This window comes from Collinsella sp. AF02-46-1 (assembly GCF_003465825.1).
In the GTDB taxonomy this organism is placed as follows: domain Bacteria; phylum Actinomycetota; class Coriobacteriia; order Coriobacteriales; family Coriobacteriaceae; genus Collinsella.
Window position 1 is genome coordinate 1 of record NZ_QSBV01000001.1, and the last position, 57,671, is coordinate 57,671.

Below are 57,671 nucleotides of genomic sequence, written 5' to 3' on the forward strand. Positions count from 1 at the left end.
TATTTGCTCAATGTGTTCGGCTGAGATCGGAAATCAACCAATTCGTGGGCGCAAACCGCACCACCACAATCGGGGCAGCCGACAAACCACCGGCTAAACCGACCTTTATCGCTTGATCCAAGAGGTCTCGGGGCGGCAAATGAGTCGAGCGTTGTTGTAGGCCATGTCGAGTGTGAGGCAGGTGCGTGCTGCGTAGAAACCGTCCTCGCGCTGGATGGTCAGCGCCAGTTCGGGCTTGTCGCCGGTCAGGCACAGCGGCAGCAGCAGCTGGATCCGACCGCCGTAGAACTGCGGCACGGCGAGCGTGTAGTTGGCTGCGGCGCGGCGGGCGGCCTCGACGACAGCTCCCTCAAAGGCGCGGCGCAGCAGCAGCGAGCTGCCCTCCCCCATCAGGCTGGCGGGAATACGCGTAAGGTTTTCCTCGTCGCCCAGAATGTGGTCGATGTTGGAGCGGATGGGCAGGCGGTAGTCAAAGACCAGCTCGGAGGGGTCCTCGGCAAAGCGCACGCGGCACGGCAGGTACTCAAACGAGACCAGCATGGGGTCGCTTTCCTTAAAGAAGCCCTTCAAAAACCAGCGCTGGCGCGCGTCGGGCTTGGTGTTGGGCTCAAACAGGCCGTAGATGGTCTCGTAGCGGCGCGTGTACAAGCCGGTATTGAACAGGCAGCGGTCGTCGTCGAACACCAGCGGCAGGTTGGACGGCGCGGTCTGGTTTACGTCGCGCTCGGTCAGGAACACCGCGCGGCTAAACGAAAACGACAGGTAGTTTTTGAGGATGCGATTGCCGGGACCCCAGTCCTCGGGGTCGGCGAGGTCGACCAAGCGGTCGTAGCAGGGCTCGGGGCAAAACGCGAAGTCGTACACATTGCTGCACAGAGTGCTGGGGATCTCCATGTGGTGTCCAATCAATTCATTAACCGGCGTGCGGATGCTTAGATTCTATACGAGCGACAGATCGCCCGTGCCCGCAACGAATCCGCAGCGCAGCTCTTCGGCTAGCTCGCTGTTCGTGCGGCGACTGGAAACGAGGTCCTGGATCCAGGCGTAGTACTGGTTGTCTTTTGGTTCGGGGCTGTCAGACAGCACGACCGGAGTGCCTGCGAACCTTAAGACGGACAACGCAAAGACAAGGCTGGTTCGTTTGTTACCGTCTTCAAAGATGTGGTCCTTGACCATGTGCTCGGCAACGTAGGTGACCTGGTCAAAGATGTCTGTGAAGCGATCGGCCGGCGATTGGCCGAATATCGTACAGAATGCACCCGCAAGCACGGACTCGACGCGCCCAAGCTCAAGCGCGGCCCGGTCGCCTGTGGCGTCGGTTGTATAGCAGCGCCCGACCGTTATCAGCGTGCTGTGCAGGCGCATCACGGCCGCGGCCATATCTTCGAGCGAACCGGCATCATCGAGCACGAGCGGCGCGAACGGATGCGCTCCCCGCTTCGTGTCCGCCATCATGAGTTCTCCAAGAGCCTGAGCGCGTTGGGCATGTTCGAAATGGTCAGCCGAATAGCTTCGTCGATTGACGTGGTGCCGCCGAGCAAAATCGGTGATGCTGAATTTGCCACGTGCGCAGTTGAATGATCTTCTTGAGCAACGCAATCAGCGCCGTCATCTTGTTGAACATAGCTCCAAGGCATGTCTGACTCCTCTATAGCTTTACAGACGAAATAGCCTGCGAGTCGTACTCCAGAGCAATCGGTTGCCAGACGAGGTCTTCGATGGTGCAGTTTAGGGTGTCTGCAAGCGCCAATGCCGAGGAAACCGAGGCGCGGCGTAGGTCGAGCTGGTTCTGCTCGTAGAGTTGTATGGCGCGAAGCTTAACCCCCGATTGGGCGGCGAGCTGTTTTTGCGTTAGTCCGGCAGCCTTTCGTGCCGCCTTGAGGCCCTTTTTGTCTGCCTGGGCGTTGTTCCATTTTTCGATGACAATCTGGGCGAATTTATCTTCGGAGGCCTCGTGGAGCGGATGGTACGAGCCGATGATCCAATCGAGCGGAGCGACTTCGAGTAGCTTATTAAAGCCCAAGCTGCTCATCCATTGCGTATAGGCCATAACCCACCCCGCCCAATACTGAGGCGAACGGTCGAACGGATAGGTCTCCCTACATCTGACGGGGGTCAGTCCCGCATGGGCGATAATATCGCGCGCGAGCTCGTCGCCCGTCATGCCGCAGACGACGCGAGGCATACCGCGCTCAAACTGTTTCATCTCAAGAGCGTTCGACATGATCGCCGTCAACTCGGCTGGAGTCAGCCCTTGGTCACAGAGAGCAAAATCGACCGCCTCGCCCAGCGTTCTCATTGCATCCTCGAGATACATCTCACTGTAGGCGTAGGTCATCGCCCGTCATCCCCTCTCGAATGATATCGACGATACGTATTCCCTCAAACGGGTTTTCGGCAAGGAGCTCCCGATACTGCGCCCTTGCCGCTTCATCTCGTTCCTTGGCCAATGGACCATACAGAGCTTGCTGCGCACGTTCAAATCCCGCAAAACGAATGCTCTTAAACGCACGCTCGCTTTTGAGCACAATCTGCTCCCCCAGGTTACCGAGCCTCATAGATCGTCCAAGCTGATCGACGGTGATCGTATTGTTCACAAAGGCTCTAGCATAGGATGGCCAGCAAATAGACGAGGGCATACCAACATCAGTCGATACGCCCCACATCAGAAGATATGTTTTTCTAGTCTTAAGCACAGGCCGCTTGATGCAATGCCAAGTACACCGCTACACCAATACAAACGATACCTAATGCAAGAGGCAAGTACGCCTTCTTGTCTTTGTCCTTAACAAGGAAGGCTTCGATTGCGGACGCTAGGACCAGAAAACCGCCAATAATCAGCAGGTCGAGTGCAACAAAGTTGACGGTTGTTATATTGGAGGACAGACCTCCGGCGTTGACGTTTACGAGCGTAAAGATCGCAGCGAAAATGGCGAAGAGGGCCAGGACGTTGCCATAGATACGGGACTCGATATTGACGATTTCTTCCTTCTTGTTCTCGACCTTTTTAAGTTCCCCGGCATATACGTCGGAATAATCTGCAAGTCCGTTAAAGTTGAGCTCATCAGAGAAAGCGCCGTGGTAAGGATGGGCTACCATGCCATCAACGCGCTGGAATGCAACCTGCGCTATACCCTTAGACGTATCGAGCGTAATAGTGTTGCCGCTTACGTTTGTAACACGGTAAAACAGCCGTGTTCCATGTCCGGGGAAATATAGCGGCGCGTCCAAAGAAAGCCCCTGGCGAATGCGCGAATTGCGCAGAAGTACGCTAGCGGTCAAATTGTTTGGCAACGCTACACATTCAACGCAAGAGACGAATGTCGAATCCCCAGGACCGAGTTCGACCTCGGACTGCTTGTTCTCGTTAATGTAGAAGCCGTCGGTGCGCAAGTCATACGTAACCTGTCCGATGTTCGAAGCATCGGCATGGAGCAGAACCTCGCTGTCGATTAGCTCCTGAATCTTAGTATCGCTCAAGTACATATGAACCACTTCCTTAGGGCTCCGAGTATAGCACCAAGGTATGGCACGGTGGTTACCCCCAAAGGTGGTACAGAGAAGTAATAAGAAAGCGTTGCCCTTAAAGCTCCTACAGAGCTCTTGTATCGCAGCCAAGTGCGTCGCGCCGCATCAGCAGCGATATGCGGCGTTTAGAAGCACTGTCCCCAGCAGGAATAGCGTTAAGGAGGCTGCTATCCAGTAGCTGTCGCCGGTCTTGGGAAGTGTCGGTGATGTTGCCATAGTGGATTTGGGCCTGGTCGTCTTGGTGACGGTGGTCTTGGTGACCGTTGTCTTGGGCGACGCAGCCACGGGTTTCACCGTGGGATGCGTCGTCTGCTCCGCAGCGGCCCCTCTATTAGCAGGGTCAACATCGGCGCCCGCCACGCCATCCCCCGGCACCTCGCCGACGGGCGACTCAGTCTCCCCCGCCGGGCCGGTGGCGCCATCGGGCTCAATCTCCACGTGCGGCGCCACGGCCCCGCTAACATCCACCACGCTGGCAACACCAAAGGCTCCGCCTGCAGGCGTCACAAAGTGCGCGGCCACGAGCGACCCGCGATTGCAGGCAACGCCGGCATCCGTACCGGTTGCATCCAGCCAGGACGCATCCACGACGAGTGTCTCGCTCGCAGCCTCAGCACCAAACCCCTCGTCGAGCAAGCGTACGCCATAAAAGCGCAAGCCAGTATCGGAACCCGCGCCCGAAGCAGCAACGCGCCCGCCGCCACGTACTGTCAAGCTACCTGCGGCGATGCCAGCCACAGTCTGGCTAACAACGCCTGCCCCGTCGGCCCTGGCATCGACCGTGCAGTCGTCCACCACCAGCGCCTGGGCCACATGGATCCCGCATTGCGAACCCGTCGCCGTGAGCGAACCCGAGCCGCGAAGCGTAAGGTTTCCCCACACCTCCATGCCGCTCATGGAAATGTCCGCATCGGGCGCATGCGTCTCGATCACGGAGTTTTGCCCCACAAGCGTCACCACCAGGTCGCCGTCGGCGCCGATGGCCTCGCCCGCATAGCCGGTAAGCTCCAGATGGTCGACTTCGGTCCAAGCCCAACCGGGACCCGAAACACCTGGCTCGTAGTACGTGGCGCCCGCAATGAACAGGCTGTCCGCGCCCGCGGCACAAGAAGGCCCGCCCAGCAAAACGCATAGGCAGGCCATGACGGTAAGCAGAATGTAGTGACGGCTAGTGTGGAACGCGGTGGCAAACATAACCGCTCCGATCTTCGCAAGAGCCAATGGAAGCTGTACCAAGAAATGCCCTGGTAGCAGCAGTTATTAGTGTAGCGAGATTGGGCGAGTGGCGAACGAATTACCTGTAAAACGACCCGGAAATTAGGTGTAATCCGTTTTGTCAGTCGGTGAAAGGAAGCTTCGGAAACGTCGAGCAAGTGCGCGGCATCGGCAAGCCATTGAGCGACTAAACGCAATCACATATATACACCGGAATCAGTTGAAATATCCTGCGCCCTTTCATTTAACGTTGCTATTGTCTGCTTGATGTCATTGCGAATCCATTTGGTCCTCAGTCCGCCCATGCGAGATTTGGACCCCACTTTGACAAGTTGAGTGTCAATCATTTTTAACCATTCAACGGCTTCATTCAGGCTATGCTTGTCTGCATAACTCTTCATGCCGGTATGAAAAAATAAATGCAGGGAATTTTGTGAATCGGCGGTTCCTTCATAGGTTGCCATGGCAACAGTTTCAGCTGGTACATTCAGTATTCTATTTTGGTTCTCTGATTTTATGGCTTTTTCAAAAAACGCAGAGATTGTTTTACCTGTGTTCTGGTCAACTATAGAAAACTCAAGACTGATGCGATTTAAATCTCGATCTCTTTCATCTTGTTCAACCTCAGTTATAAGTTTGTCCATTATGAGATTGGCATCTGTACCATAAAAATCATTCATATTATCTCGTTCTTGCCTCAAAGCGGCAGCGTCGCACTTGGGGTCATGATTGGCGGCATGCCGAAGCGAATCGAGAAGCTTCTCGCGAAAAGATTCATCCCAGAACCCAAGAATAATAAGATCGAGTGAATGTCTAATAATCTTATAAAACCATACTTGAGAATACTGTCCCTTAGCTAGCATGTTTTTAAGATGGTTCGCGAGCAATTCAACCTGACCGTCTTCCAAGCTCCGTAAAGCGCCCCAATGGTATTCCATTTCTTGGGCCTCGACATCTGCGGCAGAATTGGGATTTTTCTCTAGTACAAATTTATTGAAAGAACTCTTAACAGTTTCTGGGTCTACATCCTTCCCTTCAGTTAATGGAGCAAGGGCCTTTGATAAAGTAAGATAATAATCGTATTCCTGGAGTTCAGACTCGTCGAAAATGCTCATTGAGCTATTCGCGTCTTTTGGCTCATTAGGAACTATTCCTGCTGATGCTTGAACTGCATATCCAACAAAATCTGAGAACGCTTGTACTCTTCCATGAAAATCTATGGACTCATCGACAAGAGCCGACGAGCTTAATACGTAGTTTATACACGGGATTGATCTTGATAGAGCTCTTGCGTTGATAAGGGAGTCCTTAAGTCCGTCGATAACTGCATCCTTGACTTTGAAGTCAATCTGTTCGGGAATGGATAACTGGTCCTTTACTATTGCCCGGTAAAGCACCTGTAGATCTGGCTCATACTCAATTTGGCTAATAACCGCTTTTTCTATAGAGCAGTCATCCTCAAAAGACAGTGGCTGATTTCTGACAAGCATCACATGCCAGCCATGATTTTCGACCATATTGTTAACAAACCCAAGAAATGAGCGGTCATCATGAGCGAAGCTGCTACGTTCGCAATCGTCCAATATCACGAGAACTTTATTCATTCCAATCAAAGATAGTAATAAGTCAGGTTTAATGGAAACCTGAATTCCAATTTTTGCTAGCCGCTTGCTTGCAATTGACTTACTAACGTCAATTGCGCCTTTCTTAAAAACATTTTTTGTGGCATCAATGCGCTTCGTTGAGTTTTCAGAAAAATGAAGCCAAGAGGCTAGAACCCTATTGCAAATCTCGTCATAATCGGAAACGCCGAATAGCGATACACGGCATACCTTTATACCTAATTCCTTAAGCGCAGGCTTAAGATCGTTCTCGCAATAATACGTCTTCCCCGAACCCCATTCGCCATGCAGGACTAAAGCTTGAAGGCCAATGGTGTCACATTGCATGTATTTTTTAATTGTCTCGGTGATTTCTTTGGCATGCATCGCTTTGTTCTCCAATCGACTGTATTTCGCTTTGCATTGTTAAGTCAAGTGTTTTTTAGCGACCACGTCTCTAAAAATTTTTATTTTGCCTCATGCTAGCTAGTGTTCAACTCGTGACCGTGGTATCTGATATTGTATTTTCGAGTTAACTAAGGACGGGGGCGTATCGGCGCTAGCCGATACGCCCCCGTCCTCAGGAACGATGATCGTACTGTGGTCTTGCCTTAATCTAAGTCCGCCCACTGCAACCAGCCGCCTCTCCCCTAGCCCCGCTTAAACATACCCCTCGTGTACACCTTGTCCGCCACGTCTGCAAGCTCGTCGCTCCAGCGGTTGGCGACGATCACGTCGCACTTCGCCTTGAAGGCCTCCAGGTCGTGGGTCACCTCGGAGCCGAAGAACTCCGGCGCGTCCAGCGTGGGCTCGTAGACCACCACGGGCACGCCCTTGGCCTTCACGCGCTTCATGACGCCCTGGATGGAGCTCGCACGGAAATTGTCGGAGTTGGACTTCATCGTCAGGCGGTACACGCCCACGACCGGCTTCGGCTTACCCTCGTAGACGCGGTCCCAGACCATCTGCAGCACCTCGTCGGCCACGAAGTCCTTGCGGGTGCGGTTGGCGTCCACGATGGCCTCGATCAGGTTCTGCGGCACGTCCCTGTAGTTGGCCAGCAGCTGCTTGGTGTCCTTGGGCAGGCAGTAGCCGCCGTAGCCGAAGCTGGGGTTGTTGTAGTGGCTGCCGATGCGCGGCTCCAGGCAGACGCCGTCGATGACGTCGCGGGTGTTGAGGCCGCGGACCTCGCAGTAGGTGTCAAGCTCATTGAAGTAGGCTACGCGAAGAGCCAGGTAGGTGTTGGCGAACAGCTTGACGGCCTCGGCCTCGGTGGTGCCCAGCACGAGCTCCGGGATGCCCACGGTGCCGTCGGCGTTCACGCGCTCCAGCTCGGCTGGGTCCGCTCCTTGGGCAAGCAGGCGTGCGAAGCGCTCGGCGGCAGCGACGGCGTCGGCATCCTCCTTCGGCGCGCCCACAACGATGCGGCTGGGGTGCAGGTTGTCGTAGAGCGCCTTGCTCTCGCGCAGGAACTCTGGGCTGAAGAAGATCTTGCTGTCGCCCAGCCTCTCGCGAAGCCCCGCGGTGTAGCCCACGGGGATCGTCGACTTGATGACGATCCAGGCGTCCGGGTTCACCGAGCGAACGGCGGCGATGGCGGCCTCGACGGAGGAAGTGTCGAAGAAGTTCCTGTCCGAGTCGTAGTTGGTAGGCGTGGCGATGACGGCGTAGTCGGCGCCCGTATATGCCTCGGCCACGTCGACCGTGGCGTGCAGGTCGAGCTCGCGCTCCCCCGCCTTTGCTTCCGCCAGGAATCGCTCGATCTCGTCGTCCTGGATGGGCGACACATAGTTGTTGATCTTCTCGACCTTCTCGGGCACGATGTCCAGAGCATGCACCTCATTGTGCTGCGAGAGCAGGACGGCGAGGGACAGGCCGACGTAGCCGGTACCGGCGATAGCGATCTTCATGTCATTCTCCAATTGTCAAAGAACGGAATAAAAAACGACTTAGTGGTTGTGTTTCAAGGAATTAATAGATTCAGAGATGTCAGAGTAATCAACCAAAAGGAAGAGACTGGCAGCCATGTTGCGCAACGTGTCATACCAGGACTCAAGTTCATGATCTGACATGCTTCCGAGAGGTTCGAAATACTTCTTAGAGTCCTCTGATGCATTGTTATGACGAATATTAAGCGAGTTAACTAGGTAAAAGAAATCAGACGTAAGACGCTTAGACAGAGCTTCAAGGCACTCCCGCTTAGGCTCGAGCTCGCGAGCGAACTTAGATAAATATTGACGCTTGCGATCAAGGTCTCCCTTGTAGCGCCAGTAATCAAAGGTAATTAAATCTATCGCCACTTCAGCAGGGGAGCACTCGGCTGAAGCGTTAATCAAATCGTTCCTCGGCACCAAGACGAAAATGCCCTTAACTTCGGATTCCTGATAAGAAATCTTGTTGCAAATAGCTCGAATATGTTTGATCAAAAATAGTGACTCCTGCATGCAGTCATCTATATTTTGCATGTGTATAGCGAAGTTTAATATGTATTCGCATAACAAGAGGAGCCTATTAAGATCCACGGTTGATAAATCATCATCAGTTGAAAACGTAAAATTATGTCTATGATTAAAATCCCAAAGGGAAATCGCAGTACCGGCGAAAGGCATCAAGCCGAAATACATATTCATCAAGCTATAAAAGGAACACTGATCAGGAGGGTCAGAATCATAGAGAAGATGAACGAGGCTGTAATATTCGTCCGAAGGACTGAACTCACTATTCAGAAGAATATCAGCGAAACTACGCCTGCTCATTAGAGCTCAACCATGTAATAGCTCTTATACCATTTAGCAAAGGCACGAAGACCGTCTTCTAGCTTGGTAGCAGGTCTATAACCAAAGTCCCGCTCTAGCGCACTTGTATCAGCGTAAGTTACAGGAACATCGCCGGGCTGCATTGGAACAAGTTGCTTATGCGATTCGAAGTCGTAATTAGGAGGCAAAACACCTTCTTCAACGAGCACGCGCTGAAGGGTATCAACGAAATCAAGCAAATTTTCAGGATTCGAATTGCCGATATTGTAGACGCGGTGAGCAGCCATCGGGAGACCGTCTTCGCCTATTCGCACTTCCGGCGCATTGTCCATTACACGGCGCACGCCCTCAACGATATCATCAACATATGTAAAATCGCGTTTGCAATTACCCATGTTGAAGATCTTGATGGTGTCCCCGCGGCGCAGCTTCTCGGTGAAGCCGAAGTAGGCCATGTCGGGCCTGCCCATGGGGCCGTACACGGTGAAGAAGCGCAGGCCGGTGGCAGGGATGGAGTAGAGCTTTGAGTAGGCGGCCGCCATGAGCTCGTTGGACTTCTTAGTGGCGGCGTAGAGCGACACCGGCGAGTCGACTCGGTCCTCCTCGGAGAACGGAACCTTCCTGTTGCCGCCGTAGACCGAGCTGGAGCTGGCGTAGACCAGGTGCTTCACCGGGTGGTGGCGGCAGGCCTCGAGCACGTTGAAGAAGCCCACGAGGTTGCTCTCCAGATAGGCGCGTGGGTTCTCGATGGAGTAGCGGACGCCTGCCTGGGCGGCGAGGTTCACAACGACGTCGAAGCCGTTCTCGGCGAACAGACGCTTGATGAGGGCGGCATCGCACAGGTCGCCGCGCACGAAGGTGAAGCGGCCGTCTGTGTCGGCTTCGGCCAGCATGCGCAGGCGCGCGTCCTTGATGCCGGGGTCGTAGTAGCTGTTGAGGTTGTCGAGGCCGACAATAACGTCATCGGTCTCATCAAGCAGCTTCTTGACGAGGAACGCGCCGATGAAGCCGGCGGCGCCCGTCACGAGCACTTTACTCATTATTCTCCTATCATAGAATTTAAGACTCAGGATATCTCATCGTGCCGCACCAAATTCGACAAGTAGTCTCATCAGGACCTCTACGTATATTTCGGCGTAGCTTTAATGGCAGACACTTTAATGACTATTACGAGATTGTATTGTTGCTTCCCCTGCCTGCAAGCCAATCGCTCTTCAGCAGTGCCATAAGTCGCATGTCGACATAGCGGCCATGCTTGTATTTTGCTTTTCTTTTAATGCCTTCGTACTGGAAGCCAAACTTCTCGTAAAGATGTCGAGCACGAGCGTTATCTTCTAGGACAGTTAACTCGATCCGACGTAAGTTCATATCAAGAAAGGCATGCTCTATCATTTTCTTTACGGCAAACGAGCCGATGCCTTTGCCTCTATTTTCGTCGTTGCCCACCATGATATGAAGTTCGCAGTTTCTGCTCACCCAGTCAATCCCAGCTAGAGTAACGAGACAAAGGGGCTTGGCGTTGCCGTCCTCGCACACGCAACACCGTATCGTATTGCTGCGATTGTTTAAGTAATTCTCAAACCAGCGATAGTCGACGTCGGGCCCAATGAATCTGTAGGGCGCACCTAAGTAACTCATGAGCTCTTCGCTACTCCGCCAGCCATTAATAACGGGCACATCTTCTCGAATAAGCTCTCTGATGCTCAATATTCTATTCATTGCAATCACTTGCCTGGCAATCGCCGTCGGAACGGGGGGCCAGAAAACAATCCTCGCTATCGAGCAAAATGGGTTCAATATCTACATCACGCAAAAACACGAATGGTTTTTCAAATACATGAAAAGGATCGCGCTCAACGCGAAGGGCGCCACCGTCTTCCATAATACGAATCGAGTCTTCAATTAAGTCGAAACCAGCCTCGGCCAGGACACCCGTGTAGGCCATGTGCCTGATATTAACCTCAGTAACCTTCAGGTTTCCCTTAGAATCCTCTTTCAAATCAAAAGACAGGATTCCGTGCGCTGCGAGGTCAAGTTTGCGCTCAATGTATTTAATACAAGAATCACAGAATTCGTTGACAGTCTTGTCGTTGAGCAGGCGACCAAAGCTCGTGTTGCCCGTGACATGCGATGGAGCAATGTTTGCCATTACGTATTCAGCACATTCAAGCGCTGCACCCTTTACGTATTCACCCTTGTAATACAGCATCTCGTTCGCAATATGCCGCCCAGTGAGAAATTCACTCACGGTAAACTCAGGAATCTCAGAGTTGATAAAGAGCCAACTTTTGTAGCTGCTAAGGTCGTCAAGTCGCAATGAGCCGAGACCGCCTGTCCCCTCGGTAGCTCTTATCCAACAGGGGAACCCAATTTCATTTTCAACCGCATCAAACCTTGGCTCGTCCTGGGTAACCTTGATTGTCTTAGGGATAAAATCCGTACCCTCGAGAACCTCGGCCATGATCGCCTTGTCACGCAGGGACCCGGATAGCTCCGTCGATCCCATAAAGGTAACACAAGGGAAATGCCCTGTTTGATCGAAATGTTTCCCCCACTCGACAATCTCAGACTCGGGCTGCACAAAGGCAAAGTCAATAGACTCACGCTCTACCAGCTTTTCAATCCAGCTGAAATAGTCTGCCGAGTCACACCTTGGACAGACATACTTTGCGTCGAGGAGTCCATCCATAAAGAAGCCAATTGCTTTCGGGTTTACATCACATCCTATGAGTCGATACTCAGGATGAGTTTTCCTGATTCGGCGTGCGATGGATCTCGGAGTAAGACCACCGATTCCCGTTATAAGTACATTTTTCACAGTTATCACACCTTTCATAGCAAATTGCTCTTTTGCAAAAGACATCGTTCTATTTGAGCAAGAAATGCGGAAGAAACCTTGCAAGGCCGAATCTGTTGGCAACATCGATTAGCGTATCCCGTTGTTCTCTACGCGACACAAGTAGGGCTAAGTAAAGAAGGCAGTACAGTGGGATTACAAGAAAATGAGCGGGAATGAACGGAATCAACACCACTAGAAGATTGCAGACGAATGAGTCAAGGACACATATAACGAGGTATGGCAGAAGAACCTTAAAGGTTTCGGTTATAGAAAGCGAGAGTCTGGTCTTGCAAGCGATTAAGTGCGAACCTGAATACGAGAACAGGGTTACGAGAGGCAAGGCAATTGAGAAAACATCAAAACCCGCTTTTGCACTGAAAAACATGCAAGGAACGGTTGCTGCGAGATATGCAAGTTGCACAGCAACGGACAACCTAGGTTTTCCCAGAGACCGGTATGCCTCAGAGGCCATATATCCGATGACAACTGAAAATGCACTTTCCATACCGTAAAGCCCAAGAAAAGTGGATGCTTCGACCCACTGATCACCTAAAAACACAAGCACAATCGATTCGCGAAAGACGAATAGCGCGAAGGCAATTGGCACAACGAACATTGCTAGATAGCTTTGCATTTTGAAATATGCTCTATCAAACTGTGCTCTGTCTCCTTGCATTCTCGAAAGCGTCGCGAATATGACGGGAGTAACCGCCGAAGAGATAAGCCCAGTCGCTGCAGAAACAAGGGAGACAGTTGTTCTGTACAGACCTAGGTAGTAGGCGTCAAGTACGTTACCCAGGATAAACGATCCCGCCCAACCAGCAAGCCAGATGGTAAACGCCTCTAACAAGGTCCAAGCACTGAAGCTGAACATGCGCTTTAAATATCGAAAGCTGTAAGAGAAAGTCGGTTTCCAGTTTGACTCAATTGTCAGCCAAACGGCTAGAAGTGCATTGCTCGCGATGGTCGCCACAATCATCGACCAATAGCCGAAACCTGCAAGCGCAAGTGGTACAGCAACAACAAGAGTAAGAAGGGACGATCCAAATCGCGAAGAGAACAGGACCTTAAACGAAAGCGCCCTTTGATAGAGCGCCGTCTGAACACTGATTGCCGCTGTAAGTGGAAGAACTGAACTCGCAACGGTTATCGCCCAACCAATTGTGGTATCCCCCCAACAACGCAGCAAGGCCATCACGGAATAGACCGATGAGAAACCAGAGGAGAAACGATACGGCGAGGTTAGTCCAAAAAGCGACATTTGCGTAATCGTGAAGGTCTGCATCAGTCTTAAACTCGTGTTGCACGAGATATTTCTGGAAACCAGCATCGGAAAACATGTTGGCAAAAGACGTCACCATGGTAACGAGCGCGATTACGCCAAATAGATCCGGCGTAAGAATATGCGCCAACACTAAGGTCGTAATTGGCTGAATAATCTTAGAAGCGATTTGCGTAAGCAATGACCATTTAGTTGCAGTAACCGCTTTCTTGCCAATTGTTTGTTCGCCCAAAATAACTCCTATAGCAAAAGAAACTTGTAACTACTCAGATCACCACGAGCGCAAGCCAAACATAGAGAGACCGTTGACCATGTAAATACAACCGCACAAATGCAATCGTGCTCCTTTTTTGACCAGGCTGAACTTAGAAGCATGAGAACAAGAGGCGACACTAGTGAAAGAAGAACTGACGTGCGCAAGAAAATTGAATAGTCAAAAGGAAGAGACATGACGGCAACCATTGTGATAAGGACAATAAACAGAGCAAGGTTATTACGCACGATTTGATCCACCGTACAGTCGATTCTAAAAAGCTTTATAAGCAAATAGACAGTAATGGCAATCTGCAGAGAGTGAATAATGACTTCCCATATATAGAAATACGATTCGCCAGCAATATAGTCAGTCGCCTTGTCAGACAGGGCATTCAAGTACGAACCGCCATATCGCATCATAAGAAAAATAATTAATAAAACGAAAGCTGTTGAAATCAATTTTTGAAGCATATTCTTGCTGTTCGTGAAGCATATATGGACAACTCTTAGAATGACGAGTGCAAGTCCGAACGAATGAAACAATGCGGCTACCAAGTAGTAGAGGATGTTTTTAAAAGGACTTCTGCCTGTAAACTGTTCCGTATAAAACGCTCTGAATACAAGCGCCGTAGCTAAATAGGACCTGATATTACTAATCACTTGAAAAAAAATTCCAGAGCTCATGCAAAGAAAAATTGCAAGGGCAACGATTTTGACGTCGATTTTGAGCCTCTCTGCAAAATCCCAATAACAAGAAAAAACAAGTGAATAGAACAATGCACAAGAGATCATCGGAAGCAGGGCATCGACTCTTAACATTCCAATAGCCCAGAAATAGATGACCATAACAGGCGTTGATGAATGGGAGCACGCTCTTGCTATATCGTAAATATCCATCGTTCCATATAGATGGAGTGCATAATATAAGCGGGACAAGTCTGCGCCCCGGTTCGGTATAAATATAAATGCTAAGAAAGCAAGCGCTGTGATATAGAGAAGCAGGCGTTGCTTTATCTGTTTGCCATTAGCAACATATAGGCTATTACACGCAACAATTAATACCAAGAAGAAAGTCGCTGTGCCCAGCATGCGCTCGAATAAATACATTACGGACGTCCGTTCGCGGAATACGCCCTGTTCAAATCAATCCACGACCCAATCATGAGATCATCTTCATATTTTTCAAAGGGGCACAGTCCACTTGCGTCGAAGAAAGTCATTTCGCCGAGTTTTAATTGATCGCGGTTGATGTACCAATCAACTCTAACATGGGGAATACCGGCAGAAAGAATCCTAGAAAGACGTAGCATTTCTTCAAGTTGTTTGGGAGCGGCCGGGGTTACGCCTGTAAGCGGATACCCTGGCTGACGAATATCCAAATGATTCCATTGAGGATCAAAAGTATCCTGTGTGTGGTTAGAGTATCGCCCTTTGTGTAACTGAATCATCTTGGGCTCCCCAGAAAAGCAAAATACCTTATAGTCTGCAGTTGATCCGGTTTCATCCGGCTCAAGGTACTCCTCAGCGAACACAAGGGGTTTTACATCCTTGTATGGCCATTCACGGGCGTAGTAAAAAAGATTCTTCTTCATCATCGCGGCAAGGCGCTTTTTCGCATAGGAGAAATCGAACGTTTCTTTATCCCTGCAGATTGCAACATAGCCGCTATAGTGATTAGCTTTCATGACAAATTGCTCGGGAAGCACGTTCAAGTCAATCTCGTCAACGTCTTTCCAGATCGCCAAGGTAGGAACAACATACTGGGCCCCAATTTTGCTTGAAACCCATTCCTTAACCGCCAATTTGTCAACAAGTGTTGTATAGAGCGGATTTCTATCGTGCAGCTTTAGCCATTGAAGTTTTTCATTAAAAGATTTGGGGTTGTTCAAATCCAAGGTATGGCCCATATAGGCTCGAAACTCAGCCTTAATGGCGGTCTCATCAGAAATGAAGGGCTTTTGGCATAGCCTCAGAACGAGACCGGCCCATGCCTCGGACGGACTCTTAAAGGCCTTTGCGATTTTAGACTTTGCGGTATTCTTCAATGCGATACTCCAAACTAATTCAAACAGCGCTCATACTCATCATGCGTTCTATGGGCTATCTGCTTCCACTCGTACATTCGTGAGAGCTCCAAGCCATTACGCCCCCGCTCAATTAGCTCTGATTTGTTTTCGCAAATCTCTGAAATAGAAGCGGCGATACCCTCGGCAGAATTGTCAGAAGTCCATCCCGCCTTGGCACAGTCAACCTCACCTCTCATGTTGCTTCCGTCAGTGGCAAGACAAGGCAAACCATATGAGAGGGCTTCAAGCATGCTCATGGGGTGTCCCTCATATCTCGAAGTAATGACGAACAGGTCCGAATTCTCTAGCAACTTGTCCTTATCCGGGCCAAACACCGGAGGGTTAATTGTCACGAGGTCAGTGATGCCCTTTTCGATTGCATCTTTTTCGAGCTGATCTGCAGATCCATTCTCGCTGGAACCATACAGATTGATACAGAAAGAAGCCTCTCGCATGATATCCTGTGCGATTTCGACTGCATTTAATAGAAGATCGAGACCCTTATGATCAATATCAAGTCTACCGATTGAAACTCCACGTATCCCCTCATGCTCCACTGCTACACGCGAGCGAGTCCTTGCAGTGATTCCATTGGGCAAAATAACGCAGGTGGAAGAATTGAAGCCCTTAGAATCGTCTCGCTCCCTATTAGTGAGAAAATGAACCGCAGCAGATCCTCGATAGAAGCTGTTAAAAAACACGAGGTTGCCGAATATCTTTTTGAGCCTCTTTTGAGATTGAGCTCTCTCGGTCATACTTCCGCGCGGAATGATGATGTATGGTATTTTTTTTCGCTTAAGCTCAAAGACTGTCTTATCGAATGGAAACTCATAGAAGCCTTCATAGACAACAAGATCTGGGTTGTTGAAGGGTTCTGGAAGCGCTGAGATGGAGCCGTCAGGGTATTCGTCAAGGGTGTGGCAAGGAACAGCGCCCGTCTTCCATTCATCTCTGCAAACATAATTCAGGTTATACCAAAAAACGTTGTCAACAGCAGCCTGTGCGTTAACCTGCTTTGGAACGCTATTGCTTGGGCCTGTAGACAGGCGACCGCTGAGCTTTGAAATAAAAACGATATTCATGCGTATTCCTATATGGTTTCCAGCAATTCGGCAAGCTCTCGATAAGTTCTGCTCCTATCAAATAACTCCTCGGCACATTTTCTAGAATTAACACCCATCTTGGTCCTAAGATCGTCATTATTGACAAGGAGACTTAAGGCTTTGGCTGTTTCCTCCACGGATCCACAGGAGCAGTTCACACCCATGGAGTAGCATTCAACAAGATTGCGATATTCGGGGCTTTCTTGGGTATTGATAACCGGAACGCCAGCTGCGGCATAGTCGGCATGTTTATTAATAATGCTGCCAGCAGAACCCTTCTTAATGGGATTGATGGCTATATCAGAAGCACTCAGGAGCCTACACATATCACCATATGGGAGCCTGCCCGTAAACCTGCAGTCAATCCCAGTCTCGCTTGCATGTTCCTTGAACTGCGCCTCGTAAGGGCCACTACCCATGACAAGAAAACGAATCCTACGCTCGGTACGATCTTGAGCAATGCGTACAGCATCTATTGCGAGATCCAAGTCATAGCTATTACCCAAAGTTCCACAATAGGCAAGCGTGATGGCACCGTGATTACAGGCATTACCTCCGGTCGAAACATACGAATCGAACTCAGAAAGATCGGTCCCTAGATACACTATTTTCTTAATTGCAGCCTTGGAATTGGCTAAAGAAGCTCTTCGCATATAAGTTTCAGACACAGCAATAATGGCATCAGCGGAAGAGTAAGCCTTGTCAGCAAGATTTTTAAATGGAATAAATGCTAGGCTGCTAATAATTGGAACGTTAAACGCCATAGCAAATGCCTCGGGCCATAGGTCTTGAACGTCCAAAACGAAACGACAGCCAATCTCTTTACAGTACTCGCCGACCTTAGCAGGAGCAGTCAGCGAGGGTATGGCGCAGTAGATAAGGTCAGGCTTCTTACGACTCCGTAGATACTCAAGGACGTTTGCACCCCATGTTTGATGGCTAAAGAACCTCTGTGGTGAAATGTTCTTGGAATAGCCAGGCTCATCAACAAGAGTGACCTTAAAAGGCAGGTCAACAATTTCCGCAGCATATCTCTGCTTTTTTTCACTGTGTGAAAAACTACTCGTAATAAGTTCAACAGAATGGCGTTTGGATAGCAATTTGGAAAGATAAAGAAATCGATTGTTACCGTTTCCACTAAGGTTGCTGCAGAAATTCGAAATAATAACGATATCCATCGGCTTTATTCCTGACTCAATCTAACTATTCCGCTTCCTCGGTTCTCTTGAATTGTCTTGAGAAGAGCCTCACCAAGCCATGTCATCTCTTCGATACCGTACCTTTGGTCGCAAGGTACGCTTACTTCCCTCTCGTATAAGACCTCACTATTCGAATCAAGCATCGGAATCCGATGATCCCTCGGCCAGTGCGAAGGGCAGTAGATCCGTTTGAAGGCCAAATTTGACCTGACTGTGTTTTTGTCAACGTCATCGGGCAACAGTAGGGGGACGAACAGGGGAACAAACGTGTTCGGCAATTGATCGAATAATAGATAATCGCCGAGGAATTGACGCAAACAGTTGTAATTCTCCCTACGTCTAGCAGCCAAGTAACATGAATTAAAGTGTCTAGCAGTTTGACTATCCTTTGGATCTCCCGCATAGACCCCGCAGGGCTCTAGCATTGAGTTTGCTTGAGAAAAAATCGCAAGATACTTTTTTTCTCCATCCTGCTCCATATACTTCTGTTTTTCGATGAATGCACAACGGCGAAGCTTCTCAAACTCACCAAGCCTGCCCGTAGGAGCTTCAGCAACAAAACCATCTCGGCTCCAAGCGTAACCGCCGGTCGCAATCCCCATCCACTTTCTTAGACTACCTACTACATAATCGCCGAGCCAAACATCTCGATTAAGAACAGAATGAGTGATGTCGTTGATCACGACACCCGAATAGTCGCCGGGGTACTCGGGCTCCTCAAAGCCAAAATAGGACATAACCAGCAGTACGTCACATCCCATAGCAAGAGAGAAATCGCGCTTAAGATCACCTTCTCGCATAAAGCTAACGGGATAAAAGGTCAACTTAAAGCCACGCTGGAAGAAGGGCTCAATCATGGACCCGCAACACCAGGAAGGAAGAGCTGCCGACGAAGCAGAAGGATTCTTTTTTAACAGATCATCGAGGACATGCGCAATGGCGGCGCGGCCCGAAACTAGCCAATGTATGTCAGCCGGAAATAATCCATTGTCATCGTCTACGAGCGGAGTCTCCCAGAACTCGCTCCCGATTTCTTTAATCACGCGACTTGGTTCCCCCTACCGCATTACTCCTAATTTCATGAAGAGAGCCCGGATGATTTTCGCCTTGACCAATATCACTGCGCCTTAAAACGACGATTACGGTTTGGATAATAATGAGCAAATCTGTTTTCAACGAAAGCTCGTCGACATACTCAAGGTCATACGAAAACTTTTCTTCCCATGAGATTGAGTTGCGACCCATCACTTGAGCCAAACCGGTCAGACCTGGTCTCACGTCATGTCTGTGATGTTCTTCAGGGGTGTAATAAGGAAGGTAAACTGTAGCAAGGGGTCGAGGCCCGACGAGGGACAATATCGCCTTTAAGTATATTTATAAGCTCGGGGAGCTCATCAATACTCGTCGAACGCAAAGCCTTCCCAAACGGAGTAAGACGCTGAGAGTCAGGAAGGAGGTTGCCCTCTTCGTCGCGTCCGTCTGTCATGGTTCGAAACTTAAATAGCTTAAATAGTTCCTCTTCACCGGTCTCCGAATTCCTTCGGCCAGGCCTAATCTGTTTGAAGAGAATCGGCGAACCTAATTTCACCCTCACAAGCACGGCGGTTACAACAAGAATCGGACTAAGGACAACAAGAGCAACCACCGAAAGCAATATATCAAGCGCTCTCTTGACGAATCGCTCATAAATCGAGGGTGAATGACCCGTCACATTCGTCCTACTCAAAACAACGCCTAATCACTTCGATGATTACGTCCTGCTGCTCGGGAGTCATCTTGTTGTCGGAGGGCAGGCAGAGACCACGATGGAAGATGTCAGCGCCCACATCCAAAGGCAAGCCATCTGCGCCCGTTGCACCGCCGGAAATATACGCGTTGGTCTTAGCCCGGCCATTGCCCTCGCGCGTTACGAAAGCATTCATACGATAAATAGGCTGCATATGCATGGGTTTCCAGATGGGTCGGCCCTCGGCGTTAATGGCAGCAATAGCCTCAAGAATCTCGGTGGGGCAGCTCTTTCCAGGTTCGCTTACGTAAAGCGCCTCACTCTCGCCACGAACCTGTTTGCACATCGCATCGGGCTCAATCAGCATGCAAGAAAGCCAGAAGTTCGGCTCGCAAACGTTGGGGTCATAGGGATTCATACTCACCGGAAGGCCCTTGAAGCCCTCCTTGTAACGAGTGTAAATAGCCTTCTTTTGGGCAATATGCTCCTCCAGATATGGAATCTGGCCACGCACAACACCGGCAATTACATTGCTCATGCGATAGTTATAACCAAGCTCCTCATGCTGGTACCAAGGGGCAGCTTCACGAGACTGGGTCGACCATTTGCGCGTTTTATCGGCTGCCTCTTTGCTATCAGTTAAAAGCATGCCACCAGCGGAACCGGTAATGATCTTATTGCCGTTAAAGCTAATGGCGCTGATGTCACCAAACGTACCAGTCTGACGACCCTTATACGTGGCGCCAAGTGACTCAGCGGCATCCTCAACAAGGACAGCCCCGTGCGCATCACAAATTGAACGAAGCTCTTCGACTTTGCCAGGCGTTCCGTAAAGATGCGCCGCCACAACGACCTTTGAAGTCGGATGCAGTTCAAAGGCCTTCTCCAAGGCAATAGGATCCATGTTCCAGGTATCGCGCTCGGTATCGATAAATACAGGGACGCCACCCTCGTAAACAACTGGGTTCACCGTCGCGTCGAACGTCATATCGCTGCAAAGGACCTCATCACCGGGTTTAATTCCAGCGAGCTTCATGGCAAGATGCAGCGCTGAAGTACCACAAGAAAGGGCAACGGCATAGCCGCAACCAATCTTCTCGGCCATTTGGCGCTCGACTTCGTTGATATTCTCCCCTACCGTCGAAATCCAGTTGGTCTCATATGCCTCGGTAATGTATTTGAGCTCATCGCCGTGCATAGTCGGCGAGCTAAGCCAAACTTTATTCTCGAAGGGTTTAATGTCCATCTTGGCTCCTTATCCCTAATCGTTAAACTGCGGATGATACGTAGGTACAACCTCGGCGAGAACAGACTTAACCGCATCGTTATCCTTGTCGACGCAATCATGAAGTTTCTCAAGCTTGTCTTTGATCTCTTCCATCTTGTCAGCCTCGGCTGTGGAGATGCGAATCTCGGAATGCTCGGTAGGCAGGAGCTGCTCGTTATCCATAAGGAGCTCCTCGTACATCTTTTCGCCAGGACGCAGGCCGACTTCTTTGATCTGGATATCTTTGCCAGGCTTAAGACCGCTCAGCGTAATAAGGTTGATGGCAAGGTCGTAAATCTTGACCGGCTCACCCATGTCCAGTACAAAAATCTCGCCGCCATGCGCCAAAGCGCCGGCAGTAATGACAAGCTTGCTGGCCTCCGGGATAGTCATGAAGTAACGCGTAATGTCCTTGTGCGTAATGGTGATAGGGCCACCCTCGCGAAGCTGACGCTTAAACAGCGGGATGACCGATCCATGACTACCCAGAACATTGCCAAAGCGAACAGCCGTAAAAATGGTCTTGCTGTTTGCCGCATAATACTGAACGATCATCTCGTCCATACGCTTGGTGGCACCCATTACGTTCGTGGGATTAACGGCCTTATCGGTAGAAATCTGCACATAGTGGCTGCACTGGTACTTATCGGCAAGGCGTACAACATTGAGCGTGCCAAAGACGTTATTCTCGATTGCCTCGCGGGCGTTGTGTTCCATAAGAGGAACGTGCTTGTGGGCTGCAGCGTGGAAAACAACTTGAGGATGGTACTTCTCAAAGACCCTGGTAATCGCTGGGAGATGCGTAATGGAGCCAATATAGACTTGAATATCGGTGCCTTGATCATGAGCGGTCTTGATGATGTCGTGATACAGCTCGTAGGTAGTGTTCTCGTAAATGTCGAACAACACGATTTGCGCCGGCTTTGCCGGAAGCAGCTGACGTACAAGCTCTGAGCCAATAGATCCGCCGCCGCCCGTGACCAAAATGCGCTTTCCGGTAACGTAGCCCATCTGGTTAAGGTCAAGCGACTTCTCCTCGCGAGAAAGCAAGTCGCTGATCTCGACCTCACGAAGGGCAACCCTGCCTACACCATCCTGCGGAATATCGCGGACATTGGGGAGCGTGAGGACCCTAAGACCCGTCTTCATGCACAGGTCATAGATACGCTGACGCTCTTCATGCGTGGCACTCGGAATTGCCACGACAATCTGTTCAGCCTCACAATCGTGCGCAATAGTAGGGATATCGGCGCAAGTACCGCAGACCTTAACGTCATGAATACGCTGATTTTGCTTATTGGGATCATCGTCAACAACGGCAACCGGATCACCGATCATATCGGGATCTCCGTTGAGCATACGTTTGATGGAAAGAGAGCCGGTCTCCCCTGCTCCTACGATGAGCGTACGCGGGAGATGCGCATCGGAATTGCTTTTAAAGCGCCAGAGCTGGCTACCATAAATGGCGCGAATAGCAAAGCGGCCGCCACCGCAAATAATGAGGACGATAGCCCATGACATAACGTCCTCACGAAGGGTCATACCCTTGCCAAATAACACGCTAAAGATAATGTCGCCAATAACTGAGCCCACCGTCACGGCGGCAACAATACGTCCAGCCTCAGAAATGCTCGCATAGCGCCACAAACTGCTATACATATGGAAGAACCAAAAGACGACAACGTTAACAAGCGCAAGCACAAGAATAGCCGGACATGTGCCGGCTGCTCCGCTGAGTGTCGCCCAATGCTGCGTTCCCCACGATGCAACAAACACGGCAATAAAAGTTGCAGCAATGTCATACGCCATCAACGCATACGGTTCAAAGGCGCTCAGCTTCCCTTTTGCTTTGCGCTTAGATTCGGTGTTCAAGATTCGCTCTTCTCTTCCCTATTGATCCCGTTATCCCCGCCCCCGAGGATCCTCCCTGTTCTGTACGGCAGTCGCCTTCAGCTAGGCGATCGCCTTTTTAAGGTTTCGCTTTACGCGCTGCTCGGCTGAAAGCACGGCAAGGCCAACGCGCGTAGTCACGCGTCGGCCGCACAGGTCGAGCTCCAAATAAGCAGTGCTCTTGCGTCTGTTAATGGTTTTGATAAGGCCTTCGTGGCCCAGCAGCGGACCTGCCGTCACTACAACCTGGTCACCGTCTTTTAGGGCCTCGCTCATGGGCACTACGCGGTCTCCCCTATGCGTAAAGCTGCCAATAAGCTGGACCTCTTCTTTTGCCAGCGGCACAAACTGACCGTCCTGGGAAAGCACCCGGGCAAAGTCGTCCATGCGCAGCAGATACTGTTGCACGGTGCGGGGATCTGCCGTGTCGCAGATAAGATAACCGGGAAAGAGCGGCTTGGTCGTATTGACCCATTCGCCGTGCACTTTAATCTCGGTTTGAAATTGGGGATAAAAGAGCTCCTGCATGGCGCTCGCCGGCACCATGTGCTCGATGCGCTCGCGCATTACGTCTTCGCGACCGTTAATGACCTGGATTACATACCACACAAGCACCACCCCCTTGCTGTCTTACGTGTGGCTCGCGGGGTTTGGGTATGGCTTCGCCAGGGCGCTTGTGCGCGAAGGCGCTCCATATTCAAACCCTGAGCCCAGTTAGACAAGCACGTGGCTCTGCCCCACCGTGAACGGTATGTATGAGTGCAGTTACTAGAGTCGCGGCCGTGTATCGCAAAAAGACCGCGACTCCAGCTGGCTGCGTGCGAACCAGTCAAGCGGGAACAAAACTGGACCGCACGCAAACAGCTGAAAACTACTACGCTTCGACACGCAAGCTATTAAATGCATCTTTGAATTACATCAATACAAATAAGAACGTGCATGACTTCTTTATTGGAGCTCGTGGTGTTTCTGGCACCGCCGTTACGGCCGGATGCTGATCGACCCTGCGCTTTGTGGCTTGCTGGAGCCGTGAGCACAGTTGAACTCATGTAACGTTAGGTATCCTAGCACAAGCTGGTAGCGAAACTGATTTGGCTTGTGGTGGACAACATATCGTTCATTTAGTGTTCAAGGGGGTTGTTTTGGGATGTTGTTCACATTGGTGCAGGATATTGGGGTGCTAGCGAAGGTTATGGATGCTCCTGAAGCCCGAATTGACCAGCGAGGCGTACTGGTAATTGCGTTTGTCCAACAAACTATGTACAGACATGGGAAATAAATTGTGCAACTTTTTGTTGGCGTAGGTGGGGTTTGCAGCGCGTGGTGTTTTGGCATGAAAAAAGGCCTTCGGAATTCCGAAGGCCTTTGCATTCACGATGGTGGAGACGAGGGGGATCGAACCCCTGACCTCTTGACTGCCAGTCAAGCGCTCTCCCAGCTGAGCTACGCCCCCGTGACGAGGAGATACTATAGGGGAATGTTTTGCTTGATGCAAGGGGGAATTTTGATTGATTGTCTTATCTTACGGGTTTTCCTGGAATGGGACTGAATTAGCTATTTTTGGCGGGTAAGAAAATAACTTGTTGGGTTTATTAGTTTTCTGGTTGAAGAATGTCTCCTACCATTTTGTTGAGTCAATGGTTGGATTTAAAGCGGAGCAACTCATTGCAGTTGTAGAATCTCTGGTTGAAATCGTCTTTGCCTGGGAGGACCGACCATGGCCGAGAAGTTCGCGTTCGACTACGTGAACGAGATTTTGGGTATCGTCAACTACGTGCGCGAAGTGCTACGCCCCGCCTACACTACTGGGACTGCTGAGCCGCATCTCGATCGCAACATCGCGAGCAGCAGCCTAACGATTGACCCACGCATCGACGTCCCGGGACAGCTCTTCGTGACCGAGCGCGACCGCGACGACGAGATGGTGGATGAGTTCATCGAACCGAGGACAGGTCCGAGAATCGACACAGAAACGGGCGAGGTGTTATGAGCATGACAGCAATTGCCGATTGGGAGCCCATGCCCTCTACGTGTTTAAAATGCAGCGACAACGAATACGGGTTCCCCGCCGTCGTCTGCCGTACGCCCAGCAGGCTTGTGGAAGAGTGCGAAAACGCCTTCGACGCAGGGCTGCTGCTCGCCGCTTTGACTCTCGTAGTGACCATCCCAGACGTATGCGCAAACATCGACGGGACGGATTACCGGAAATGGTGCGAGGAGTACCTGGGGCTCCCGAACGATGGGAGAAAAATGACCAATGCGCGCAAGGGCGAGAAGCGCCCAGATGAGATAAAAGAGGAGTTTGAGACGATAGAGAAGCGAGGCATCTTTACGGCATCGGATCTCTATCAGCTTCGCTGCGCGGTGATCCATGCGGGGTCGTCGGTCATCGAGGGAAGGGGCGAAGACTATAGCCCCTACAAAGCCATCGGGGTTTGCGTACAGGGCGATGCGCGCGGGATAATCGCGAGTTATGGGCATAAAGGAATCGGACATGGAAGCCAACAGGACTGCGAGTTCGATTGCGTCATCAAGCTTGAAGGGCTCATCTCTCTCATAGCAAAGGGTGTGTGCAAATTCGTCGAGGAAGACCCCGAGCGCGATCGAGAATACTCGACGGGGCAAGGACTTTCCCGCCAAGGCGTGGTGGACTTCAGGCCTTTAATCAAAAAGTAAAGTTGTTAAGCACGTGGTTGGATTTGCATATGAGCGGGTTGTTAGATAAGTGGTTGGATTAAACAGAATCCCGTTTACGGAAACAAACCGATCGTTTAACAACTTCCAACCACTGATTGTATATACCCTTTTTGGCTTTGCCAAAATTATCCAATTCAGCCCCGTCCCGATAAAACCCTCACGCCAGCAAATAACCGATCGCAACACCTTGGTGGACTTGGATCTTGGCCGTACCCCTGACGACGTTGCTGATGCCCGTGTCGGTTAGTAGACCTAACGAAGCGTGATCTAGCTCCCACTCTAGGCCGCGTTCGCTTACCACCGTCCCAGGGGCTATAGCAATGATAGAGAACGTCTTGTCCACGACGCCCTCGATGGTCCACGATTCGCCTTCATGCAGAATGCGGGCCGTGATCTCGTCCTCGGCAATCCAGACGGGGGCGTCTTTGTAGTTGGCTAGTAAGCCTAGGACGCTTAGGGCCATATCAGGGCGGCCGCCCGTGGCGCAGGTCGCAACCACTTCGGCACCTGGCCAGCGGCGTCGGACGGAATCGAGCGCCAGCGCCAGGTCGGTATAGTCTTTGTAGGGGTCGTGACGCTCAACTTCAAAGTCGGTGGCGGCATCGACCAACGCACGACCCGCGTCACTTACCGTGTCGGCATCCCCCACATACACGTCGCAGCTTAGTCCCGCACCCAGAAGGGCATCCAGGCCGCGGTCCACGGCAACAACGTAATCGCACTCCCCTGCTAGCCTACGCAACAGATCCGCGCTCGCCACCACGGGCGAGCCGCAGACCACTAATACCTTGCAAGCCACAGCCCTCGCCTAGCCCTCAAACGAAAGCACGCGGGCCAAGTCCAGGTCCTCGTAGCTGTCGATAAAGATATCGCAGTTGGCGCGCACATCGTCGCGCTTCATGCGGCCGTGCGGGTCATAGATGCCAACGCGCTTAAAGCCTGCGACCCCAGAGCTCTTTAGGCCAAAGACGGCGTCCTCAAACACCCACGCGCGCTCAAACTTGTGCCCGTGGCGCTCCTCTAGGCGGCGCAGCGCCAGCTCGTACACATCGGGGAACTGTTTGGAGCGTCCCGCCTCGCCCGTCGTGGTAACAAACTCCATGTAAGCGTCGAGCCCGGCACCAGCGAGCGCGGACTGCACCAACTCGGCCGGCGTGGACGTAGCCACACACATGGAAATTCCCGCCGCCTTCGCCTGCTCCAAAAATGCCAAGAGCCCCTCGCGCGGTGGCACCTTGGAGTAGCCATCGATCAGGATGTCGCTCAGCTCGCGATACAGCTCCTCGCCGTTCGCTCCAATGCCCCATGTGTCGTGGTAGGCCTGGCACTCGTCCTCGAGCGACAAATGCTCAAACTGGGCAAAATCGTCGACCGTGACGTCAACACCGTGGCGGTGCAATAACTCGGGCTGGGCATGGGCCCAAACGGGGGTGCTATTTACCAGCGTGCCGTCGCAATCGAAAATAAAAGCGACATTGTGGGCGGCGGTCTGGGACATAAACATACCTTTCGATGTCAAATGGTAAACAACCTGCTAAAAACGTTTTACCAAACGTCAAACTAACAATCTTGAAACCCTAATTGGTAAAACTGTCAAGAGTTTTACCATCGCAATTCTGCCAGTGGTCTAAACATGGCGCTCGCCGATTAAACACCGCCGCAAATCCACTTTTCTCCATAAAAGTAACGAACAGGTGTTATCGTATTTCGTGCCGAAAGTTCCACCGAGCACGCGAGGTGGAACGAATCATAGAACTATCGCCGTCCCCTCGATTCGTGCAGCCTTGGACCTTTCGCATCTAGTCACCAAGGCAACACGCTGCCGCGTCATGATGGGATCAAACGTGAGCGATACAAAGCTAAAGCCAGCAACCAAAAAGCCTGCTACCCGTAAAGCCGCCCCGCACGCACCGGAGCTCTCTAAGGACGATGTCTACCTGTTTGGCATTGGCATGTGGGAGCGCAGCTGGGAAAAGATGGGCGCGCACCCCGACACGCAGAACCGTACGCGCGGTTGGCGCTTTTGCGTTTGGGCGCCCGACGTAAAGAGCGTCCATGTCATTGGCGAATTTAACGACTGGAATGAGGAAGCCAACCCTCTGGTGCCCGTGCATACGAGCGCTATTTGGGAAGGCTTTATTCCTGGCGCAGAACAAGGTCAGCTCTATAAGTATCTCATTGAGACCAACGAGGGCGAGAAGCTCTACAAGGCCGATCCGTACGCCTTCAAGGCCGAGTGCCCTCCGGGAACGGCAAGCGTGCTGTGGACCCTCGATGGCTACAAGTGGAACGACGCCGCATGGCTCAAGCGCCGCGCCAGTCATAACCACATGTCGCAGCCCCTTAACATCTACGAGGTGCATATTGGCTCGTGGAAGCGCCACGGCGACGCGCCACAGGGCGAGCCGGACGAGTACGGCAACTACCCCGGTCCCATGGACCCCTTCCCCGCGCAGCGCGGCGAGTTCTACACCTACGACGACCTGTCGGTCGAGCTCGTGGACTACGTGCACGACATGGGCTACACGCATATCGAGGTCATGCCGCTTATGGAGCATCCCTTCGATGGCTCCTGGGGCTACCAGACGACCGGCTACTATGCCGCCACGTCGCGCTATGGCGACCCGCAGCAGCTCATGCACTTTATCGATGCGTGTCACAAGGCGGGCATTGGCGTGATCATGGACTGGGTGCCCGGCGGTTTTTGCGCCGACTCCCACGGCCTTGCCACCTTTAACGGTCACATGCTGTTTGAGCATGAGATTCACCCCAACTGGGGCACGCACAAGTTCGACTTCGCCCGCGGCGAGGTCCGCTCCTTCCTGGTCTCCAACGTGCTGTACTGGCTCGAGAACTTCCACGTGGACGGCATTCGCATGGACGGCGTGTCCAGCATGCTGTACCTCAACTTTGGCATCGACGATCCCGGCCAAAAGAAGTTCAACAAGTACGGTACCGAGGAGGACCTGGACGCCAGCGCGTTTATCCGCCAGGTCAACTGCGCCGTGGAGGCCCACTTCCCTGACGTGATGATGATGGCTGAGGAGTCCACCGCGTGGCCGCTCGTGACCTACCCGCCGCAGGACGGCGGCCTGGGCTTCCACTACAAGTGGGACATGGGCTGGATGAACGACACCCTTCACTACATGCAGACCGATTTTCCGTGGCGCCCCGGCAACCACGGGCTGCTCACGTTCTCCATCATGTACGCCTTTACCGAGAACTTCATTTGCCCGCTGAGCCACGACGAGGTCGTGCACGGTAAATGCTCGCTGATCGGCCGTATGCCGGGCGACTGGTGGCGTCAGTTTGCCGGCCTGCGCACGCTGGCTTTCTATCAAATGACGCACCCCGGCGCCAAGCTCAACTTTATGGGCAACGAGATTGGCCAGTTTATTGAGTGGCGCTACTACGAGTCCATCCAGTGGTTCCTGACCGAGGAGTACGAGACTCACCGTCATCATCAGGCGTTCATCAAGGCGCTCAACCACCTGTACACCGCCGAGCCCGCCCTGTACGAGCGCGGCTACACCGACGACGGCTTTACCTGGATCGATGCGGACAACTCCAAGCAGTCCATCGTGAGCTTTGTGCGCCAGGGCGAGGATGTAGATGACGACCTGGTGATTCTGATCAACTTTGACCCAGCGAGCTACGAGAGCTTCCGCGTGGGCGTGCCGCGCGAGGGCGACTGGGAGGTCATCTTTGACTCCGACCGTCCCGAGTTTGGCGGCAGCGGCTATGCCGGCAAGGAGCCCTACACCTGCTCGAGCGAGCCCTATCCCTGGAACGGGCAGATGGACTCTATTGAGATTAAGGTGCCTGGCCTGGCAGGCGTGGTGCTTAAGCGCCGCGGTCCCAGCAGCTATAAGCCGTCGATGGTCGAGGAGCCCAAGGCTGCGCCCAAGAAGCGCACGTCCTCGGTGAAGCCTAAGCCTGCGGCTGCCAAGAAGGCTCCGGCTAAGGCGAAGGCCACGGCGACCAAGGCCAAGGCCAAGGCTGCCGCAAAGCCCGCTGCTAAGGCCGCAGCCAAGAAACCGGCTGCCAAAAAGGCCGCTACCAAGGCCAAGTCTGCTTCTGTTAAGCCGTCTGCCAAGGATGAGTAACAAAACCGTTACAGCTGTAATTACCCGCCCCGACGAGGCGTAGGATACAAGTCATAACCGTTCCGGGAGAAACATCCCCGGGGGAAAGGAACGTATGAATAAGATCTTCGACAACAAGCAGGAGTTTACCGAGCTCTATCGCGATGCCGTCATGAGCATCAGCGGTAAGAGCGTCGAGGCCGCCAGCGACCTCGACCGCTTTAACGCCCTGGCCAAGCTCGTGGCCGAGAAGGCGCGCACCGTTGCCACCAAGAGTGACGCCCGCGTCACCGCCGAGGGCAAAAAGCGCGTGTACTACTTCTCGATCGAGTTTTTGATCGGCCGCCTGCTCGACAACTACCTGCTCAACTTTGGCGTGCGCGACATGGTCGCCGAGGCGCTCGACGACATGGGCTTTGACCTGTCCGTCATCGAGAACCAGGAGCCCGATCCGGCCCTGGGCAACGGTGGCCTGGGTCGTCTGGCCGCGTGCTTCCTGGATTCCATGGCAGCCGAGGGCATTGCCGGCTACGGCAACGGCATGCGCTACCGCTACGGCCTGTTTAAGCAGGAGATTGTCAACGGCAGCCAGGTCGAGGCCACCGACGAGTGGCTCACCCACGGCTATCCCTGGGAGGTCCGTCGTCAGGACAAGGCCGTGACCATCAAGTTTGGTGGCCATGTTGAGGGCTTTGAGGAGAACGGCCGCACGTTCTACCGCACGGTGGACACGCAGGACATCCTGGCTGTCCCTTATGACATCCCCGTCGTGGGCTATGCCGGCGAGACCGTCAACAAGCTGCGCGTCTGGGCCGCCGAGCCGGTCGAGGAGCACTTTGATCTGGAGGCCTTCAACCGCGGCGACTATGCTCTGGCCGATGCCGAGCGCGCTGAGGCCGAGGCCATCAGCGCCATCCTCTACCCCAACGACGCCGGCGAGCACGGCCGTCTGCTGCGCCTGAAGCAGGAGTACCTGTTTGTCTCGGCCGGTATCTACAGCCTGCTCGACACCTTTGAGAAGGAGCACGGCGCGAACTGGGAGCTGCTGCCGCAGTTTGTGGCCATCCACACCAACGATACCCACCCCGCCATGTGCGGCCCCGAGCTCATGCGTATCCTCATCGACGAGAAGAAGCTTGAGTGGGATGACGCCTGGAACATCGTGACGCAGGTCGTGAGCTACACCAACCACACCATCCTGCCCGAGGCCTTGGAGAAGTGGCCCATCGGCACGTTCTCTAAGCTCCTCCCCCGCGTGTACCAGATCATCGACGAGATCAGCCGTCGTTGGCACGAGTCGTTCGACACCTCGCAGGAGGGCTGGCAGGAGCGTCTGCGCCAGACCGCCATCCTGTGGGACGGCGAGATTCGCATGGCCAACCTGTCCGTGATCTGCAGCCATAGCGTTAACGGCGTGGCCAAGATCCACTCCGACATCATCAAGAACATCGTGCTCAAGGACTTCTATGCCTTGACGCCCGAGAAGTTTAACAACAAGACCAACGGCATCTCGCACCGTCGCTTCTTTGCCGAGGCCAACCCCACCTACGCCAAGCTTGTGACCGAGGCCATTGGCGACGGCTGGCTCAAGGACGCCTTTGAGCTTGAGAAACTCAAGGAGTTTAAGGACGACACCGAGTTCTTGAAGGCCGTAGGTGCCTCCAAGCGCGCTAACAAGGAGCGCCTTGCCGCCTACGTCAAGGCCGAGACCGGTCTGGTCATTGACCCCAACACCGTCTTCGATGTCCAGGTAAAGCGCTTCCATGCCTACAAGCGCCAGCTCATGAACATCATGAAGGTGATGGACATCTACAACCGTCGCATTGCCGATCCCAACTTCCACGTGACGCCGACGACCTTTATCTTTAGTGGCAAGGCTGCCTCGAGCTACACCTTTGCCAAGGAGACCATCCGCCTCATTAACTCCGTTGCCGACGTCATCAACAACGATGCCCGCGTCAACGAGGTCATGAAGGTCTGCTTTATCCCCAACTTCCGTGTGAGCAACGCCCAGCTCATCTACCCCGCTGCCGAGATCTCGGAGCAGATCTCCACGGCCGGCAAAGAGGCCTCGGGCACGTCCAACATGAAGCTCATGATGAACGGCGCCATTACGCTGGGTACCCTCGACGGCGCCAACATCGAGATCGCCGACCTGGCCGGCCGCGAAAACGAGGCCATCTTTGGCCTGACCGCCCCCGAGGTCGAGAAGCTCTGGGCATCCAACAGCTACTTTGCGTGGGATACCCTCAACGGCGACCGCGAGCGTCTGGGCCGCGTGATGGACGAGCTCAAGGACAACACGTTTGCGGGTCTTTCGGGCAACTTCGAGAGCATCTACAACGAGCTCATGAACAACAACGACCCCGACCTAGTCATGGCTGACTTCCGTAGCTACGTGGATGCATGGGAGAACCTCACGGGCAGCTACGGCGACCAGGAGAACTGGAACCGCAAGGCCCTGCTCAACACCGCCTCCTCCGGCTGGTTCTCGAGCGACCGTACCATTCGCGAGTATCGCGACGAGATCTGGCACGCATAAAGCGCGCGAGCTCCCTTTGCAGCACGGCATTATTCGACGGGCGCGACCGAGCGCCGCGCCCGTCGCTAATGGGTTTAGGAACATCGATGACAGAAGGAGAAATCGATGAGTAAGAAAGAATGCATCGCGATGCTCCTCGCAGGAGGACAGGGCAGCCGATTGGGGGCACTCACCCAAAAGATCGCCAAGCCGGCGGTTAGCTTTGGTGGCAAGTTCCGCATTATCGACTTTTCGCTGTCCAACTGCTCCAACTCGGGCATCGACACGGTGGGCGTTCTGACGCAGTACCGTCCCTACCTGCTGCATGCCTACGTGGGCTCCGGCGAGGCGTGGGATCTGGACAGCCGCGACGGCGGCGTGTCGATCCTGCCGCCGTACGAGACGCAGACCGGCGGCGCCTGGTATGCGGGCACGGCCGACGCCATTACGCAGAACCTCGACTACATCAAGGCCAACGACCCCAAGTACGTCCTGATTCTTTCGGGCGATCACCTGTATCGCATGGACTACCGCAAGATGCTCAAGACGCACATTGAGAACAACGCCGACCTCACGGTGAGCGTTATGCCCGTGCCGTGGGAGGAGGCCAGCCGCTTTGGCATCCTGACCACCGACCCCGAGGACGGCCGCATCACCAAGTTCACCGAGAAGCCCGAGAAGCCCGATTCGAACCTCGCGTCCATGGGCATCTACATCTTCTCGGCCGACGTGCTGATCGAGGCGCTCGAGGAGGACGCTCTGGACCAGCGCTCGAGCCACGACTTTGGCAAGGACATCATCCCCAAGCTGCTCGGCGAGAACAAGCGCCTGTACAGCTACGAGTTCCACGGCTTTTGGAAGGACGTCGGCACCATCGCCAGCTTCCACGAGACCTCGATGGACCTGCTAGGCAACAACCCCGAGTTCGATCTGTTTGACAAGAACTTCCCCATCATGTCCAACATCACCACGCGTCCGCCTCACTACATTGGTCCGGACGGCCGCCTGGACGACTGTCTGGTCTCCAACGGCTGCAAGATCTACGGCACCGCTCGCCACTCGATCCTTTCGACCGATGTCATCATCGAGGAGCGCGCCGTGGTCGAGGACTCCGTGCTGCTGCCGGGTGCGCACGTTAAGAGCGGCGCGCACATCTGCCGCGCTATTTTGGGCGAGAACTCCACGGTCGAAGAGGGCGTGAAGCTCGGCTCTGTCGATACCACCAAGGATACGGCCGTCGTTGGAAATGACGTCGTTATCGGGAAGGGGGAATGATCCGATGATCAATCGCAAGGCCATCGGTTACATCACCGCTAACTACTCTTCGACCTACGGCAGCGTCCTGCTCAAGGACCGCCCCATCGCGTCCGTTCCGTTTTTGGGCCGCTACCGCCTGATCGACTTTCCGCTGTCCAACATGATGAATGCCGGCATTAAGACCGTCGGCGTCGTCATGCCGGGCAACTACCGCTCGCTGATCGACCACGTGGGTTCTGGCAAGGACTGGGGCCTGGACCGCAAGAAGGGCGGCCTGTTCATGGTGCCCGGCAACGCGTATGGCACCACCAAGGGCGGCATGCGTTTCCTGCTGCGCGACATCATCTCCAACAAGACGCTGTTCCAGCGCTCGGAGAAGCCCTATGTCGTGATGATGGGCACCAACATCATCTTTAACATGGACCTCAACACCATCATCGAGGCGCACGAGAACTCCGGCGCCCAGATGACCGTAGTGTACTGCAAGGCCACGCGCAACGTCGATGACGAGACCAAGCTCGAGATTAACGAGAACGGCCGCCTGACGGGCGTGAGCGCCGGCGTCGTGTACGGCGACAACGCGTCCATGGACTGCTGCATCGTCAACCGCGAGACGCTGCTCGAGATTATCGACCATTACCAGGCCGCCGACTATCTGGACCTGCTCGAGGCTCTCCAGGGCGACTTTGGCAACATCGACGTGTGCAGCTACGAGTACAAGGGCGAGGTCGTGGGCGTGTTTAGCGAGAAGTCGCTGTATCGCCGCAGCATGGACCTGCTCGACCAGACTGTGGCCGACCAGCTCTTTGACCCCGAGCGCCCGATCCTGACCAAGGCCCACGACGTTCCGCCTTCGCGCTATGCGACCGGCAGCCACGCCTGCAACTCGATCATCTCGGCCGGCTGCATCATCAAGGGCACCGTGCGCAATTCGATCCTGTCGCGCGGCGTCGTGGTTGAGGAAGGCGCATCGGTGACCAACTCGATCATCAACCAGAGCTGCATCATCAAGAGCGGCGCCCGTGTTGAGAATGCCATTCTGGACAAAAACAACGTGGTTCCCACCAACACCGAGCTTCGCGGCACGCCCGAGAACATCCTGGTGCTGGGCAAGGCTCCGTTAACTTCCGACACCACCATCGTACGTTAACGTTGGCACCGCAACATCGCTCGTAACATGTAGAATAGCCGCCCGGTTTGTGCCAGGCGGCTATTCTCGAATTGCAACATGGGAGACAATATGGCTGATTCCAGCAAAAAGATGCAGATCGTGTTTGCCTCGGCCGAGTGCGCACCGTTTGTGAAGACCGGCGGCCTGGGCGACGTGGCGGGCTCGCTGCCTGCAGCGCTTGTGCGCGCCGGCGCCGAGGTCATCGTGATGGTGCCCAAGTACGCCACCATCAAGGACGAGTACAAGGCGCAGATGGAGCACTTCTCCGACTTTTACGTGAGCCTGGGCTGGCGCAACGAGTACTGCGGGCTCGAGAAGCTCGAGCACGACGGCGTCACCTATATGTTCATCGACAACGAGCGCTACTTTGCGCGCGACTATCCGTACGGCTTCTTTGATGACGGCGAGCGCTTCGCGTTTTTCTCCAAGGCCATCACCGAGAGTCTGCAGCACCTGCCGGCCGGTTTTGAGTGTGACATCCTGCACTGCAATGACTGGCAGACGGCACTGGCGCCCGTGTTCTTGCGCGAGTTTTACCAGGGCCTGCCGCTGTATGACCGCGTCAAGACCGTGTTCTCGATCCACAACGTGGCGTTCCAGGGCCAGTTTAGCGACACCGTGATGGAGGACATCCTGGGTTTGGCGCACATTCCGGCGGCCGCCTCGCAGCTGCGTTGCGACGCCTGCAGCATCAACTACATGCTGGGCGCCCTGCGCTATGCCGACGCCATCACCACGGTGAGCCCCACCTATGCCAACGAGATCCAGACGCCCGAGTTTGGCGAGGGCCTGGATGGCGTGCTGCGCGAGCGTTCGTACGCGCTGCAGGGCATCCTTAATGGCATTGATGTGACAGGCTTTGACCCGGCGACCGACAAGCGCATTGCCGCCAACTACACGGTTGAAGACCGCTCCGGCAAGGCCGTGTGCAAGGCCAAGCTGCAGGAAGAGCTGGGGCTCGAGGTTCGCGACGACCGCCCGCTCATGGTGATGGTCACGCGCCTGACGCGCCAAAAGGGCATGGACCTGGTCATGTACGCGCTCGACCGCATTCTGGCCGGCGGCGTGCAGGTGGCGGTGCTGGGCACCGGCGACCGGGACTACGAGGACGGCCTGCGCTACTTCCAGGACAAGTACCCCGGCACCATGGCCGCGCGCATCGAGTTCGATCCCGCGCTGTCGCAGCGCATGTATGCCGCCGCCGACATGTTCCTAATGCCTTCGAAGTTTGAGCCCTGCGGCCTGTCGCAGATCATCGCCATGCGCTACGGTACCCTGCCCATCGTGCGCGAGACCGGTGGCCTGAAGGACACTGTGATCCCGTACAACGAGTTTACCGGCGAGGGTACGGGCTTCTCGTTTAGTAACTTTAACGGCGACGAGATGGGTGACGCCGTGTTCCGCGCGGCGCGTCTGTTCTGGGATAACCGCGACGCCTGGAACCAGCTGGTAACGCAGGCCATGAGCCAGGACTTTAGCTGGACGCGCTCGGCCGACAAGTATCTGGACCTGTATTTCTTTATGCATCCGGAGATTGAGCGGCCGGCGGCTGTTGTCGACGAGCCTGTGGTTGTGGCTGAGAAAGTTGAGGCCGAGCCCGAGCCCAAGGCCGAGTCGGTTGTTGAGGCGCCCGCTGCTGCTGAGGAGCCCAAGGCTGAGGAGAAGCCGGCTGCGAAGCCTGCGGCAAAGAAGACCACGACTCGTAAGACGACGACTAAAAAGGCCACGACAACAAAGGCCGCTGCGAGCAAGACCACCACTGCCAAGGCAACTACCGCCAAGGCAGCGACCACGCGCAAGCGCACCACCGCAGCTGTCAAGAAGGCCGCCGAGGCCGAGGTCGTTCCCGAGGTAAAGGCCGAGACCGCTGCAGCCGAGGTTAAGCCCGCGGCAAAGGCTCCGGCCAAGACCGCCGCCAAGAAGACGACCGCGTCCAAGAGCACAACCAAGACCCCTGCCACCAAGAAAGCTACAGCTACCAAGGCCACTGCAACGAAGGCTGCCGCAAAGCCGGCCGCCAAGGTCGAGGAGACGCCTGCCGAGTCCAAGGCGGAGGCAACCGTCGAGGCCAAGCCTGCCGCCAAGACCACCTCGCGCAAGCGCACGACGACAGCCAAGAAGACCATGGCAAAGACCGCAACTCCCAAAGCAGAGACTAAGCCCGCTGCTGCCAAAGAGGAGCCCAAGGCCGAGGTAAAGGCCAAGCCGACGCCGAAGGCCGCTGAGGTCAAGGCCGCACCGAAGGCAGAGGCTAAGCCCGAGCCTGCCAAGGAGACTCCGGTCTCCCCCGCCACTCCGGCCGAGGAAAAGGCTCCGACCAAGAAGACCTCCGTCCGCAAGGCAACTGCCACCCGCAAGCGCCGCTAATCCTGACGATTAAAACTTAATCCTCAACGCAAAAGAGGGCGCCCCAAGCAGGCGCCCTCTTCTTGGTTGAACCCCGCATTAAAAAGAGGGCCGGTTTACTACGACAAAATGGCTCCGGCCGACCACGGCGAGTAATCATCGAAATTGGCAACGCTTCTACCTGCAGTTTTAATATCACTAAAATGACTGTGGTTGAGATCATTCAATTCGTCGTAGTAAACCGGAGCTGTTTTGTTTGGCTACAAATACTATCTACATAGGCGTTTTCGAGTATCGCGATAATGTGGATGGTAAAACGATTTTCTAGGACAACCGTTCGCCGATAATGAGCGGCTGTAGTTTATACAACTAAAGTGCAACGATATACTTAAGTATTGTGCGTTAAGCCCATGGCCCGCTGGCCATGATTGTATAGAACTGGACCGTACTATGAGATTGATTCACAACAGCCGTCTGCCGCAGTTTCGCACTCCGTTTGGCGCTGTGACCACTGGAACTTCCGTTGCACTCTCGGTGATTTTGGAGGATGCCGATCCCAACCAGGCAACGCTTACGCTGCGCACCTGGATCGATGAAATCGGTGAGTCTCTGTATCCCATGACGCACGAGGGCGACGGCATATTTACCGTAGAGCTTGAGTGCACCGAGCCCTGTCTTATCTGGTACAGCTTTATATGCAATATCGAGGGCCAACCCGAGGTTCGCTTGGGCGCGCCGCAAGGCCGCACCGGCGGCGAGGGCGTAACCTACGACTACGCCGAGGTCCCGTCCTTCCAGATTACCGTCTACAAGCACCGCGAAGTTCGTCCCGAGTGGTACGAGCGTGGCATGGTTTACCAGATCTTCCCCGACCGCTATGCACGCGACGAAAACTGGCGCGAGCGCACGCAGACCGAAGTCGAAAAGCCTCGCAACGGAATCCAGCGCCGCATGGTCGAGGACTGGAATGAACCGCCCGAGTACAAGCGTGCCGAAGACGGCTCCATCAAGACCTGGGATTTTTACGGTGGCTCGCTCAAGGGTATCCAAAATGACCTGCCCCGCATCGCGGAGCTGGGCTTCACGGCCATTTACCTCAACCCCATCTTTGAGGCCGCGAGCAACCACCGCTACGACACGGCCGACTACACCAAGATCGACCCGATCCTGGGCACCGAGCAGGACTTTACCGAGCTGTGCCAGGCAGCCGAGAAGCTGGGCATCTCCATCATCCTGGACGGCGTCTTTAACCATACGGGCGATGACTCGATCTATTTCAACCGCTACGGCAACTACCCCGGCGTGGGCGCCTGGCAGAGCGAGGATTCGCCGTGGCGCGATGCGTTTTATTTCCACGAGGACGGCTCGTATGACTGCTGGTGGGGCGTGGGCAACATGCCCGCCATCAATGAGAGCTCCGAGCTGGTACGCGAGCGGCTCCTGGGCAAGGACGGCGTGATCCGTAAATGGCTACGTGCCGGCGCTCATGGCTGGCGCCTGGACGTGGCCGACGAGCTTTCCGACGACTTCCTGGCCGAGATAAAAAAGGCCGTGCTCGCCGAGAAGCCTGACGCACTGTTGCTCGGCGAAGTCTGGGAAGACGCCTCTAACAAGATTAGCTACGGCCATCTGCGCCGCTACCTGCAGGGATCCGAGCTGGACTCTGCTATGGATTACCCCTTCCGCGACGTGGTCATCGGCTTTTTGATGGGCTACAAGAACGCCTACGAGGCCGCCGAGGATATCGAGACCCTGCGCGAGAACTACCCGAGCGAGGCATTGTCCTGCGCGCTCAATCTGCTTTCGAGCCACGACCGCCCGCGTATCATCTCGGTACTCGGCGGCGGCCCCGACGAGTCGCAGCTGCCCGAGTGCGAGCACAGCAAGTGGCGTCTGGACGAGAACTCGATGGGCCTGGCCAAGAGCCGTTTTTGGCTTGCAACGCTTATGCAGATGACCTTCCCCGGCGTGCCTTCAATTTACTACGGCGACGAATACGGCCTGGAGGGCCTTACCGATCCGGGCAACCGCCGCACCCTGCCGACCAAGGACCAACTGCACGACTTCGATACGCTGGCTATTGTCAAAAACGCCTCTGCGGTACGCCGCGCACTGCCGTTTATGATCGACGGCGAGATCAAGGCCTTCGCGCTCAACGACGAGGTGCTGGCCTACAACCGCACGGGCAAGAATGGCGAGTCCGCGACGGTTATCATCAACCGCAGCCTGCGCAATTCGCACCGCGTGACGATTCCGGCGCTCGGCGAATGCGCGAGTGACGTGATCAGCGGTCACGAATGCGAGATCCACAACGGTACGGTCACGCTCGATCTGTATCCGCTGGGCTCGTCGATCATCTATCACCATGCCGAGCAGCGCCTGCAGGAGCCGCTCGATCACGGCGCGGGCGTCGTTTGTCATATCACCTCGGTACCCACCGACGACGGCAAGCCCGGCACGATCGGCGCACCCACGCGTCGCTTTATCGACCATCTGGCCGCCATGGGCATGCGCTACTGGCAGGTCCTGCCCGTCAACCCAACGGACTTCTTCCGCTCCCCTTACGCCGGGCCTTCGGCCTTTGCGGGCAATATTGACCTGCTGCCCGAAAGCCAAGAGGAGCTGGCGGCCGACTTTGAGACTTGGAAGGCCCGTGGCGGCGAGGATGCAGACCCGCTCTACACGGCGTTTAAGCATCGCAACGCCGATTGGCTCGAGAAGTACTGCGTCTACATGGCCGTCAAGAAGTACTTTGAGGGCGAGTCGCGCCACGATTGGCCGGCAGATGTCGCGCGCTACAACGAGCATCTGATTGACGACAAACGTTTCCACGACGAGGCAGAGCTGCAGGCGTACATGCAGTACCGCTTTGACCTTGCCTGGTGCGAGCTCATGAACTATGCGCACAAGAAGGGCATCGAGGTCATCGGCGACATTCCCATGTACGTTTCGGACGATTCGGCCGACGCGTGGAGCGAGCCCGAAAACTTCTGGCTTTCCGATACCGGCAAGGCAATCGAGATCTCCGGTGCGCCGCCCGATAACTTTGCGCCCGAGGGCCAGGTGTGGGGCAACCCGACGTTCCGCTGGGACCACATGAAGCAGAACGGCTACCGCTGGTGGATGGACCGCCTGCGTCGCGCGTTCTCGCTCTACGACCGTGTGCGCCTGGACCACTTCCTGGGCTTCCACAGCTACTTTAGCATTCCCGCAGGCAAGGCCTGCGCCGACGGCCGCTGGCTGGCGGGTCCGGGCAAGGACCTGTTCCAAACCGCCTTTGACGAGCTGGGTCCGCTCAACTTTATCGCCGAGGACCTAGGCTACCTGACGCCCGGTGTTCGCGCCATGGCTTCGACCTGCGGCTTCCCCGGCATGGTCGTGCTGGAGTTTAGCGATTACGACGTTCGCTGCGGCGTGCATCCAACGCCGGGCAAGATTCTATACACCTCGACGCACGATACGTCGACACTCGCCGGTTGGTGCACGCGCTCCTTTGCTGGCGGCGACGAGCCGAGCGGTGTTGAGGTGGCGGCCAAGCTGATGGGCGACGCGCTCGCAAGCAATGCTCCCCTGGTGATGATGCCGCTGCAGGATGTCCTGGGGCTTAGCGACGACGCGCGCATGAACGTGCCGGGTGTCGCCACGGGCAACTGGACCTGGCAGGCCGATGAGGCAGACGTTGCGGCCGCTGAGGGCAAAACTGCACAGCTCCTGCGCAACACCCATAGATTCTGGGGCGAAGCGTGATAAAACCCCCGATATAGGGTACAGTTACAGCTGTTTGAATTTATGCGGGCAGAGCGATCTGCCCGCTTTGTGCTGAAAAGGAAGTATTATGGCGCGCTACGATTACAAGTGCTCGAGTTGCGGCAACGTGTTTGAGGTTGAGCATCCCATGTCCGAGACCCCCGAGGTCGTGTGTCCGAGCTGCGGCGCTCCGGCGACAAAAACGTTCTCGGCAAGCGGCATCAAGTTTGAGGGCAGCGGCTTCTACAACACCGACCAGCGCAGCGGAGGCTCCAGCACCAACGCCACCAACGGCTGCTGCGCCAACTGCCCGCACAGCCACTAAGAACAACGCAGCCCCGCGACCGGCACCGATCGCGGGGCTGCTTCTTTAGCTACCCAGGTTTCCTTATGAGTTGCGGTGAAATAAGGACTGATTGGCGGCTAGAAGCCGCTATTCAATCCCTATTTCACCGCAACTTAGTCGTTACTTGCGGACCAGGCGGGCGCAGAAGTGGCCGTCGTAGGAGTCGGCGTTTACCGGCACGCTTTGGAAAAGGCCACGATCGTTTTGACGAACGGCCACCAGCTTCTTGGCCTGTGCGAAATCGGGCAGCTGCAGAATCTGGGCTTCGGAGAACGGTGCCACGGTAAAGCCGGCGCCCTCGGGAGAAGCCAGGAAGGCATCCACGACCTGCGTGTTCTCTTCATCAAAAACCGAGCAGGTAGCATAGATAAGTTCACCACCGGCAGCCACGCGCGCGGCTGCTTCCTTGAGCATCGTCAGCTGCAGACGGGGCAGCTCAGTCGTAACGTCGTTCTCGGTCAGACGCCACGGAATCTCGGGGTGGCGGCGCATGGTGCCGGTGCCAGAGCACGGCGCATCGATAAAGACCGTGTCGAACAGGGCGGGTTCGCCAAGCATCGCGTCAAAGGACGTAAGCACCTCATTGAGCTCGCAGGCATCGCCCGACACCGTACGAACACCTGAGATACCCGCCTTGTGCAGGCGCGCGAGATTCTGATCGCACTTACGATCGTGCAGATCGAGCGCAGTATGCTGACGCTCGTACCCGGCACGCTTGGCCTGGCACATCATCACGTAGGTCTTGGTGCCGCGACCGGCGCCAATCTCCAGGCAACGACCGGGACGTGTCGCGGCAGTAGCGATAAGCTGAGCGTTGAGGTCCGAGGCAACCGCGGCAGCACGCTCAAACACGCCCGATGCAACCGCGACCTGCGCATCGACCGGAGCATGGCAGCCCGGGAAGACAGGAGCGACGAGCTGCGAGATATACGGGTCGGGTTTGGTCGCAAACGCGTTCTCATGCAGGGCCAGCGGCGCGGGGGCCAGATTGCCGGCGAAGTTCAGCGCGCCCTCGGGCGTATCGAACGAGGCAATAATTCGAGCGCACAGCCAGCGCGGCAGACCCATCAGGCGCGACAGACGAACCAAGCGTCGCTCAGACTCACCCACATCGGACGCCGTGGCAAAGTCCTCAACGTTGTCCGCAACCTTATGCAGCACGGCGTTCGCCAGACCGGCGGCCGATTTAGCACCGCTGCGAACCAGCTCAACGCCCTGGCTCACGGCAACGCGACCCGGGGTATGCAGGTAGAGCATCTCGAAGGCCGAGATGCGAAGCGCCATGCGAACGCGCGGCGCGACCTTTTTGGGCTTATCCAAAAATTGATCGAGCAACTCATCCAAAATACCCTGCGTGGCGGCAACACCAAGCGCCAAACGGGCGGCAAAAGCAGAATCGCGCTGGTCAATGGCCTTGGCGGAAGCACGTGAAGACAACACGTCACGTGCGTACATACCGCGACGATCGGCCTCCATCAACACATCGAGCGCAAGCTTGCGCGCGGGAGACAACTTGCTCATGACAGTACACCCCACCTAAGTTCGGCACCCTGCAGGCCGGCAGCCCAGGCAGAGGCAGCCATTGCACGCTTGCCATCGGGCTTAACCTCGAGCAGTTCAACAGCGCCATCAGAAAGGCCCAGGTAGACACGCTTGGCCTTAACGAGAACCTGACCCTCGCCAAGCGACACATCGGAAAGCGCAGCATCGAGCACGCGAACCATCTTGCCGGCAATCACGCAACGGGCAGGCGCGGTATCGGACGAAGCGAGCACATGGCGCACGCAATCGAGCGCCGCCATCTGCGGATCCAGACGCATCTCCTGCTTGGAAATCTTGGCAGCATGAGTGACGAGCGACTCATCCTGCTCAGTCCACACGGCGGTGCCATCAGCAAGCGAAGGAAGCGTATCGGCAAGCAATTTGCCGCCAAGCTCAGCAAGCTCCATGGTCAGCGCCTCAGCATGCTTACCGGCAACCGACGTCGAGGCCTGCGCGCAATAAGCACCAGTATCAACGCCATGCCCAATGCGCATAATAGAAACGCCAGCAACCTCGTCACCAGCAAGAATCGCACGCTGAATGGGAGCAGCGCCACGCCAACGAGGCAACAGCGAAGCATGAACATTCACAATACCAAGCGGCGCCATATGCAGCACCTCATCAGGCAAAATGCAGCCATAGGCAGCCACACAGAAAATATCAGCCTGCGCAGCCTGGAGCGCCTCAACAACCTCAGGCGTCATGCGATTTGCCTCAATAACCGGCAACCCCAGCTCAAGCGCCTTGGCCTTAACAGGAGAAGGCTCAAGCTTCTTACCACGCCCACGAACAGCATCGGGACGAGTAATAACAAGCGCAATCTCGTTCCCAGCCTCAACAAGCGAAGTCAGCGAAGGCACAGCAAAATCAGGCGTACCCATAAACACAATACGCATAAAGAACGTCTCCCCTCAACCAAAGCCGAGACGGCTACAAACAACAGCGGAAAGCCAAGTACCCAGCCCATCCGCAATAACAATTCAACAAGAACAAATATACCCAAAACCAAAGAAAGAGCCGCAATAAAAGCAGCTCTCTCTCAACAAAGACTATCAGCGAAGACGCCCCTCCCTGGCCCGACGGCACCCGGGCGAAAAGGAGCACGAAAACGCAGTCCCCTTCCGCCGCAGGGCTTAGGTTATTGCTCCACGCGCAGTTCCGCACGAGCCGAAGAGCACTTAATGTGCTCTTCGTGCGAGCAGGACTGTTTGAGCATGGAGCAAAACCTAAGCCCTGCGGCGGAAGGGGACGGTGGGACCTACTCCGTCTCGCCCGGTCGAGCGCCGCGGGCCAGGGCGTCCTGGTACTCCTTGACTGCCTTGATGCGCTGCATCGGCTTGAGTCGCTCAAACATGGTGTTGCCATGCAGGTGATCGATCTCGTGCTGCAGGCACACGCAGAACAGGTCGCCCGTTGCCTCATAGCGAATCAGGTTGGCGTCCAGGTCATACGCCTCGACGACGACATGATCGGGACGCTCGATCTCGCAGCTAATGCCGGGGATGGACAGGCAGCCCTCGCTAAACGGCACCAGATGGTCGCTCTGCTCAACAATGACAGGGTTGATGAGCACGTACGGGTCATAGTCATTCTTGTCGCTGTAATCGCAGTCGATGGTGACAAGCTGAATGAGCTCACCGATCTGCGGGGCAGCCAGACCGCAACCGCCGTTGTCGAACATCATCTTCTTCATCTTCTCGGCAAGCGCCTCGATCGCCGGAGTGATCTCCTCGATGACGGCGCACTCCTGGCGCAGACGAGGGTCGGGCGACAGTACGATTCCGTTGGCTTCCATGGCCATCCTTTCGGGTTGTTACATCAAATCATAGGCATCGACGTCAACGCTCACGCTCACGCCGCGCACAGAGCCCACCTCTTTGAGGCAGGCGTCGATATCATCAGAGACATGGTACCCCACAGGCGACTTCACAAGCAGATGGAAGCGGTAACGGTCCTTGGCTCTCTCGATTACACACGAAGCCGGGCCCAGCACCTGGGGCACGGCGCTCCCCGCCCGCAAAAAGTCGGGCGCGGCGGCATGCCAGCGGCGCTTAAGAAGCTTTGCAATGCGCCCAATGTAGTCCTGCGCGTCGTCTCGGTTCGCCGACCACACCAAGATGTTGACCAGGCGAACAAACGGCGGGAACAGCGCGTCGCGGCGCTGGTCCAGATCGTAGTCGGTAAAGATCGAACGGTCGTGCTCGGCGACGGCGCGAATAACCGGGTCCTCGGGCAGATAGGTCTGGATGATGACCTCGCCAGGGCGATCACCGCGACCGGCACGGCCGGCGACCTGCTCCAGCAAATCGTAGGCGCGCTCCCCTGCGCGGAAGTCCGGCAGCTTGAGGGCGAAGTCGGCATTGACCACGCCCACGAGCGTGACCTCGGGAAAGTCGAGACCCTTTGCGATCATTTGGGTGCCCAGCAACACGGCGCAATCGGCCGCATCGAACTGCTCGAGCAGCTTTTTGTGCGCATCCTTGCCGCGCGTGGAATCGGCATCCATGCGAATAATGGCGACGTCCTCGGGAAGCATCTGGTGCAGTGCGTCCTCGATCTGCTGCGTGCCCAGCCCCATTTTTGCCAGGTAGCGGCTGCCGCACTTGGGGCAACGACTCGTGGGCGCGGGATACGGCTGCACGCGCCAGGAGGATCCGCATGTGTGACATTGCAGCGTGTGCGTGCGCTCGTGATACGTAAGCGCTGTGGAGCAGTGGTTGCAGGTGGGGACGCAGCCGCACTCGCGACACATCAAAAACGGCGCAAAGCCACGGCGGTTATGCAGCAGCACGGCCTTCTCGCGACGCTCGACCACACGCTCCAAGCCCTCCATCAAGGGTTTTGAGAACATGGAGCGGCTGCCGTGAGAAAACTCACGGCGCAGGTCGGCAATTCGGACCATGGGAAGCACGGCGTGTCCCGGGCGCTCGGGCATCTCGACACGCGTCCAAGTGGCACCGTTATACGTGCCACGACGGCAGCGGTCGAGGGCCTCGGCCGAGGGCGTGGCGGAGCCCAACACGAGCGGGCAGCGATAGCGCCGCGCCATCTCGGCCGCCACCTCGCGCGCGTGGTAGCGCGGACTGGAGCCCTGCTTGTAACTGGTCTCGTGCTCCTCGTCGATGATGATGAGGCCCAAGTCGCTGAGCGGGCAAAAGAGCGCCGAGCGAGCGCCGACGACCACGCGGGCCGCACCGCTAGCAACCATATCCCACTGGTCCAGGCGCTCGCCGGCCGAAAGCCGCGAATGGAACACGGCGACCGTCTCGCCAAAGCGCGAGCGGAAGCGGCCGACGGTCTGGGCCGTCAGCGAAATCTCGGGCACCAGCACGCAGGCCGAGCGACCGGCTGCGAGCACGCGCTCGATGGCGGAGAGGTAAACCTCGGTTTTGCCGGAGCCGGTGACGCCGTCGACCAGCACCACGTCGCCATGAGCGTCCAGACGGGCGCGCTCAATCTGCGCGAGTGCCTGTTGCTGGCCGTTGGTAAGGGAGACCGGCGCCTTGCCGCTTGCCGAGGACAGCGTGGTCTGCTCGCTGCAGCCACGCCAGGCGCGGCGCTCTTCCACCACCACGGCGCCGCGTTTTTCGAGCGACTTGATGGTCGCCGACATACTGTTATAGAGAAGGTTGAGGTCGCGCGTCGTGACAGGACCACACTGGAGCGCCTCGATGAGTTGGCGCTGGCGGACCGCGGTCTTGGGTGGCGTGTAGTCAAAGCCTTCGGGCGTAAGCATCACCCAGCGGTTTTGGATGGGTTTGACGGCTGGACGTTCAACCGTCCACACGCCGTCGTCGCCCTTGACCACACGCGGGCTGCCGCCCGGTGGCAAAAACAGGCGCAGGCACTCGGAAAGCGTTGCGACGTACTCGTGGCTCATCCAACGCGCGATGCGTGCAGCCTCGGCGGTAAAGAGCGGTTTGCTGAGGATAGACTCGATGGGCTTGATGCGCACGGGGTCGAGGGCGTTGTTGCCCGGCAGATCGCCCAGATCAGGCGCAATGTCGACGACATAGCCCGCGGCGGCACGGTTACCAAAGTGGACCAGGACTGTGGATCCGATCTGGACCTCGTTGGCAAGGGACTCGGGGATGCCGTAAGCAAACGGTTCCGACAGCGCACGGGTGGGGATGTCGAGGACCACGCTCGCGTAGGCGGCAGGGGGCTCGGGCGCAGGCTTAGACTGAGCCGAGGCAGCGGCAGGCTTGGGCTTCACCGGAGCTTCCTCCGGTTCCGGCGAACCAAACAGCGACAGTTGTTGAGCCATACACCACCTCTAACGAACGGACCTGAAAGGGGTGGGACAAAATAATCAGTAGAGTTTGTCCCATGGCCGATACGAGTGTCGAGCTCGTTGCGTCACTCGAACATGGGACAAACACTACTGATTATTTTGTCCCAGCAACCCACTCATCGGTACAGAAACAAGAGCCCCGCTCGGGTGAACGGGGCTCGGATACAAACGTTTGCGCAGCGATTACAGCGCCATCGTGCGGGCGCGGTCGATGCGCGCCAGGCAGTCGTCGCGGCCGACGAGCGCCATGGTCTCGCCCAGCGGGGGGCTCACCATGTTGCCGCAGACGGCGACGCGCACGGCCTGGAACACCACGCGCTTCTTAAGGTCCATCTGCTCGGGCAGCGGCTCAAGCGCGGCGTCGATGTTGGCAGCCGTCCACTCGTCCACGCCCTCGAGCGCGGCCTTGGCGGCATCGAGAATGGCGCCCATGCCTTCCTTGGCCAGGCCCTTGTTAACAGATTTCTCGTCATACTCGAGCGTCTCGGGCGTAGCAAAGATGGGAGCGGCGACGGTCACGGCGTCGGCCGGCATCTTGGTGCGCGGCTTGACGATGGCGGCAAGCGCATCGATCCAGTCCTCACCGTACTCGACGTTGCCCTCGATGAGACCCGCCTCGTGCAGCTCGGGGACCATGATCTCGTCGGCAAACTGGGCATCGGACATGCCGTTGATGTACTCGGCATTGACCCAGTCGAGCTTCTTGGGGTCGAAGGTCGCCGGGTTCTTGGAGATGCGGTCGAGCGAGAACTTGCTGGCAAGGACATCGCGCGGGATGATCGTGGTCTCGCCGTCGAGCGACCAGCCGAGCAGCGCCAGATAGTTGACGAAGGCGTCGGACAGGTAACCGGCGTCGCGGTACTCCTCCACCGAGGTGGCGCCATGGCGCTTGGAGAGCTTCTTGCCGTCGGCGCCCAGGATCATGGAGATGTGGGCGAACGTGGGCACGGGCGCGCCGAGGGCCTCGTAGACCATGACCTGACGCGGGGTGTTGGACAGGTGGTCGTCGCCGCGGATGACATGGGTGATCTTCATCATGGCGTCGTCGACGACGGTCGCGAAGTTGTACGTGGGCGTGCCATCGGAGCGGAAGATGACAAAGTCGTCGAGCTCCTTGGCGTCGAAGGTCACCTCGCCGTGGACGGCATCGTGAATGACGACGTCGCCGCGGTCCTCGGGCACCTTGATGCGTAGGACATAGGACTCGCCGGCCTCGATGCGACGGCGGGCCTCCTCGGGATCAAGATCGCGGCAACGGCGCTGATAGCCCTGGAAGGGGTCCTTGCGCTCCTGCGCGGCCTTGCGATCGGCGTCGAGCTGCTCCTTGGTGCAGAAGCAGGGATAGGCCTTACCCTCGTCCCAAAGCTTCTGGGCAGCCTGCTTGTACAGGTCCAGGCGCTCGGTCTGGGCGTAGGGGCCAAAGTCTCCGCCCACCTCGGGACCCTCGTCCCAGTCCAGGCCCAGCCAACGCATGGCGCGCAGGATGATCTGCGTGTTCTCGTCGGTAGAGCGGGTGGGATCGGTGTCGTCAATGCGCAGGATGAACGTGCCGCCGTTAGCACGGGCGAAAGCCCAGTTATAGATAGCGGTGCGGGCGCCGCCGATGTGCAGCTTGCCCGTCGGTGAGGGTGCAAAGCGGACGCGAACGTCTGATGCCATGGAAATCTCCTCGATTGCAGGATGGATGTCTAACCGCACCAGTATAAAGCAGCAATGCCCACCTCCGCACAAAGGGCACCGACCCAGTCATTGGGGACAGACTTAAATGACCAATCTTTGGGCAACCTGTCGGCACTTAGGCAAGGCTGCTCATTTAAGTCTGTCCCCAATGAGTAGGTGCGGAAAGGGTGTGAATATTCGATTAACGCGATATCATGTGCCCTTGCATACAGAGCCCGGCGGAATGGTAACGGTCGCCGGGACACGTTTTTGAAAGGACAATCATGTCAGAAGAGCTTCGTTCCATCCCGCCCCAACACGGATCGTTTGTGTTTACGTCGGAATCGGTGACCGAGGGTCATCCCGATAAGATCGCTGACCAGATCAGCGACGCCGTACTCGACGCAATCCTCGCCAAAGAAATAGAGCTCCAGGAGCAGGGCTATATTGCGCCCAACGGCGTGCCCGCCAACGTGGAGAACGTCCGCTGCGCCTGCGAGACCCTCGTGACCACCGGCACCGTCATCGTCGCCGGCGAGATTCGCACCCAGGCCTACGTCGACGTACAGGAAATCGCCCGCGGCGTCATCCGCCGCATTGGCTACAACCGCGCCAAGTTCGGTTTTGACTGCGACACCTGCGGCGTTATGAGCCTCATCCACGAGCAGTCGCCCGATATCGCCCAGGGCGTTGACGAGTCCTTCGAGACCCAGACCGGCGCTACCACCGACCCGATCGACCTGATCGGCGCCGGCGACCAGGGCATGATGTTCGGTTATGCCTCCAACGAGACCAAGACCCTCATGCCCATGCCGCACTACCTGGCAAGCCGCCTGGCCGAGCGCCTGGCTGCCGTGCGCCATGACGGAACCCTGCCCTACCTGCGCCCCGACGGCAAGACCCAGGTCACGGTGCGCTACGAGGAAGGTAAGCCCGTGGAGGTCACGACCATCGTCATCTCCACGCAGCACGCCGCCGAGATTGAGGACATGGGCAAGATCAAGGCCGACCTCATCGAACACGTCATCACCCCGGTCATGGCCGCCGAGAACATGCCGTGGGACAACGCGGACATCTACGTGAACCCCACCGGTCGCTTTGTCGTGGGCGGCCCCATGGGCGACACGGGCCTCACCGGCCGCAAGATCATCGTCGACACCTACGGCGGCTACGGCCGTCACGGCGGCGGCGCCTTTAGCGGCAAGGACTGCACCAAGGTTGACCGCTCCGCCGCGTATGCCGCGCGCTGGGTCGCCAAGAACGTGGTCGCCGCCGGTCTGGCCGACCGCTGCGAAGTCGAGCTTGCCTACGCCATCGGCGTTTCCAAGCCCCTCTCAATCATGGTCGACACCTTCGGTACCGCGCATGTTGCCGAGGACAAGATCGTCGAGGCCGTCGAGAAGACCTTCGACCTGCGCCCGGGCGCGATCATCCGCGACCTGGACCTGCGTCGACCGATCTACGAGAAGACGGCAGCCTACGGCCACTTCGGCCGCGAAGACGCCGACTTTACCTGGGAGAAGACCGACCGAGTCGAAGAACTCAAAGCAGCCCGCGGACTGTAATTGGGAACCACCAAGGTCACAACACGCACACGCTTTCAAAAGAAGTACCGCCCCCAAGCGGTACTTCTTTTTTATTTATCCGGTAGTGAAGATGTTTCGATATGAGCCAACGCTGCGTCACTAGCTAATGAATTTTGCAGCACGGGCACTCCAACCATGTATCCTTAGTCCCGAGGGGCGGGGCATAAGGTTGATCGCGAGTTCCGCACGAGCCGGAGAGCACTTAATGTGCTCTCCGTGCGAGTCAGGACTGTCCGAGCAGGCGACCTTATGCCCCGCCCCTCGGGACGATGGGATAGAACAGGAGCGCATATGGCAGGCAAGCCACAAACACTAGCTACGACCTCGGCATTCGAGATCTTGGGCCCCGTCATGGTCGGCCCCAGCTCATCGCACACCGCCGGCGCCCTGCGCTGCGCCCAAGTTGCCGCCAGCCTGCTGGAAGGCCGCATCACCAAAGTCACCTTTGGCCTGTGGAACTCCTTCGCCCACACCTACCGCGGCCACGGCACCGATCGTGCGCTCGTCGCGGGCATCCTGGGCCTCGACACCGACGACGAGAACATCAAGCAGGCCTTCGACCTCGCAAGCGAGCAGGGCCTCGAATATCACTTTGACATCAAGGGCGACGACGCCTCCATCCACCCCAACACCGTCGACATTGACATGGTCGACGACACGGGCGCCACGGCACAGGTCCGCGGTGAGAGCCTGGGCGGCGGCAAGATGCGCATCAGCCGCATTAACGGCGTCGGCGTTGACATCTCGGGCATGTACTCAACGCTCTTCGTGGCGCACAAGGACGTCCCCGGCGTGCTCGCCGCGCTCACCAACCTGCTCGCCTACGCACACGTGAACATCGCCTTCTGCCGCACCTACCGCACCGAAGTGGGCGGACAGGCCTACTCCGTCTTTGAGACCGACGGCGCGCCCGACGACACTGTTGTCCCGATGCTGCGTAAGCTCGACAATGTCGATTACGCGACCTTTATCGAGCTCCCCGGTTCTGCCTCGTCGCTCTCCCCCGGCGTCTCGGCAAAGGAAATCTTCGACGACGGCGAGCAGCTGCTCGATGCGTGCGCCGAGCTCGGCCTGAATATCGGCGCCGTTATGGCCGTGCGCGAGGCGCGTCTGACCGGCGAGGCCCACGCCGTCGCCGCCATGCGCCGCGTGCTCGACGTCATGCGCGAGGAGACCACGACCCCCATCGTCAATCCGCAACGATCGCTCGGCGGGCTTATCGGCGGCGAGGCTAAACTCGTCGATGCCACCGGCCGCAACGATTTGAGCACGAGCCTGATGGGCACCGTTCAAACCGACGCCGTGGCCCGCGCGATGGCCGTGCTCGAGCGCTCCGCCACGATGGGAGTGATCGTCGCCGCTCCCACGGCAGGCTCCGCGGGTGTCGTGCCCGGCTGCGTGCTGGCGCTCGCCGATCACCTTCAGCTCGACGACGAGCAGGTCATGGACGCGCTCTACTGCGCAGCCGCCATCGGCCTCAACCTCACCACGAGCGCCTGCGTCGCCGGTGCCGAGGGCGGCTGCCAGGCTGAGGTAGGAAGTGCGGCCGCCATGGCAGCCGCCGCGCTGGTGCAGATGCTCGGCGGCACGCCCGGGCAGGCGCTCGACGCCAGTTCCATCGCGCTGAGTAACTTGCTGGGCCTCGTTTGTGACCCCGTCGGTGGCCTCGTGGAGGTACCCTGCCAAAACCGCAACGCCATCGGCGTGGCAGCCGCCTTTAGCTCGGCGCAGCTTGCACTTGCCGGTATCAAGAGCCTGGTGCCGTTTGACCAGATGGCGCACGTCATGCTCTCCGTGGGCCACGCGTTGCCGGCCACGCTGCGCGAGACGGCAAAGGGTGGCATCGCGCAGGCTCCGGCCGCACTTTCGGCCTGTGCAAAATGCGGTGTGTGCGGATAGCGACAAAGAAAGACTCGAAGGTGGGACAAATGTCCCACCTCTTTTGAATGCCACCGTTTCCATACCACAAACAACTAGGTAATCGCTATAATGCAAGCCCAGTAAAAACACGATGAGCCGCAAGGCGAAATTCGAAGGATATGCATACGATGTCGCAAAACGATCGAACTCAACTGATTCCCGATCCGCAGCAGCCGAGCAGGCACACCGGCGGCGTTCAATCGCCGCGTCCTATCGCGCCGAGCCGCGGTCAGCAGCGAGGTGCGGCAAACGTTTCCCAACATCCGAACAAGCAGCATCAGCAGCGCCAGACAAATGGCAATGCGCCCAAGCAGCCCCCCACGCACGCTCGAGGCGATCGCGGCCCCGCACGCAAACCCGCCGAGAACAATAAGTCGGGCAAAAAGACGACGCTCTTTGTCGTTCTGGGTCTTATCGTCATTGTCTATATCGTAGGCGTCGTAGCGTTTTCGCAGGTAGCCTACCCCAACACCACTATCGCCGGCGTCGATGTCTCGTTCTCCAGCGCTTCGTCTGCCGCCACCAAGGTCAACTCGGCTTGGAAGCACTATAAGCTCACCGTGACAGGCGATGACTTTAGCTGGACCTATCAGCCCGAGTCCGATGAGCCCATTGTCGACGGCGAAGCTGCCGCAAAAGAGATTATCAGCCGCAACGAAGCCATTGTATGGCCGGTTCGCCTTGTAGAATCCTTAAGCGGCAAGACCAAAACAACCGCTAGCTCCAACGAAGTCGATCTTGATCAAGACGTCGACCTGTCCATGCTCTCCGACACCTTTGACCAAAAGCAGTTTGAGAAGGATCTGGGCGCCGCCATCGACGAGTTTAACGAGGGGCGTTCGGGCGCGTTCGAGGCCAATAGCTCCTATGACGAGCAGGCCGGCAAGTTTACCGTCGAGAAGGCGCGCTCCAACGAAAAACTCAACCGCGAGCATGTCATTAAGTATGCCGAGCTCGAGCTTGCCTCGCTGGCCGAGACCTTAGATCTTTCCAAGCTCGGCAACGATGCCTATGAGCCGCTCAATGGAACGCTGACCGATGATCAGATTCAGTCTGCATGCGATGCCGCCAACAACTTCTTGGGCGTCAACGTGACCCTCAAGCTCAACGGCGAGGATGCCGGCAAGGTTGATGGCAGCTCCGTGTTGCAGTGGATCAGCTTTGCCGATCCGGCCAACCCCACGCTCGATACGTCGCAGATCAGCAGCTGGGCAGCCGAGCTCGCCAACGGCTTTAATACCGTGGGCTCCACTCGCTGGTGGACGCGCGCCGATGGCAAGCAGTGCGCCGTCGAAGGCGGCGACTTTGGTTGGTCCATCGACAGCAGCTCGCTCGCCAAGCAGGTCGAGGACGCCATCAACAACAAGCAGACCGGCGAAATCGAGATCAAGTACTCCCAGAAGGCCGACACATTTACCGCCAAGGGCGAGCCCGACTGGAAGGCCTATATCGACGTCGACCTGTCCGAGCAGCATGCGCGCTACTACGACGAGAGCGGCAACATCGTGTGGGAGGCCAACTTTATTTCTGGCAAACCGGGCGAAGACGCCACCCCCGAGGGCGTATGGCAGATCAACAGCAACGATGGCGCCAGCAAACTCATCGGTGCCAAGGACCCCGAGACCGGCAAGCCCAAATACGAGAGCCCGGTAAGCTACTGGATGCCGTTCGAGGGCAATATGGTCGGATTCCACGACGCCACCTGGCAAAACGATTCGAGTTTCGATAACGCCGAATCGTACAAGTGGTGCGGTAGCCACGGTTGTATCAACCTGCGTCTGGCCGATGCCAAGTCGCTCCACGAGCGCATCAAAGTCGGCCTCTGCGTGGTCGTGCACTCGTAACGCAGCTAACGTCTACAACAAGTAAACAGCACGGCGACAAAACTTACAGTACCGTCATCCGCAACTTCTATACGCCCGCCTATCGCGACGGGCGTATATACTTATCAGAGCCATATCGATAAAGGAGACGCTATGTCCAAGGTCCCCACGATCAATCCGGGTCCTGACGATTCCGATCGCATGCCCCAAGATGCCACCGAGACCCTGCCGATTATCAGCGCTGCAGACACCAAGCAGCCCCAAACGAGTCTCGACGATTCGACCGATATCTCCGATGAAGAAGCCTATGCAAAGCTCAAGGCAAAGCGTGCCGAACGTCGACGCAAAAAGCTGATTCGACGCGGCATTGCCGCCGGCATCGTGGGTGTCATCGCGCTCATTGCAATTGTCGCAACCCTAGTTATCAATGCGCAGCCGCAGGGCGCTAGCGGGCCTGTGACCGACATGGTGACCGAGGGCACGTTTACCACAACGGTCGAGGCGAAAGGCCAGCTCAAACCCATTTCGTCCTCAGTGGTCTCCCCTTCTGTCGACGGCACGGTCGATTCGATCAACGTGCAGGCAGGCCAATCCGTCAACGAGGGCGACGTGCTCATGACCATTAAAAACGACGAGCTCGATCGCAACGTTGCCGAGGCGCAGCGTGCAGTAGCAGCCGCTCAGGAAGACCTCGCCAACGCGCAGAAAGCCGCAGCTGCCGCGCAGGCCACCCCAACGACGGACGTCGATGGAGCTTCCGCAGCGGCTGGCATCTCCGCCGCATCAGCGGACACGAACGCTGTATCGGCCGCGCAGCGCAGCCTCGCATCGGCCCAGGCAAACCTCGATCAGGCGAACGCCAAGGCCGCCAGCCGTACGGTCACGGCCCCGAGCTCGGGCAGCATCGTGGAGCTCAACGCCAAGGTCGGCGCCACGGTAACAGGCGGAATGATCATGGGCGAAAGCGATACGAGCGGCGGCAAGCAGTGCATGCAGATCGCCGACCTGTCCAAGATGAAGGTGACGGTTCAGGTGGGCGAAAAGGATATCGCCAAAATTGCCGTGGGCCAAAGCGCCAACGTGACCTATCCCGCGTTTCCCGATATCGTGAGCCAGGGCACCGTCACGGCTATCGCCTCGGTGGCAAACTCTGACTCCGGCTCCGGTAGCGGCGGCAGCGTGACCTTTAACGTCGACATCCTCATCGAAGCACCCGACAGTCGCCTTAAGCCGGGTATGACTGCCGAGGTCTCGGTAGTGACCGAGAAGCTCGACGACGTGGTTATGGTGCCGACCATGGCGCTGATGACCGAAGATGGCGAGCACTATTACGTCAATCTGGCCACCGATTCGGAAGGCAAGAAGACGCGCCGCGTGAAGGTGACCGTCGTGACGCAAAACGACAACGAAGCCGTAGTCGGCAAGACACAGATCAAGCGCGACGACCAGGGCAACGAAATCAATCCTGGCGTGCCCACAACCAAACTGCGCGACGGTGACACCCTCGTCATGGACACCGGAGCGGGCGCAACGGCTGACGGCGGCTACAGCGCGGATTCGGGCAGTATGTCTGCCGACGAGGGTATGTAATGCGTCCCGTCATCGACATCCGCAACGTGCACCGCATTTTTGAGAGCGAAGCGGGTTGCGCCCACATCTTGCACAACGTGAGCCTAGCGGTAGATCCCGGCGAGTTCGTCGCCATTACCGGCCCCTCGGGCTCGGGCAAGTCGACGCTCATGAACATCCTAGGCTGCCTGGATAAGCCGACGGCGGGCGACTACTACCTGCAAGGGCTCAACGTGGCCGAGCTTGACGATGACGAGCTCACCGAAGTTCGCGCCCTGAGCATTGGCTTTGTCTTTCAGAGCTTCAACCTGCTGCCGCGCCTGTCGGTTATCGAAAACGTCATGCTGCCGCTGGCCTACACCAACGTACCCCGTAGCCAGCGCGAAATGCGCGCCGTGCACGCGCTGCAGGCCGTCACGCTGCCCGTCGACCATTGGGACCACCGCATATCCGAGCTCTCGGGCGGCCAGATGCAGCGTGTCGCCATCGCACGCGCCCTCGTCAACGATCCGCCCATCATTTTGGCTGACGAGCCGACGGGAAACCTGGACTCCGCAACCGGAGCGCTTGTGATGGAGACCTTCCATAAGCTCCAGGAGCGTGGCAAAACCATCGTGCTTATCACACACGACCCCGGCATTGCCGCCGAGGCCGACCGTGCCATGACCATCCGCGACGGTCGTATACACGACGGCGCGTATATTCCACATACACCGCGGACCCTGCGCAGCGCCGTAGATAGCCTGCCCATGATTTCCGCCTCCGCCAACCCGCCGAAAGGAGTGGTGGCATGAGCGCCCGCGATCTCATCCAGGAAGCACTTCACTCGCTCGAGGCCAACAAGGGGCGCAGCCTGCTCACCATCCTGGGCATTGTCATCGGCATCGCATCGGTCATCGCCATGACTTCGCTCATCGGCGGCATACAAAACAGCCTGGTCAACAGCTTGGGGCTCAATGCAGCCCGCATGGTGCAGATCTATTCGTCCCAAGAACTCACGGAGTCGGATATCGAGAAGCTACAAAAACTGGTGCCGCAGATAGAGCAGATCGGCATTGTCGACAGCGCGTATACCGAGTACAAGTCTGGCGATAAAAGCTATACCGTCATGGCACAGGGTGTCGACAGCGACATGCTCGACGCCGTGGGTGCCAGCAAGCTCGTTGCAGGACGTGTCTATTCACAGGCAGAGTCTCAATCAGGCTCGCGCGTGGCGCTCATCAGCCGCGGCGGCGCCGATCAGCTTTACGGCAACGAACAGGACGCACTGGGGAAAACCATCAAGGTGTCCAACGGCGAGGTGCAGATTGTAGGCGTGATTGATGGCGGCAGCGACTCCATGGGCTCGCTCACGCTGTATATGCCACGCGAAACCATCTCCGGCCTGTTTGGCGACGAGAATCCTTCATTCCCCAGCGTGACGGCACTTGCCGCCGAGGGCACAGACATGGACGAGCTCTGCAAGACCATCGAGTCTAAGGTGCGCGCGATGAAGGGCATCTCGGAGGATGATGAGTACGACAGCGTATCGGCGACCTCCATGAAAAGCGCCATCGATGCACTCAACTCGTTTATGGGCGCCTTCTCGCTCATCATGGGCGCTGTCGCCAGTATCTCACTGCTTGTCGGCGGAATCGGCATTATGAATATGATGCTTACCAACGTGACTGAGCGCATCCGCGAGATCGGTATTCGCCGTGCCTTGGGCGCCAGTCGCCGCGATATCACCGCGCAGTTTTTGGCCGAGTCCTCGGCGCTGTGCGTCACCGGTGGCCTGCTGGGTGTCCTGATTGGCTATCTGCTGGCCTGGGGCCTCGCGATGTTTGCCGCAGGATCAGGGGTTCTCAACGAGCTCGGTGCCAGTGGGCAGATCACACCGAGCTTTTCAATCGCCACGGTGCTGCTGGCCTTCGGCGTCTCCGTCGGCATCGGCGTAATCTTTGGCTTCTACCCCGCTCGCCGCGCGGCAAAGCTCAACCCGGTGGAGTGCCTACGCTACCAGTAAGCCACCACCAGCTACCAGTAAGCCACCACCAACAAGTTGCGGTGAATTAGGGACTGAATATACTATCTAGCAGCAAAAACAGACACTATTTCACCGCAACTTATTGAAGGGCTGTTAGCGCCAGTTCTGGGCGTCGTCCTCGAGCTATTGATGGATGACGGGCTTGTACGGGTCGAGCTTGCTCGGGACGCTCCTCCTCGCGGGCGGGAGGGCGCGCAGGTGCGGCAAGCGCCTAGCGCGCGAACTCCCGTAAGAGCGCGTCTTCCACTTCCCGAAGCGAAAGGGCCCCGCCTCCCTCGGCGGGACGGGTGACCACGATGCAGCGCGCTCCCACGTCGCGCGCGGCGGCGAGCTTCTCGGCCGTGCCGCCTACGGT

At 56.4% G+C, this 57,671-nt stretch carries 48 protein-coding genes and 1 tRNA gene (1 of these 49 running past the window's edge); 15 read left to right on the plus strand and 34 right to left on the minus strand.

Annotation, left to right across the window (positions count from 1 at the left end; all coding sequences use genetic code 11):
* Positions 1-105: 105 nt before the first annotated feature.
* The 26 genes from DWV20_RS00005 to DWV20_RS00125 all read right to left on the minus strand — a co-directional run bounded on the left by DWV20_RS00005 (position 106) and on the right by DWV20_RS00125 (position 24,180).
* Complete coding sequence (locus DWV20_RS00005; protein ID WP_118256042.1) at positions 106-894, minus strand: DUF3825 domain-containing protein; 789 nt, start codon at positions 892-894, stop codon at positions 106-108.
* A 45-nt stretch (positions 895-939) separates the two neighbouring features.
* Positions 940-1,452: a Fic family protein gene (locus tag DWV20_RS00010; protein ID WP_158566247.1), complete on the minus strand. Its 513-nt coding sequence runs from the start codon at positions 1,450-1,452 to the stop codon at positions 940-942.
* Positions 1,452-1,637 (minus strand): hypothetical protein, encoded by a 186-nt coding sequence (locus DWV20_RS00015; protein WP_117757177.1) that lies wholly within the window; start codon positions 1,635-1,637, stop codon positions 1,452-1,454. Before DWV20_RS00015 ends, DWV20_RS00010 begins: the two co-directional genes overlap by 1 nt.
* 11 nt (positions 1,638-1,648) lie before the next feature.
* Positions 1,649-2,338 (minus strand): helix-turn-helix domain-containing protein, encoded by a 690-nt coding sequence (locus tag DWV20_RS00020; protein ID WP_117640892.1) that lies wholly within the window; start codon positions 2,336-2,338, stop codon positions 1,649-1,651.
* A complete protein-coding gene (locus DWV20_RS00025; RefSeq protein WP_118256044.1) occupies positions 2,319-2,597 on the minus strand; it encodes a hypothetical protein in 279 nt (92 codons plus the stop codon). Before DWV20_RS00025 ends, DWV20_RS00020 begins: the two co-directional genes overlap by 20 nt.
* A 91-nt stretch (positions 2,598-2,688) precedes the next feature.
* Positions 2,689-3,486, minus strand: a complete 798-nt coding sequence (locus tag DWV20_RS00030; RefSeq protein WP_118256045.1) for a hypothetical protein — start codon at positions 3,484-3,486, stop codon at positions 2,689-2,691.
* A gap of 147 nt (positions 3,487-3,633) precedes the next feature.
* Complete coding sequence (locus DWV20_RS00035; RefSeq protein ID WP_118256046.1) at positions 3,634-4,722, minus strand: hypothetical protein; 1,089 nt, start codon at positions 4,720-4,722, stop codon at positions 3,634-3,636.
* A 218-nt stretch (positions 4,723-4,940) separates the two neighbouring features.
* The gene (locus DWV20_RS00040) at positions 4,941-6,731 is read right to left on the minus strand and encodes a hypothetical protein (protein ID WP_118256047.1); all 1,791 of its coding nucleotides are present in this window, start codon (positions 6,729-6,731) and stop codon (positions 4,941-4,943) included.
* 263 nt (positions 6,732-6,994) lie between these two features.
* Entirely contained in the window at positions 6,995-8,254 is a 1,260-nt protein-coding gene (locus DWV20_RS00045) for a nucleotide sugar dehydrogenase (protein WP_118256048.1), read from the minus strand.
* A gap of 39 nt (positions 8,255-8,293) precedes the next feature.
* A complete protein-coding gene (locus DWV20_RS00050; protein WP_117635211.1) occupies positions 8,294-9,100 on the minus strand; it encodes a hypothetical protein in 807 nt (268 codons plus the stop codon).
* On the minus strand, positions 9,100-10,140 hold the full coding sequence (locus DWV20_RS00055; protein ID WP_118256049.1) for an NAD-dependent epimerase/dehydratase family protein: 1,041 nt from the start codon (positions 10,138-10,140) through the stop codon (positions 9,100-9,102). The genes DWV20_RS00050 and DWV20_RS00055 overlap by 1 nt, the downstream gene beginning before the upstream one ends.
* 127 nt (positions 10,141-10,267) lie before the next feature.
* Positions 10,268-10,807 carry a GNAT family N-acetyltransferase gene (locus tag DWV20_RS00060; RefSeq protein ID WP_199408637.1) on the minus strand — a complete coding sequence of 180 codons (540 nt, stop codon included), beginning with the start codon at positions 10,805-10,807 and terminating at the stop codon, positions 10,268-10,270.
* Between the two features lie 4 nt (positions 10,808-10,811).
* A complete protein-coding gene (locus DWV20_RS00065; protein WP_118256050.1) occupies positions 10,812-12,023 on the minus strand; it encodes a hypothetical protein in 1,212 nt (403 codons plus the stop codon).
* Positions 11,968-13,125 (minus strand): oligosaccharide flippase family protein, encoded by a 1,158-nt coding sequence (locus DWV20_RS00070; protein WP_370448147.1) that lies wholly within the window; start codon positions 13,123-13,125, stop codon positions 11,968-11,970. The genes DWV20_RS00065 and DWV20_RS00070 overlap by 56 nt, the downstream gene beginning before the upstream one ends.
* Positions 13,007-13,354, minus strand: a complete 348-nt coding sequence (locus DWV20_RS10160; RefSeq protein ID WP_370448148.1) for an oligosaccharide flippase family protein — start codon at positions 13,352-13,354, stop codon at positions 13,007-13,009. Before DWV20_RS10160 ends, DWV20_RS00070 begins: the two co-directional genes overlap by 119 nt.
* A 107-nt stretch (positions 13,355-13,461) precedes the next feature.
* Complete coding sequence (locus tag DWV20_RS00080; RefSeq protein ID WP_117635207.1) at positions 13,462-14,583, minus strand: EpsG family protein; 1,122 nt, start codon at positions 14,581-14,583, stop codon at positions 13,462-13,464.
* Entirely contained in the window at positions 14,583-15,521 is a 939-nt protein-coding gene (locus DWV20_RS00085; RefSeq protein ID WP_118256053.1) for an ATP-grasp fold amidoligase family protein, read from the minus strand. Before DWV20_RS00085 ends, DWV20_RS00080 begins: the two co-directional genes overlap by 1 nt.
* Before the next feature lie 14 nt (positions 15,522-15,535).
* Positions 15,536-16,624: a glycosyltransferase family 4 protein gene (locus DWV20_RS00090; protein ID WP_117635205.1), complete on the minus strand. Its 1,089-nt coding sequence runs from the start codon at positions 16,622-16,624 to the stop codon at positions 15,536-15,538.
* 8 nt (positions 16,625-16,632) lie between these two features.
* Positions 16,633-17,823, minus strand: a complete 1,191-nt coding sequence (locus tag DWV20_RS00095; protein WP_118256054.1) for a glycosyltransferase family 4 protein — start codon at positions 17,821-17,823, stop codon at positions 16,633-16,635.
* Between the two features lie 5 nt (positions 17,824-17,828).
* Positions 17,829-18,887 (minus strand): hypothetical protein, encoded by a 1,059-nt coding sequence (locus DWV20_RS00100; RefSeq protein ID WP_118256055.1) that lies wholly within the window; start codon positions 18,885-18,887, stop codon positions 17,829-17,831.
* Entirely contained in the window at positions 18,880-19,200 is a 321-nt protein-coding gene (locus DWV20_RS10140; RefSeq protein ID WP_304650761.1) for a sugar transferase, read from the minus strand. The genes DWV20_RS00100 and DWV20_RS10140 overlap by 8 nt, the downstream gene beginning before the upstream one ends.
* On the minus strand, positions 19,142-19,555 hold the full coding sequence (locus DWV20_RS10145) for a sugar transferase (RefSeq protein ID WP_370448146.1): 414 nt from the start codon (positions 19,553-19,555) through the stop codon (positions 19,142-19,144). The genes DWV20_RS10140 and DWV20_RS10145 overlap by 59 nt, the downstream gene beginning before the upstream one ends.
* A gap of 7 nt (positions 19,556-19,562) precedes the next feature.
* Positions 19,563-20,816: a DegT/DnrJ/EryC1/StrS aminotransferase family protein gene (locus DWV20_RS00110; protein ID WP_118256056.1), complete on the minus strand. Its 1,254-nt coding sequence runs from the start codon at positions 20,814-20,816 to the stop codon at positions 19,563-19,565.
* A 15-nt stretch (positions 20,817-20,831) separates the two neighbouring features.
* Positions 20,832-22,709 (minus strand): nucleoside-diphosphate sugar epimerase/dehydratase, encoded by a 1,878-nt coding sequence (locus tag DWV20_RS00115; protein WP_233539730.1) that lies wholly within the window; start codon positions 22,707-22,709, stop codon positions 20,832-20,834.
* Positions 22,710-22,790: 81 nt separating this feature from the next.
* On the minus strand, positions 22,791-23,336 hold the full coding sequence (loaP, locus tag DWV20_RS00120; RefSeq protein WP_233539731.1) for an antiterminator LoaP: 546 nt from the start codon (positions 23,334-23,336) through the stop codon (positions 22,791-22,793).
* Between the two features lie 768 nt (positions 23,337-24,104).
* Positions 24,105-24,180, minus strand: a tRNA-Ala gene (locus tag DWV20_RS00125).
* Positions 24,181-24,444: 264 nt separating this feature from the next.
* Here DWV20_RS00125 and DWV20_RS00130 point away from each other — a divergent pair.
* Complete coding sequence (locus DWV20_RS00130; protein ID WP_118256059.1) at positions 24,445-24,717, plus strand: hypothetical protein; 273 nt, start codon at positions 24,445-24,447, stop codon at positions 24,715-24,717.
* A gap of 2 nt (positions 24,718-24,719) precedes the next feature.
* Positions 24,720-25,403, plus strand: a complete 684-nt coding sequence (locus DWV20_RS00135) for a hypothetical protein (protein WP_118256060.1) — start codon at positions 24,720-24,722, stop codon at positions 25,401-25,403.
* A gap of 178 nt (positions 25,404-25,581) precedes the next feature.
* On the opposite strand, the gene DWV20_RS00140 is transcribed toward DWV20_RS00135, so the two are convergent.
* Together DWV20_RS00140 and DWV20_RS00145 are read right to left on the minus strand one after the other, a co-directional pair.
* Positions 25,582-26,223 (minus strand): thiamine diphosphokinase, encoded by a 642-nt coding sequence (locus DWV20_RS00140; protein WP_118256061.1) that lies wholly within the window; start codon positions 26,221-26,223, stop codon positions 25,582-25,584.
* Between the two features lie 9 nt (positions 26,224-26,232).
* A complete protein-coding gene (locus tag DWV20_RS00145) occupies positions 26,233-26,922 on the minus strand; it encodes an HAD family phosphatase (RefSeq protein ID WP_118256062.1) in 690 nt (229 codons plus the stop codon).
* A 331-nt stretch (positions 26,923-27,253) separates the two neighbouring features.
* Here DWV20_RS00145 and glgB point away from each other — a divergent pair, with 331 nt between their 5' ends.
* From glgB to DWV20_RS00180, 7 genes are all read left to right on the plus strand, one after another.
* On the plus strand, positions 27,254-29,530 hold the full coding sequence (glgB, locus tag DWV20_RS00150; RefSeq protein ID WP_118256063.1) for a 1,4-alpha-glucan branching protein GlgB: 2,277 nt from the start codon (positions 27,254-27,256) through the stop codon (positions 29,528-29,530).
* Between the two features lie 94 nt (positions 29,531-29,624).
* On the plus strand, positions 29,625-32,051 hold the full coding sequence (locus DWV20_RS00155; protein WP_117635197.1) for a glycogen/starch/alpha-glucan phosphorylase: 2,427 nt from the start codon (positions 29,625-29,627) through the stop codon (positions 32,049-32,051).
* Positions 32,052-32,156: 105 nt separating this feature from the next.
* Positions 32,157-33,305, plus strand: coding sequence for a glucose-1-phosphate adenylyltransferase (locus DWV20_RS00160; protein WP_035138263.1), 1,149 nt, complete (start codon positions 32,157-32,159; stop codon positions 33,303-33,305).
* 4 nt (positions 33,306-33,309) lie between these two features.
* Positions 33,310-34,437 carry a glucose-1-phosphate adenylyltransferase subunit GlgD gene (gene glgD, locus DWV20_RS00165; protein WP_099431724.1) on the plus strand — a complete coding sequence of 376 codons (1,128 nt, stop codon included), beginning with the start codon at positions 33,310-33,312 and terminating at the stop codon, positions 34,435-34,437.
* A gap of 90 nt (positions 34,438-34,527) precedes the next feature.
* The gene (gene glgA, locus DWV20_RS00170; protein ID WP_199581717.1) at positions 34,528-36,825 is read left to right on the plus strand and encodes a glycogen synthase GlgA; all 2,298 of its coding nucleotides are present in this window, start codon (positions 34,528-34,530) and stop codon (positions 36,823-36,825) included.
* A gap of 429 nt (positions 36,826-37,254) precedes the next feature.
* Positions 37,255-40,551, plus strand: coding sequence for a 4-alpha-glucanotransferase (locus DWV20_RS00175; RefSeq protein WP_118256064.1), 3,297 nt, complete (start codon positions 37,255-37,257; stop codon positions 40,549-40,551).
* 88 nt (positions 40,552-40,639) lie between these two features.
* Positions 40,640-40,876 carry an FmdB family zinc ribbon protein gene (locus tag DWV20_RS00180; protein ID WP_117758103.1) on the plus strand — a complete coding sequence of 79 codons (237 nt, stop codon included), beginning with the start codon at positions 40,640-40,642 and terminating at the stop codon, positions 40,874-40,876.
* 141 nt (positions 40,877-41,017) lie between these two features.
* Here the strand turns inward: DWV20_RS00180 and DWV20_RS00185 are convergent, their stop codons facing one another.
* The 5 genes from DWV20_RS00185 to gltX form a co-directional block, all read right to left on the minus strand.
* On the minus strand, positions 41,018-42,418 hold the full coding sequence (locus tag DWV20_RS00185; protein WP_117758104.1) for an RsmB/NOP family class I SAM-dependent RNA methyltransferase: 1,401 nt from the start codon (positions 42,416-42,418) through the stop codon (positions 41,018-41,020).
* On the minus strand, positions 42,415-43,335 hold the full coding sequence (gene fmt, locus DWV20_RS00190; RefSeq protein ID WP_117758105.1) for a methionyl-tRNA formyltransferase: 921 nt from the start codon (positions 43,333-43,335) through the stop codon (positions 42,415-42,417). Before fmt ends, DWV20_RS00185 begins: the two co-directional genes overlap by 4 nt.
* Before the next feature lie 362 nt (positions 43,336-43,697).
* On the minus strand, positions 43,698-44,234 hold the full coding sequence (gene def / locus DWV20_RS00195) for a peptide deformylase (protein ID WP_055250379.1): 537 nt from the start codon (positions 44,232-44,234) through the stop codon (positions 43,698-43,700).
* A gap of 18 nt (positions 44,235-44,252) precedes the next feature.
* Positions 44,253-46,706: a primosomal protein N' gene (gene priA, locus DWV20_RS00200; protein ID WP_118256065.1), complete on the minus strand. Its 2,454-nt coding sequence runs from the start codon at positions 46,704-46,706 to the stop codon at positions 44,253-44,255.
* A 210-nt stretch (positions 46,707-46,916) separates the two neighbouring features.
* Positions 46,917-48,392, minus strand: a complete 1,476-nt coding sequence (gene gltX, locus DWV20_RS00205) for a glutamate--tRNA ligase (RefSeq protein WP_117758107.1) — start codon at positions 48,390-48,392, stop codon at positions 46,917-46,919.
* A 284-nt stretch (positions 48,393-48,676) separates the two neighbouring features.
* Between gltX and metK the strand changes: the two genes are divergently transcribed.
* From metK to DWV20_RS00235, 6 genes are all read left to right on the plus strand, one after another.
* Positions 48,677-49,957 carry a methionine adenosyltransferase gene (gene metK, locus DWV20_RS00210; protein WP_117758108.1) on the plus strand — a complete coding sequence of 427 codons (1,281 nt, stop codon included), beginning with the start codon at positions 48,677-48,679 and terminating at the stop codon, positions 49,955-49,957.
* A 312-nt stretch (positions 49,958-50,269) separates the two neighbouring features.
* Positions 50,270-51,877, plus strand: coding sequence for an L-serine ammonia-lyase, iron-sulfur-dependent, subunit alpha (gene sdaAA / locus DWV20_RS00215; protein WP_117758109.1), 1,608 nt, complete (start codon positions 50,270-50,272; stop codon positions 51,875-51,877).
* 149 nt (positions 51,878-52,026) lie between these two features.
* Complete coding sequence (locus DWV20_RS00220) at positions 52,027-53,742, plus strand: L,D-transpeptidase (RefSeq protein WP_158566253.1); 1,716 nt, start codon at positions 52,027-52,029, stop codon at positions 53,740-53,742.
* 132 nt (positions 53,743-53,874) lie between these two features.
* Positions 53,875-55,311, plus strand: coding sequence for an efflux RND transporter periplasmic adaptor subunit (locus tag DWV20_RS00225; protein ID WP_117758111.1), 1,437 nt, complete (start codon positions 53,875-53,877; stop codon positions 55,309-55,311).
* Positions 55,311-56,084 (plus strand): ABC transporter ATP-binding protein, encoded by a 774-nt coding sequence (locus tag DWV20_RS00230; RefSeq protein ID WP_117637734.1) that lies wholly within the window; start codon positions 55,311-55,313, stop codon positions 56,082-56,084. The genes DWV20_RS00225 and DWV20_RS00230 overlap by 1 nt, the downstream gene beginning before the upstream one ends.
* Positions 56,081-57,295: an ABC transporter permease gene (locus DWV20_RS00235; RefSeq protein WP_117758112.1), complete on the plus strand. Its 1,215-nt coding sequence runs from the start codon at positions 56,081-56,083 to the stop codon at positions 57,293-57,295. Before DWV20_RS00230 ends, DWV20_RS00235 begins: the two co-directional genes overlap by 4 nt.
* Positions 57,296-57,527: 232 nt before the next feature.
* Here the strand turns inward: DWV20_RS00235 and cobK are convergent, their stop codons facing one another.
* Positions 57,528-57,671, minus strand: partial view of a precorrin-6A reductase gene (cobK, locus tag DWV20_RS00240; protein WP_118256067.1) — the 3' portion only. Its footprint extends 630 nt past the window's final position; only the last 144 of its 774 coding nucleotides appear in the window; its start codon lies off the right edge, out of view — the gene reads right to left on this strand; it ends in the stop codon at positions 57,528-57,530.

Excerpts from the sequence above, each read along its gene's own strand:
- DWV20_RS00005 (WP_118256042.1), bottom strand. The coding sequence starts at position 894 with ATGGAGATCCCCAGCACTCTGTGCAGCAATGTGTACGACTTCGCGTTT.
- DWV20_RS00010 (WP_158566247.1), bottom strand. The coding sequence starts at position 1,452 with ATGGCGGACACGAAGCGGGGAGCGCATCCGTTCGCGCCGCTCGTGCTC.
- DWV20_RS00015 (WP_117757177.1), bottom strand. The coding sequence starts at position 1,637 with ATGCCTTGGAGCTATGTTCAACAAGATGACGGCGCTGATTGCGTTGCT.
- DWV20_RS00020 (WP_117640892.1), bottom strand. The coding sequence starts at position 2,338 with ATGACCTACGCCTACAGTGAGATGTATCTCGAGGATGCAATGAGAACG.
- DWV20_RS00030 (WP_118256045.1), bottom strand. The coding sequence starts at position 3,486 with ATGTACTTGAGCGATACTAAGATTCAGGAGCTAATCGACAGCGAGGTT.
- DWV20_RS00035 (WP_118256046.1), bottom strand. The coding sequence starts at position 4,722 with ATGTTTGCCACCGCGTTCCACACTAGCCGTCACTACATTCTGCTTACC.
- DWV20_RS00040 (WP_118256047.1), bottom strand. The coding sequence starts at position 6,731 with ATGCATGCCAAAGAAATCACCGAGACAATTAAAAAATACATGCAATGT.
- DWV20_RS00045 (WP_118256048.1), bottom strand. The coding sequence starts at position 8,254 with ATGAAGATCGCTATCGCCGGTACCGGCTACGTCGGCCTGTCCCTCGCC.
- DWV20_RS00050 (WP_117635211.1), bottom strand. The coding sequence starts at position 9,100 with ATGAGCAGGCGTAGTTTCGCTGATATTCTTCTGAATAGTGAGTTCAGT.
- DWV20_RS00055 (WP_118256049.1), bottom strand. The coding sequence starts at position 10,140 with ATGAGTAAAGTGCTCGTGACGGGCGCCGCCGGCTTCATCGGCGCGTTC.
- DWV20_RS00065 (WP_118256050.1), bottom strand. The coding sequence starts at position 12,023 with ATGTTGCCAACAGATTCGGCCTTGCAAGGTTTCTTCCGCATTTCTTGC.
- DWV20_RS00080 (WP_117635207.1), bottom strand. The coding sequence starts at position 14,583 with ATGTATTTATTCGAGCGCATGCTGGGCACAGCGACTTTCTTCTTGGTA.
- DWV20_RS00090 (WP_117635205.1), bottom strand. The coding sequence starts at position 16,624 with ATGAATATCGTTTTTATTTCAAAGCTCAGCGGTCGCCTGTCTACAGGC.
- DWV20_RS00095 (WP_118256054.1), bottom strand. The coding sequence starts at position 17,823 with ATGGATATCGTTATTATTTCGAATTTCTGCAGCAACCTTAGTGGAAAC.
- DWV20_RS00110 (WP_118256056.1), bottom strand. The coding sequence starts at position 20,816 with ATGGACATTAAACCCTTCGAGAATAAAGTTTGGCTTAGCTCGCCGACT.
- DWV20_RS00130 (WP_118256059.1), top strand. The coding sequence starts at position 24,445 with ATGGCCGAGAAGTTCGCGTTCGACTACGTGAACGAGATTTTGGGTATC.
- DWV20_RS00135 (WP_118256060.1), top strand. The coding sequence starts at position 24,720 with ATGACAGCAATTGCCGATTGGGAGCCCATGCCCTCTACGTGTTTAAAA.
- DWV20_RS00145 (WP_118256062.1), bottom strand. The coding sequence starts at position 26,922 with ATGTCCCAGACCGCCGCCCACAATGTCGCTTTTATTTTCGATTGCGAC.
- glgB (WP_118256063.1), top strand. The coding sequence starts at position 27,254 with ATGATGGGATCAAACGTGAGCGATACAAAGCTAAAGCCAGCAACCAAA.
- DWV20_RS00155 (WP_117635197.1), top strand. The coding sequence starts at position 29,625 with ATGAATAAGATCTTCGACAACAAGCAGGAGTTTACCGAGCTCTATCGC.
- DWV20_RS00160 (WP_035138263.1), top strand. The coding sequence starts at position 32,157 with ATGAGTAAGAAAGAATGCATCGCGATGCTCCTCGCAGGAGGACAGGGC.
- glgD (WP_099431724.1), top strand. The coding sequence starts at position 33,310 with ATGATCAATCGCAAGGCCATCGGTTACATCACCGCTAACTACTCTTCG.
- glgA (WP_199581717.1), top strand. The coding sequence starts at position 34,528 with ATGGCTGATTCCAGCAAAAAGATGCAGATCGTGTTTGCCTCGGCCGAG.
- DWV20_RS00175 (WP_118256064.1), top strand. The coding sequence starts at position 37,255 with ATGAGATTGATTCACAACAGCCGTCTGCCGCAGTTTCGCACTCCGTTT.
- DWV20_RS00180 (WP_117758103.1), top strand. The coding sequence starts at position 40,640 with ATGGCGCGCTACGATTACAAGTGCTCGAGTTGCGGCAACGTGTTTGAG.
- DWV20_RS00185 (WP_117758104.1), bottom strand. The coding sequence starts at position 42,418 with ATGAGCAAGTTGTCTCCCGCGCGCAAGCTTGCGCTCGATGTGTTGATG.
- fmt (WP_117758105.1), bottom strand. The coding sequence starts at position 43,335 with ATGCGTATTGTGTTTATGGGTACGCCTGATTTTGCTGTGCCTTCGCTG.
- def (WP_055250379.1), bottom strand. The coding sequence starts at position 44,234 with ATGGAAGCCAACGGAATCGTACTGTCGCCCGACCCTCGTCTGCGCCAG.
- priA (WP_118256065.1), bottom strand. The coding sequence starts at position 46,706 with ATGGCTCAACAACTGTCGCTGTTTGGTTCGCCGGAACCGGAGGAAGCT.
- gltX (WP_117758107.1), bottom strand. The coding sequence starts at position 48,392 with ATGGCATCAGACGTTCGCGTCCGCTTTGCACCCTCACCGACGGGCAAG.
- metK (WP_117758108.1), top strand. The coding sequence starts at position 48,677 with ATGTCAGAAGAGCTTCGTTCCATCCCGCCCCAACACGGATCGTTTGTG.
- sdaAA (WP_117758109.1), top strand. The coding sequence starts at position 50,270 with ATGGCAGGCAAGCCACAAACACTAGCTACGACCTCGGCATTCGAGATC.
- DWV20_RS00220 (WP_158566253.1), top strand. The coding sequence starts at position 52,027 with ATGTCGCAAAACGATCGAACTCAACTGATTCCCGATCCGCAGCAGCCG.
- DWV20_RS00225 (WP_117758111.1), top strand. The coding sequence starts at position 53,875 with ATGTCCAAGGTCCCCACGATCAATCCGGGTCCTGACGATTCCGATCGC.
- DWV20_RS00230 (WP_117637734.1), top strand. The coding sequence starts at position 55,311 with ATGCGTCCCGTCATCGACATCCGCAACGTGCACCGCATTTTTGAGAGC.
- DWV20_RS00235 (WP_117758112.1), top strand. The coding sequence starts at position 56,081 with ATGAGCGCCCGCGATCTCATCCAGGAAGCACTTCACTCGCTCGAGGCC.